The sequence below is a fragment of the Acidovorax sp. GW821-FHT09B03 genome (assembly GCF_059418305.1).
Genome location: NZ_JBWKPP010000002.1, coordinates 434,031 through 489,655 on the forward strand (window position 1 = coordinate 434,031; position 55,625 = coordinate 489,655).

A 55,625-nucleotide genomic window follows, 5' to 3' on the forward strand; every position below is an offset into this window, starting at 1 on the left:
CCAGGTGGCGGGGGCTGCTGCGGGCCCCCCCCCAGCCCGGCTTCAGGCGGCTTTTTTCAGGGCCTTGATGCCCTTGACGGCCTTGAGCACTTCGTCCACGTGGCCGGGGACCTTCAGGCCGCGCCATTCCTGCACCAGGAGGCCGTCGGGGCCGATCAGGAAGGTGCTGCGCTCGATGCCCTTGACCTTCTTGCCGTACATGATCTTGTTCTTGACCACGCCGAACATGTGGCACATCTTCTCTTCGGTGTCGGCGATCAGCTCGAACGGCAGTTCCAGCTTTTCCTTGAAGTCGTCGTGCGACTTCATGTTGTCGCGCGACACGCCGAACACGGCTGCGCCGGCCTTCACGAAATCCTTGTACTTGTCACGGAACTGCATGGCCTCCGTCGTGCAGCCCGGGGTGTTGTCCTTGGGATAGAAGTACAGAACCAGAATTTGGCCAAGGTGGGAGGTGTTGGAGACCTTCAGTCCACCAGTCGCGTTGGCTTCAAATTCAGGGAGGGGTTTGTTGACAACGATCGCCATATCACTTCAATCTCTCAGGATGTAGTCGTTGATAAGCCAGGGGAGTGGGGGTGTTATTGCTTTTGGAAGGCCCCTGACCGCAACCGGAGATTTTACCCTGAAACGGACTCTTTCGCGAATCGCATTCTGTAACCAAAGTACACAGGCTGGAACCTGTTCGGTACCTGGCGATGTCCTGTGCCCCTGTTTTCAGGGCGCTGCCTCCAGCAGCAGGGCCACCACCACGTTGCGGCCTTCGCCTGCCAGGATGTTGTAGGTGCGGCAGGCGGCGGCCGTGTCCATGGTCTCCAGGCCCAGGCGGCGCGCCATCAGCGGTTGCAGCCATGCCGGTGGCGGAAACCGGTTGCGCTGGCCGCTGCCGAAGATGACCAGCTCGGTATCGAGTTTCGCGAGCTCGGCAAAATGCTCGGCCGTGAGGTCTTCGTAGCGCGCGCAGGGCCAGGCCTGGCGCAGCCCGTTCGAGCCGACGATCACGCTGTGGGTGATCTTTTCGCCATCCACCCCGATCCAGCCTGGGCCATAGCCCGTGACGGTTTGTACGTTGGCTTTGTCCGGCTGGAATTTCATGGTGTGCGTCGGGTGCGCGGCGCGGGCCCGGGGGCCCGCCTCGCTGGTGATCTGTGGTCAAATTATAGGTTTCGCCCATTGGCCGGCCCCGTTGGCTGACCCTGGTGCGAACCGCACTTTTTCTCCACCGCACCCTCCAGCGCATGAAAACCGTCCAGAAATCCGCCAAGCTTGCCAACGTCTGCTACGACATCCGGGGCCCGATCATGGACGCGGCCAAGAAGATGGAGGAGGACGGCCACAAGATCATCAAGCTCAACATCGGCAACCTGGCGGTGTTCGGCTTCGACGCGCCCGAAGAGATCCAGCAGGACATGATCCGCAACCTGCCCAATTCGGCCGGCTATTCGGACAGCAAGGGCATCTTCGCGGCCCGCAAGGCGGTGATGCACGAAACGCAAAAGCAGGGCATCAAGGGCGTGGTCCTCGATGACATCTACCTGGGCAACGGCGCCAGCGAGCTGATCGTGATGGCCACCAACGCCCTGCTGGACGACGGTGACGAACTGCTGCTGCCCTCGCCCGATTACCCGCTGTGGACGGCGGCGGCCAGCCTCTCGGGCGGCACGCCCGTGCACTACCTGTGTGAAGAGGCCAACGGCTGGATGCCCGACCTGGCTGACATCCGCGCCAAGATCACGCCGCGCACCAAGGGCATCGTGGTCATCAACCCGAACAACCCCACGGGCGCGCTGTACTCGGACGATTTGCTCAAGGGCATCGTCGCCATCGCGCGCGAGCATGGCCTGGTGATCTTCGCCGACGAGGTCTACGACAAGGTGCTGTACGACGGTGCCACGCACACCGCCATCGGCTCGCTCAGCGAGGACGTGCTCACCCTGACCTTCAACTCGCTGTCCAAGAGCTACCGCTCCTGCGGCTACCGGGCGGGCTGGCTGGTGGTCTCGGGCGACAAGAAGCCGGCGCGCGACTACATCGAGGGCCTGAACATGCTCTCCAACATGCGCCTGTGCGCCAACGTGCCGGGGCAGTGGGCCATCCAGACCGCGCTGGGCGGCCACCAGAGCATCAACGAGCTGGTGTGCGAGGGCGGCCGCCTGCGCAAGCAGCGCGACCTGGCCTACGAATTGATCACCGCCATCCCGGGCGTCACCTGCGTGAAGCCGCGCGCCGCGCTGTACATGTTCCCGCGCCTGGACCCGGCCATCTACCCGATCCAGGACGACCAGCAGTTCTTCCTGGAGCTGCTGCAGGAGACCAAGGTCATGCTGGTGCAGGGCACCGGCTTCAACTGGGCGGCGCCCGACCATTTCCGCATCGTGTTCCTGCCCCACGAGGACGACCTGCGCGACGCCATCGGCCGAGTGGCCCGCTTCCTGGAGCAGTACCGCAAGCGCCAGCAGACCGCGGCTGCCTGAAGCGGCCGGGCCCGCTGACCGACAGGAGACCTGCCCATGCGCAACCGCCTCGCCGCTCGCGTCCTGGCACTGCTCGCCGGCCTGACTGCATTGGTGCCGGTGCAGGCTGCGGACAAGGATCCCGTGGGCTTTAGGCACAAGGACTGGGGCCTGCAGTGCGACAACACCCGGGCCTGCCGGGCCGTGGGCTACCAGGCCGACGCCGGTGATTCCGAACCCGTCTCCATCCGCCTGACCCGCGAGGCCGGGCCCGGCACGCCGGTGCTGGTGGACCTGCAGGTCTCGACCGAGCAGGCCACGCCGGCAGCGCTGAACCTCCAGGTGGGCAAGCTTTCGCTGCCCGGCCTCACGGGCGACATCCCGCGCATTCCTGCTGGCCAGGTGGCGGCGCTGCTGCAGGCGCTGCAGAAGAACGACGAGGCCATCGTCACCGCGGGCAAGGACCGGTGGGTGCTATCGCTCTCCGGTGCCTCCGCCGTGCTGCTCAAGATGGACGAGGCCCAGGGCCGCGTTGGCACGCCGGGCGCCCTGGTCAAGCGCGGCACCCAGGCCGAGTCCTCGGTGCTGGCCGCTGTGCCGGCGCCGGTGGTCCATGCCGTGCGCGCATTGCCCGAACGCAAGGGCGATGCCGCGCTGGCCAAGCCGCTGCTTGCCGCCATCGACGCCAAGGAGGTGGACGAGCGCTGCAATGGCGATCACCCCAAGCCCGCCGACGTGCAGGTACATCGCCTTACCGACCGCAAGGTACTGCTGTCCATCCCCTGTGCCATGGGCGCCTACAATTTCGGTGGACTGAACTGGCTGGCCAACGACCGCCCGCCCTACCAGCCGCAGCAACTCGACGCCGAAGGCGAATTCGATGCGGCAGATGGCTCGATCCGCTCCTCCATGAAGGGACGCGGCATCGGTGACTGCTGGTCCCTCGTGGAATGGCATTTCGACGGCAAAGGCTTCGTGCTGACCGGCGAATCCGGCGACAGCATGTGCCGCGGCTTCGCCGGCGGCGCCTGGCAACTGCCTGTCCGAATCTCCAAGGTGGTCCTGCCCACCAACCCTGTTTCCAAGAAACCCTGATTTTTTATGACCATGAAACCCATCCAAGTAGGCCTGCTGGGCATCGGCACCGTCGGCAGCGGCGTGTTCAACGTACTGCAGCGCAACCAGGAAGAAATCCGCCGCCGCGCGGGCCGCGGCATCGAGATCACCATGGTGGCCGACCTGGACGTGGAGCGCGCACGGGCTGCCGTGGGTGCAGGCATCCAGGTGGTCAACGACGCGCGCGCCATCATCGCCAACCCCGACATCGACATCGTCATTGAGCTCATCGGCGGCTACGGCATCGCGCGTGCGCTGGTGCTCGAGGCCATTGCCGCCGGCAAGCACGTGGTCACCGCCAACAAGGCGCTGCTGGCCGTGCACGGCACCGAGATCTTCGCGGCCGCATCGGCCAAGGGCGTGATGGTGGCCTTCGAGGCCGCCGTGGCCGGTGGCATCCCCATCATCAAGGCACTGCGCGAAGGCCTCACGGCCAACCGCATCCAGTGGATCGCCGGCATCATCAACGGCACCACCAACTTCATCCTGTCCGAGATGCGCAGCAAGGGCCTGGATTTCGACGTGGTGCTCAAGGAAGCGCAGCGCCTGGGCTATGCCGAAGCCGATCCCACCTTCGACATCGAAGGCGTGGACGCTGCCCACAAGGTCACGCTGATGAGCGCGATTGCCTTCGGCATCCCGGTGCAGTTCGACAAGGCCTATGTCGAGGGCATCACCAAGCTCGGCGCGGCCGACATCAAGTACGCCGAGCAGCTGGGCTACCGCATCAAGCTCCTGGGTATCACCAAGCGTGCGGACAAGGGCATCGAGCTGCGCGTGCACCCGAGCCTGGTGCCTTCCAAGCGCCTGATCGCCAACGTCGAGGGCGCCATGAACGCCGTAGTGGTGCAGGGCGACGCCGTGGGCACCACGCTGTACTACGGCAAGGGTGCGGGCAGCGAGCCCACCGCCAGCGCCGTGATCGCCGACCTGGTGGACATCGCCCGCTTGCACACGGCCGACCCCGAGCACCGCGTGCCGCATCTGGCCTTCCAGGCCAACACCTTGACCGATGCCATGGGTACGCTGCCCCTGCTGCCCATGAGCGAAGTGGTCACCAGCTACTACCTGCGCCTGCGCGTGGCCGACCAGGCCGGCGTGCTGGCCAAGGTCACGGGCCTGCTGGCCGAGGCCGGCATCAGCATCGACGCCATGCTGCAGCGCGAAGCCGACGAAGTCGGCGGAGAAGGTTCCACGCAAACGGACCTCATCATCCTCACGCACGAGACGCGCGAAGGCACCATGGACGCCGTGCTGGCCCAGATGCAGGCCCTGCCCACCGTGCTGGCCCCGATCACGCGCATCCGCAAGGAAGAGCTCAACTGACGCAGCCGGCACCCGCGCCCTGAACGCAGACGGAACCCCCATGAAATACCTCAGCACCCGCGGCCATGCAGACCGCAAGCAGTTCTGCGACATCCTTCTCGAAGGCCTGGCGCCCGATGGCGGCCTGTACCTGCCCGAGCACTATCCGCAGGTCGACGACGCCATGCTCACGCGCCTGCGCAAGGCCTACCACGAGCAAGGCTACGCCGAGCTGGCCTTCCAGATCCTGTCGCTGTACATCGACGACATCCCGGCCGCCGACCTGAAGGCACTGTGCGAGAAGACGTACACGGCCGAGGTCTTCGGCACCGGCGAGATCGTGCCCCTGCGCCACCTGGAAAACAGCCTGTGGCTCGAAGGCCTGTCCAACGGCCCCACGCTGGCCTTCAAGGACATGGCCATGCAGCTCCTGGGCAACCTGTTCGAGTACGAACTGGGCCGCCGCGGCGAGGAGCTCAACATCCTCGGCGCCACCAGTGGCGACACCGGCAGCGCGGCCGAATACGCCATGCGCGGCAAGAAGGGCGTGCGCGTCTTCATGACCAGCCCGCACGGCCGCATGAGCGCCTTCCAGCAGGCGCAGATGTTCAGCCTGCAGGACGAGAACATCCACAACATCGCCATCGAAGGCGTGTTCGACGACTGCCAGGACATCGTCAAGGCCGTGAGCAACGACCTGCCCTTCAAGCGCAAGTACAAGATCGGCACCGTCAACTCCATCAACTGGGCGCGCCTGCTGGCGCAGGTGGTCTACTACTTCGCCGGCTACGTGCAGGCTACCGAGACCAACGACCAGCAGGTCAGCTTCACGGTACCGAGCGGCAACTTCGGCAACATCTGCGCGGGCCATGTGGCGCGCTCCATGGGCCTGCCGATCGCGAAACTGGTCCTGGCCACCAACGAGAACGACGTGCTTGACGAGTTCTTCCGCACGGGCGTGTACCGCGTGCGCAGCAGTGCGGACACGCACGAAACATCGAGCCCCTCGATGGACATCAGCAAGGCCAGCAATTTCGAGCGATTCGTGTTCGACCTGCTGGGCCGCGATGGCGCGCGCACCAAGGCCCTGTTCGGCGATGCGCTGAACAAGGAGGGGAAGTTCGACCTGAGCGCTGACCCCCACTTTGCCGAGGCCGCCACCCGCTACGGCTTTGAGAGCGGCAAGAGCACCCATGCCGACCGCCTGGCCACCATCCGCGACAACTTCCAGCGCCATGGCGTGACCATCGATACCCACACTGCCGATGGCGTGAAGGTGGCGCTGGAGCACCACAGTGATCCCGCCGTGCCGATGATCGTGCTGGAGACGGCCCTGCCGATCAAGTTCGCCGAAACCATCGTCGAGGCCCTGGGCCAGGCACCGGACCGGCCCGCGAAGTTCGCCGGCATTGAAGACCTGCCCAAGCGCGTGCAGGTCATGCCGGCCGATGTGCGCCAGGTGCAGGCCTACATCGAGCGCCACTGCCAGTGAGGCACCCCCTGCCCGCCGTGCCATGGGTGCGTCGGGCAATGGGTGCCTGTCGTTCGGGACGCCCTGGGGCGTCCCTGTCGCTCTGTGACGGAGCTTGGTGGACCATGGATGCCATGGCCTTGCGCAGGAGCATGGGATGAAGGTGGTAGGTTTTGCAGGGTTTTCCGGCAGCGGCAAGACCACGCTGGTCGAGCAGCTCATTCCCGAGATGCGGTTGCGCGGTCTGCGGGTCTCGGTGGTCAAGCACGCGCACCACAGCTTCGACATCGACCACGTGGGCAAGGACACCTGGCGCCACCGCGAGGCCGGTGCCTTCGAGGTGGTGGCGGCCTCCGACCGCCGCCTGGCGCTGGTGCGCGAGTTCGAGCGCCCGGCCGAGCTCACCGTGCACCACCTGCTGGCCGAGCTGTACCAGGGCGTGGACTGGGTGCTGGTAGAAGGTTTCAAGGACAGCGACCTGCTCAAGGTCGAGGTCTGGCGCGCTCCCGAGGCCGGCCAGGCACCCAAGCCGGTGCGCTACGCCGAGGACGATTTCGTGGCCGCAGTGGCCACCGACGCGCCGGAGCAACTGCCCGTGCCCACCGGCCTGCCCCTGCTCGACCTGAACGACCCGGCCCAGGTCGTGGACTGGCTGCTGCACTATGCCGAGCGCTTCGAATACGACTGGGACCTGCACCAATGAGACCCCTCACCGCTTTCAAGCCCCTCAAGTCCCTGGCCGACGCACTGGCCGATCTGCTGGAGCGCGCAACGCCGCTGGCAGGCACCGAGACGGTCACCACCTTCGATGCGGACGGCCGGGTGCTGGCCCAGGACGCCGTCTCGTCCCTGCAGGTGCCTCCCAACGACAACAGCTCCATGGACGGCTACGCCGTGCGCCGCGCCGACGTGGCCGCTGCAGGCACGGTGCTGCCCGTGTCGCAGCGCATTGCCGCCGGCAGCGCGGGCGCCCCCCTGCAGCCGGGCACGGCCGCGCGCATCTTTACGGGGGCACCGATCCCCGAAGGCGCCGATGCGGTGCTGATGCAGGAAGACTGCGAAGCCCTGGACGACGGCCGCAGCGTGCGCATCAACACCGTGCCGGCCGCCGGCCAGTGGATACGCCGGGCCGGTGAAGACATCACGCGCGGCGCCGTGGTGCTGTCCGCCGGCACCCGCCTGGCGCCCGCCGAACTGGGCCTGGCGGCGAGCATCGGCCTGCACCAGCTGCAGGTGGCGCGCCGCCCGCGCGTGGCGCTGTTCTCCACCGGCGACGAACTGGTCATGCCGGGGGATGTGCCGCCCGAGCAGATGCGCCCGGGCGCCATCTACAACAGCAACCGTTTCTTCCTGCGCGCCATGCTGCTGCGCCTGGGCTGCGAGGTGACCGACCTGGGCATCGTGCCCGACCGGCGCGATGCGACCGTGCAGGCCCTGCAGCAGGCGAGCGAGGCCCATGACCTGATCCTCACCAGCGGCGGTGTGTCCGTCGGAGAAGAGGACCACATCAAGCCCGCCGTGGAGTCGCTCGGAACGCTGGACCTCTGGCAGATCGCCATGAAGCCGGGCAAGCCCTTCGCCTACGGGCGGGTCGGCAACGCCCACTTCATGGGGCTGCCGGGCAACCCGGTGTCGAGCTTTCTGACCTTCGCGCTGCTGGTGCGGCCCTTTCTGTTGCGCCTGCAGGGCGTGCCGGCCGTGGCTCCGCGCGCGCTGCCCGCCACGGCGCATTTCGCCTGGCCCCGGGCCGACAAGCGCCGGGAGTTCCTGCGCGTGCGGCACAACGCAGAGGGCGGGCTGGACCTGTTTTCCAACCAGAGCTCGAGCGTGCTCACGTCTGCTGCCTGGGGCGACGGCGTGGTGGACAACCCTGCCGGCCAGACGATCGCACCGGGCGATACGGTGCAATTCATTGCCTTTGCGGAGCTGCTGGGATGAAAGTCACTGTGCGCTATTTCGCCTCCATCCGCGAGGCCATCGGCGAAGGCAGCGAGGCGGTGGACACCGCTGCTGCCACCCTGGGCGGGCTGCGCGACGAATTGATTGCGCGCGGCGGCGCCCATGCCGCCAGCCTGGCCCGCGGGCGGGCCGTGCGCATGGCGCTCGGCCAGGTGATGAGCGGTGAGGCCGCCGCCCTGCACGAAGGCGCCGAAGTGGCGTTCTTCCCGCCGGTCACGGGCGGTTGATCCCTTCCTTGGCTACAGCGCCAGCAGGCGCTGCACCAGGGCTGGCGAGGCCACCATCATGGGTGCGCGCAGTTCATTGCGCATCTCTCCGGCGTGCGCCAGCATGGCCTTGAGCGGGGCGGGGTTGGGTTCGGCAAAGCAGGCCTCGATCCATGGTTGCAGGGCCTGCCATGCGCGGCGGGCCTGGGGCAGATCGCCCCCGCGCAGCAAGCCCACCAGTTCCACAAACTGCGCCGTCTGCCAGTGCGCGCAGGCAGAGATGGCGCCGGAGCCGCCCAGCGCCAGCGTGTTGAAGATTTGCGCGTCTTCACCGGTCAACACCTGGAGGCGGCCATCCGCGATCAGGGCCTGCGTCTTGGCAGAGCTGCCACCGCAGTCCTTGATGGCCTGGATGCGGGGGTGTGCCGCCAGTGCCAGCAGCGTCTCGGTGGTGAGCGTGGCGCCCGTGCGGTAGGGAATGTCGTAGAGGACCACAGGCACCGCGCTGGCGTCGGCGATGGCGCGGAACCAGTGCAGAAGGCCGTCTTGTGACGGGCGGATGTAGTGCGGTGCGGACACCAGCAGACCCGCCAGCGGGTAGCGCGCCAGGGCCTGCACCCGGTCGAGCACCTGGCCCTGGTGGTAGCCCGAGACACCCATCACCACGGGCAGGCCGCGAGCGGCTTCGAGCACGGTTTCCAGCACCTGCAACTGTTCGGCCTTGTCCAGGGCTGCGGCCTCGCCGGTGGAGCCGCAGGCGACGAACCCTGAGACGCCTTCGGCGCGCAACCGGGCTGTCAGGGTGGCCAGGGCCGGGTGGTCCACCGCGCCGTCCTTGAACGGTGTGACCAGGGCGATCCAAAGGCCGCTGAAGACAGGGTGGGCGGGGTGGTTGGCTGCCGCAGGTACGGCAGCCGTGGCAAATGTCAGGGGGGACATGCGAAAACATCCTTTCAGGTTCGACCAAGGGAAGAACCGCCAGGCTGCGCGCGCGGAATACCGGGAGAGAAAGGAGAGAGGGGAAGAGGGAGCTGTCTTTCTGCCAGGGGTTCCGTCGCTCATCCGGACGGAACCACAGCTCCGGTCAGATGAGCTCTGGTTTTTTGGCTTTGACCACGCGCTGCACGGCCACCGCAGGTGCGGTGTTCAGGGCCAGGGTGCAGTGGGTGGTCATGGCGCGCAGTATAGCGGCAAGAACCGGAGCCCGTGCAAGGGTCTGTGCGTCAGCCAGCCTGCGGGGCCGGCTCGGCAGGGGGCAGCAGCTCGGGGCATTGCCAGACCAGCAACTCGGCCAGGCGCGTCACGATCCAGGTCGCCTCGGGCACGGACACGCCCGATTCGCCCGTGCACAGCCCGGCATGGATGCGCCGCAGGATCTCGGTTTCGGAGGGTGCCTGCACGTGGTAGAGCGTCTGCGCATGCTCCACCAGGTGCCCGGCCAGGTCTTCGCACAGCTCGTAGCGCGTGCGCACCACGCTGGCCGGCTCGCGCAGGCGCTGGCGGGCATCGCTGTACACGGCCATGAAAGAAGGGGGAACGTGGATCTGGTTGTCGTCGTCGTGCATGGCAGGGAGGCGGGAGAGAAGGGTCAGTTCGCCGTGGCGGCGGCAGTGCCGGCACGCCGCGCGCCGCGAAAGCGCTTGCCGTACTCGATCATGGGCTGCTCCACGGTGTAGTACAGCCCTGTGGCCAGCAGCAGGGCGGCCACCACGACCGCGAGGTGGGCACCCGCTCCCGACCATTGCAGGTTGACATAGACCACGAGCATCACCTTGGCATGGACGAGGTACAGCGAGTACGAAATCTTGCCGATGTAGCGCGCCAGCACGTCCTGGATGGGCGGCAGCTTGAGCAGCAGGATGAACACGCAGGCCAGGCCCACGGCCGCCAGCGGCTGCGGCGCGAGGCCCACGACCACCTGCCACTGCGACCACAGCACGATCAGCAGCAGAGCCACGGGCCACAGGATGCTGCTGGGGATGCGCTTGAGCACCGCCTCGTACCGATAGATCACCGTGCCCATCACGAAGAAGTACAGGTAGCCCACGATGTTGGACTTGATCAGCGCATGCTGCAGCACGGGCGAGAACTCCAGGCCGAGGCGGCGTGCCTGGCCCAGGTACAGGAAGTCGAGCGCACCGGTGTTGGCCGTCTTGATCCAGGCGACGGACAGCAGGGTGGACAGGGCCAGCACGCCCAGCCAGAAATGCCGCCAGCGCAGCCGGTGCGCCACCAGGGCCAGCACCGGCACGATGGCGTACCAGAACAGCTCCACCGTGAGCGTCCAGCCCACGTGCACGCGGTCGAAGTACAGGCTGCTGCGCACGGACAGCTGCTGCAGGTTCAGCAGGTTGAGCAGGAAATGCGGGTAGTCGCTGACCACCAGCTGCCGAAAGCCGGGGACCAGTGCCATCTCGACCAGCACGATGCCCACCAGGGCCACCCAGTACACCGGGAAGATGCGAAAGAACCGGGCCTTGGCATAGTCGCCCAGGGAGTTGCGCTCGGCGCTCTGGATGATGAGGTAGCCCGAGATCAGGAAGAACAGCTGCACGCCGATGCCGCCGCCATCGGGGCCGAACAGCGGCACCGGGATGCCGGAGTAGGCCGCAAAGTGGTGCAGCGCCACCGAGAGGATGGCGCAGGCGCGCAGGACATCGATGTTGTTGTCGTGTTCTACCGATTGCAGGCGCTGCGTGATGTCTGAAAATTTCATGGAAAGGAGGTCGTTCCGCCCGCCCGGGACGGGTTGGCGACCCGGGGGGACGCCGTTGGAATCAAGGGTGGGCGACAGGCCTGGCGGCTCAGTCGGGGGTGAACAGGCGCTCGAACTTCGCCCGGTCAGCGTCCAGCTCGAAGGTCACCACCTGGCCCATCTTCATGTCCGACAGCCGGCAGGCAGCGAACAGCGTGGTCTTGCCCGACAGGTCCATGCTGTCCAGGTCCACCAGGGCATAGGGGTAGGGCACGAACACCTCGTGCGTGAAGATATCCTTCGTGCGGTTGCGCGGCGAGGGGTAGAGCTTGTATTTTTCGGTGGTGATGGTTTGTGTGGCCATGGGGGGTACAGTTCTGCCGGATGCTACAGACAATCGACCTCTTTTTTCAGAAAAAACAGATCCATGGCAAAACCCAAGAGTGAATGGCCCACGAAGGTACTGGCGTTGATCCAGTCCGGCAACCACCCGGCGGCCATTGCGCAGGTGAAAGTGGCCCCGACGGTGACCGACGTCACGCGTTTGCAGGCCCTGGTGGCCAAGCTGCCGCGCACGCCCGCACTCGTACAACTGGAAAAAGTGCTGGAAGAGGAGCGCGCCCTGCTGGCCGCCCCCCGCCTGCACCGCTCGCCATGACGTCGCCCCAGGCATGCAGCGTCTCCATCCAGACGGAAGACTTCGATCTGTCCGCCGAGGTGGCTGCGCTGCGCCACGGAGACCGCCGCGTGGGCGCGGTGTGCGCCTTCGTGGGCACGGTGCGCGACCGCAACGATGGCGATGACGTGGCCTCCCTGGAACTGGAACATTACCCGGGCATGACCGAGAAGTCCATTGCCGCGATGGTCGATGCGGCCTTCGGGCGCTTCGAGCTCTTCGGCGTGCGCGTGATCCACCGGGTGGGGCTGCTGCAGCCGCTAGACCAGATCGTGCTGGTCGCGGTCACCAGTGCCCACAGGGGCCAGAGTTTCGAGGCCTGCGAGTTCCTGATGGACTACCTCAAGACCCAGGCGCCGTTCTGGAAGAAGGAGGTCACGCCGGCGGGCGCGCGCTGGGTCGATGCGCGCGTGAGCGACGACGCGGCCCTGGCCCGGTGGGGCATTGCTGCGGACAACGTGGATATGTAAATGTTGGTAATTTTGTGCGCTGCGCTGCAGAAGCGGGTGCGCAAGAGGGGGGAAAAAGTGCCGCCGCAGGCCTGCCCATCCCCCGGGATGCTTGAAATGGCCTCCGAAAGTCCCCATGTGTGACGCAATTCGGAGGACATTTCATCCATGCGTCTCGACAAATTCACCACCAAGTTCCAGGAAGCCCTGAGCGACGCCCAGACCCTGGCGCTGGGCAACGACAACGCCTACATCGAGCCCGTGCACATGCTCGTGGCCATGCTGCGCCAGGAGGACGGGCCGCGTGCGCTGCTGCAGCGCGCGGGCGTCAATGTGCAGGGCCTGCTGGCCGCTGCGGAGAGCGCTGTCAAGCGCCTGCCGGCCGTTCATGGCCAGGAGCAGGTGCAGGGCGGGCCCGAGCTCGGCCGCGTGCTGCAGGCCACCGAGAAGGAGGCCATCAAGCGCGGCGACCAGTTCATCGCCAGCGAGCTGTTCCTGCTGGCCTTGATCGACAGCAAGGGCGAGGCCGCCACCCTGGCCAAGGACAACGGCCTCACGCGCAAGAGCCTGGAGGCCGCCATCGAGGCCGTGCGCGGCGGCCAGAAGATGGACAGCCCCGAGGCCGAAGGCCAGCGTGGGGCCCTGGCCAAGTACTGCCTGGACCTGACCGAGCGTGCGCGCATCGGCAAGCTCGACCCGGTGATCGGCCGCGACGACGAGATCCGCCGCGCCATCCAGGTGCTGCAGCGCCGCACCAAGAACAACCCCGTGCTCATCGGCGAGCCCGGCGTGGGCAAGACCGCCATCGTGGAAGGCCTGGCCCAGCGCATCGTGGCCGGCGAGGTGCCCGAGTCGCTCAAGGGCAAGCGCGTGCTCAGCCTGGACATGGCGGCCCTGCTGGCCGGTGCCAAGTACCGCGGCGAGTTCGAGGAGCGGCTGAAGGCCGTGCTCAACGAGCTGGCCAAGGACGAGGGCCAGACCATCGTCTTCATCGACGAGCTGCACACCATGGTCGGTGCCGGCAAGGGCGAGGGCGCCATGGACGCGGGCAACATGCTCAAGCCGGCCCTGGCGCGCGGCGAGCTGCACTGCGTGGGCGCCACCACGCTCGACGAATACCGCAAGTACATCGAGAAGGATGCCGCGCTCGAGCGCCGCTTCCAGAAGATCCTCGTGGGCGAGCCCACGGTGGAGGCGACCATCGCCATCCTGCGCGGCCTGCAGGAGAAGTACGAGGTGCACCACGGCGTGGACATCACCGACCCGGCCATCGTGGCCGCGGCGGAGCTCTCGCACCGCTACATCACCGACCGCTTCCTGCCCGACAAGGCCATCGACCTGATCGACGAGGCCGCGTCCAAGATCAAGATCGAGATGGACTCCAAACCGGAGGTGATGGACAAGCTCGACCGCCGGCTGATCCAGCTGCAGATCGAGCGCGAGGCCGTGCGCCGCGAGAAGGACGAATCCTCGGTCAAGCGCTTCGGCCTGATCGAGGAGGAGATCGTGCGCCTGCAGAAGGAGATCGCTGACTACGACGAGATCTGGCAGTCCGAGAAGGCCCAGGCCCAGGGCAGCGCGCATGTGCGCGAAGCCATCGACAAGCTCAAGTTCCAGATCGAGGAGTTCACCCGCAAGGGCGACTTCAACAAGGTGGCCGAGCTGCAGTACGGCAAGCTGCCGGACCTCGAGCGCCAGCTCAAGGAAGCCCAGGCCAAGGAAGACGGCAAGGATGGCGTGGCCAGTGCGCCGCGCCTGCTGCGCACGCAGGTGGGCGCCGAGGAGATCGCCGAGGTGGTGAGCCGCGCCACGGGCATCCCCGTGGCCAAGATGATGCAGGGCGAGAAGGACAAGCTCCTGCAGATGGAAGGCAAGTTGCACGAGCGCGTGGTCGGCCAGGAAGAGGCCATCACCGCCGTGGCCAATGCCATCCGCCGCTCGCGCTCGGGCCTGTCCGACCCGAACCGCCCCACGGGCTCCTTCCTGTTCCTGGGCCCCACGGGCGTGGGCAAGACCGAGCTGTGCAAGGCGCTGGCGGGCTTCCTGTTCGACAGCGAAGACCACCTGATCCGCATCGACATGAGCGAGTTCATGGAAAAGCACTCCGTGGCCCGCCTGATCGGTGCGCCGCCCGGCTACGTGGGCTACGAGGAGGGCGGCTACCTGACGGAAGCCGTGCGCCGCAAGCCCTACAGCGTGCTGCTGCTCGACGAGGTGGAGAAGGCCCACCCCGACGTGTTCAACGTGCTGCTGCAGGTGCTCGACGATGGCCGCCTGACCGATGGCCAGGGCCGCACCGTGGACTTCAAGAACACGGTGATCGTGATGACCAGCAACATCGGCTCGCACCTGATCCAGGCCATGGTCGGGCAGGACGCGGATGACATCAAGGAAGCGGTCTGGGGGGAACTCAAGAACCATTTCCGACCCGAATTCCTCAACCGGATCGACGAGACGGTGGTGTTCCACGCGCTGGATGCGAAGAACATCGAGGCGATTGCACGCATCCAGCTGCAACTGCTCGAAGCGCGCCTGGCCAAGATGGACCTGCAGCTGCAGATCTCGGGCCCGGCGCTCGAAGAGCTGGCCAAAGTGGGTTTCGATCCGGTGTTCGGTGCCCGTCCACTCAAGAGGGCCATCCAGCAGCGGATAGAAAATCCGCTGTCCAAGCTGCTGCTGGAGGGCCGGTTCCCGCCCAAGAGCGTGATCCCGGTGACGGTGGATCCGGTGCTCGATCCCGGTGTTTTCCAGTTCGGCGGGGCTTCCGAGCCCGCTTGAGGGGAAAAGGGTGGCCGTTTGGCGGCCACCCGTTGAAAGGAAAGGTGTCGTTTGAACAATCTTGTTTCGGGTTTGCTGCGCTTGGCCGTGCGTGCCCTGGTGCTGGCCATGGGGCTGGTGGTGTTCCTGAGCCTGCTGGCCGCTGTGTTGGTACTGGGCCTGGTGTGGGCCGCGCGCGCGACCTGGGCACGGCTCACGGGCCGGCCCATGACCCCCTGGGTGATGCGGGTCGATCCGCGCACGGGATTCAGCGCTGCCATGCGCTCCCGGGCGCAATGGGGGGCTGCGCGCCAGCCCGATGCCGCCGCAGAACCGGCAGCGCCGTCGCGCCGTGGCGGGGTGCTGCCCAGCGCCGTGGAGGTGACCGACGTGGAGCCGCGCGAGCTGCGTTGAGGGCGGGTCCCGGGGCGCCCGCAAGCGTTGGTCGGCAGCGCTCGGCATGCCCCTCTGGACACGCCGGCATGGTCTGGAGGCAGGCGCAGGGGCCTCTATCATGCGCTCCATGACACCAGCCGACATCCACGCCCTTTTTGAAACCCAGCGGCAGGCCAGCCGCATCCAGGTCGAGGTGCCTCTGCTCGTGCGCCGCGAGCGCCTGCTGCGCATGCGCAAGCTGCTCGACGAAAACGGTGCCGTGCTGGCGGCGGCCGTGCAGGCCGATTTCGGCATGCGCTCGCCCCGCCTCACCGAGGTGGCGGATTTCTTCGTGCTGCGCACTCTGCTGTCGCACACCTTGAAGCACCTGGCGCGCTGGATGAAGCCGCGGAAGGTGCGCACGCCCATCTACCTTCAGCCTGCCTCCGCGCACATACAGCGCCAGCCGCTCGGGGTGGTGGGGGTGATCGCTCCGTGGAACTACCCCGTGCAATTGGCGCTTGCGCCGGCCATCACGGCGCTGGCTGCGGGCAACCGCGTGATGCTCAAGCCCAGCGAGCTCACACCCCACACGTCGGCCCAGCTGGCGCTGCTGGTGGCGCAGTTCTTTGCGCCCGAGGAGTTCTGTGTGGTGCAGGGCGATGCCAACCTGGCGGCGCTGTTTGCCTCGCTGCCGTTCGACCACCTGGTGTTCACCGGCTCGACGCCCGTGGGCCGCAAGGTGGCGCTGGCGGCCGCGCAGAACCTCACGCCCACCACGCTGGAGCTCGGTGGCAAGTCGCCGTGCATCATCGACGGCCATTGCGACATGCAGGATGCGGCGCTCAAGATCGCCCATGGCAAGTTGCTCAATGCCGGGCAGACCTGCATCGCACCCGACTATGTGCTGGTGCCGCGCGGACGCGAGACCGAGTTTGCCAATGCCTACCGGGCTGCCGTGGCGCGCCTGTTCCCCACCATCGAGGGCAACCCCGACTACGCTTCGATCATCACGCCGCGCCACCACGCGCGCTTGCGCACCATGCTGCAGCAGGCCCAGACGCAGGGGGCCGAGGTGCAGCCCATCGACCCCGCGGCGGGCAAGCCCGTGGTGAATACGGTCGGCACGCTGGGCGATGGTGTGAGCCGCCAGATGCTGCCCACGCTGGTGTTCGGCGTCACCTCGGACATGCAGATCATGCAGGAGGAGATCTTCGGGCCCGTCCTGCCGGTCATCTCCTACGAGCGCCTGGACGATGCCGTGGCGCACATCAATGCGGGCCCGCGGCCGCTGGCGCTGTACTGGTTCGGCCAGAGCGAGGCGGTGCGCGACGATGTGCTGCGCCGCACCGTGAGCGGTGGCGTGACCGTGAACGACACGCTGATGCACATCGCGCACGACAACCTGCCTTTTGGCGGCGTGGGGGACAGTGGCTGGGGGGCCTACCACGGGGAGCCGGGTTTCCTGCGCTTTTGCCACCAGAAGTCGGTGCTGGTGCAGTCGCGCTGGGCGATGGGCTCGCTGTTCTATCCGCCCTATGGCGCGCGCTTCGACCAGGTCATGGGGCTTCTTCGCCGCTGGCTGTAGCCAGGGCATCGGGCGGCGGGGACGCGGGCACGGCGCCGCTGATCAATTGTACGATGGCATCGCGCAGTTGCCCCGTGGACACCGGCTTGTGCAGCAGCAGGGCCGAAGTGGTCTGCGCATCGCGCAGGCGCTGCGGCGAGGTGTCGCCGGTCATGATGATGGCCGGCACCGCTACACCCAGGTAGGCGCGCAGGGCCTGCAGCACCTGCTTGCCGGTTTCTTCATGGCGCAGGCGGAAGTCGGTGATGATCAGGTCGGGTGTGCTGTCCTCGATGTGGTCGAGGGCATCGGCGCTGGATTCGGCCGTGGTGCAGTGGCAGCCCCAGCTTTGCAGCAGGGCCTGCATGCCCAGGCGCACCGATTCGTCGTCGTCGATGGCCAGCACATGCAGGCCCGTGAGATCGAAGTGGTTGAAGGAGGGCGGGGCCTCGTCCTCCAGGGCGCCCTGCCAGGCATCGAGCCAGAGCCGGAACACCGAGCCCCGCCCGGGGCGCGAGCTCAGCTCCACCGAGGTGCGCATTTCGCGCGCCAGGCGTTTCACGATGGCCAGGCCCAGGCCCAGGCCCTTGCGGCGGTCGCGCTCGGGGTTACCCAGCTGGTGGAATTCCTGGAAGATGTTGTCCCACTGGCTTTGCGGTATGCCGGCCCCGGTGTCCCACACCTCCAGCGCAATGCGCCGCCCCCGGCGGCGGCAGGCGATGAGCACGCCGCCGCGTGCGGTGTAGCGCAGCGCGTTGGAGATGAAGTTGTGCATGACCAGCATCACCAGCGAGCGATCGGCATAGGCGGCGGTGGAGGTCTCGTGCGTGCGGTACACCAGCCCCGCGTTGTCGGCCTGCACGCCGAATTCCTGCTCCAGCGCGGTCAGCAGGGGCTGTACGGCAAAGGCGGTGGGCCGCATCTTGACGACGCCGGCTTCCAGCCGCGAGTAGTCGAGCAGGGTGGTGAGCATTTCCACGGCTGCACTGGAAGCCGCCTGCGCATGGCCCAGCACGGTCAGCTGGTGCGGGCTCATGGGGCTGCGCTGCAGGGTTTCCAGGAACAGGCCCATGGCATGCAGCGGCTGGCGCAGGTCGTGGCTGGCGGCCGCGAGAAAGCGTGATTTGTCCCGGTCGGCGCGCTCGGCTTCCTCCTGCGCGGCCAGCGCGCGCTGCGATTCGGCGCGCAGCTCGGCCACCAGCCGCTCGTTTTCGAGCTTGAGGGCGATGCTGCGGCGGGTGGCGGTATCGCCGGTGCTGGCCTGCAGGCCGGTGAGTGCGTAGTACACCAGCACCAGGAACAGGGCGGGCCACATGGCCGGGCCGCCACTCATGGCCACGGCGGCGAAGATGCCTCCGACGGCGCAACTGAGGTAGGTGATGTAGGCGCGGTACAACGGAGCCCCCAGGCCCAGCGCGCCCGAGGAGACGGTGCTGACGATGCCGATGGCGTAGATCACGCTCTCGGAAGAGCCCCAGTAGAGCACCACGAAGCCCAGGCTGCCCCAGCTCAGGCCCATGGCGGCCATGCAGGCCATGAGTTTGCGTGCCGAGTGCAGTACCGGGTCGCGCTGCGGCGCCATGCCGCGCAGCGTGGCATACACCCCGATGACCACGAGTGCATGCGAGACCAGCCAGATGCTGACCACCTGGGTGTCGGCCACGCGCGCCATCACCCACAGGGTGCCCAGCGCCGTGGCCAGGGACGCCAGCAAGGTCATGGGAAAGTTCTGGCGCAGCAGCGTGACCTGCTCGCGCAGCACCTCGTCGCGCTCCCAGCGTCGGCGTGCCCAGGGCCAGCGGGGAATCAGTGGCAGGGCTTCAGACAACGTCATGGAGCGGCGGCATGGACAGGCCCAGGCGCTGCGCTGCCAGCAGTGCCGCGCTGCGGCTGTTGACGCCCAGTTGCGCAAAGATGGCAGCCACATGCACGCGCACGGTGTTCTCGCTCAGGCCCAGGTTGCGCGCGATGACCTTGTTGGGCTTGCCGGTGCACAGCAGCGACAGCACTTCGAGCTGGCGCGCGGTGAGGCTAGGCGCGGCGGGCGCGCGCAGGGTGGCGGCATTGCCGCTGTTCGCAGGAAAGCAGGGCTCGCCGGAGAGGGAGAGGCTTATCGCCTCCAGAATGTCCTCGCCGCTGGCCGATTTGGGCAGGAAGCCGTCGGCCCCGCGTGAGCGCGCTTCGTAGACCGCATCGGGGGCAATGCTGGCAGATACGAGCACGATGCGTGCGGTTGGGTGCGATTGGCGCAAAAGGCGCAGGCCGTCGAGCCCACTCATGCCCGGCAGCTGGATGTCCAGCAGCACCAGGTCCACCTGGGCCGGGGGCAGGGCGCAGGCTTCGGCGATGGAGCCGGCTTCGGCGATGGAGCCGACGGAGGGGTGGTCTTGCACGATCAGGCGCAGCCCGGTACGGAACAAGGTGTGGTCGTCAATGAGCAACAGGCTGGCAGGCATGCCGTGAGTATTGCGCACAACACCGCACGAGGGAACCGGTGCGAACTAGTCCATTTGTGCGATGGACGCAAGAGCCAGCGGTTTTTAGACTTTCCTCCATGCAGTGACCCTGGTACCGTACGGGACCGGCGTACTGTGGCGGTTGGCAAAGACCAACCTTTTTCCAACCACCAGGGGAATACAACATGGCTGCCAGCGCTCTTTCGAACCCAATGCCTTCATCGCCCGAGCACAAGCCCTCTGCGGGTGTGGGGGTGGGCGGCAATTGCATCGCCCAGATCGTGCACGACAACTGCCCGGACCTGCTGGCATCGGCGGGCGTGATCATCGAGCACCTGGATGCACAGGCGGGCAACTGGCAGTTTTCCATCGACAACGGCCTGACCTGGCGCAGCGCCCGCACCGACCTCATCAACCGCCCGGGCTGCATGGGCCTGGCGCTGGACCGCGATGCCCGTCTGCGCGTGCTGCCTTTCAGTGGCCACCGGGTGAGTGGCGTGCGCATCGTGTTCCACACCGTACAACGCAGCCATGGCCAGGGCAGCGGCAGCTACCGCGCCTATGCCCCCGATGAGCGCGACGGGGGCTCGCGCAGCGTGACCCTGGTGGTGGGGTTGAATGCGGTCAACGGCATGCCACCCGAGGTGAAGGTGCCCCGCCCACGCAACAAGCGCGCACTGGCCCAGTCGGCCCGCGAGCGCGCAGGCGACGGCCTTGGAGGCTCGCTGGCCCTGGCCTGACAAGGCTTTCCGGCCGCTTCGGGGGGTGGCCTGCCAGGGGCGTGCAGGCCCGGGTACCCTACCGGCGAGGGGTGAAAAACCGTTTGCGGCGACAATGCCGGTCCTTTCGTTTTTTCACACCCAGTTTTCGTTCGGTTTTTTCATGTCCAGTATCCAGGTTCGTCCCGCTACGCTTCGCGATGCCAAAGCCATCGCCCAGATCCACACCGTCTCTGCCCAAGAGGCCTACAAAGGGCTGGTGCCAGACGAGCAATTGAAGTCCATGTCCTCCGTCGACAAGCGCCAGGCCTACTGGCGCGAAGCCATCGAGTATTGCGAGCCCCAGGTGCAGGTGGCCATCGATGGCGAAAAGATCGTCGGCTTTGTCGGCTACGACCGCTCGCGCGATGAGAAGTCCCGCCCCACCACAGGCGAAATCTGGGCCATCTACGCCGCCCCCACCCACTGGAACCAGGGCGTCGGCCTGGCCCTGTGGGATGCCGCGCGCGATGGCCTCCAGGAAGAAGGTTGCACCAACGTGACGGCCTGGGTGCCGCTGCGCAATGAGCGTGCCATCCGTTTCCACGAAATGGCCGGCTTCAAGCAAGAGCTCTCCACCGCCAAGACCAATGTGATCGGTGGCGTCAAGATCGAAGAAGTGCGCCTGAAGCGCCCCATCAACTAAGGCGTCGATGATCGAGTGGAACCACCTGGGCCAGGCCCACAGTGCCCAGTGGCGCTCCGAGAGCAGCGCCCCGGCCCCCCGCCGGGTGGTGACCGCCGACGACACCCTGTCTGCCGATACGGCCTACCGCCTCGCCTGCGAGGGCACGGGCCTGCTCTGGCAGGGTGACTTCCAGAACGCGCGCATGCTGCTGCAGGCGCTGATGCGCCGGGTGGACCGCAAGCCGCGCAAGGCAGCCGCCAAGGCCGCCGAGAAAGCGGCGACCGCCACCCCGGCGCAGGCCTTTCACCTGCACCGCCAGGCACAGGCCCAGCGCGCGCGGGTGCTGTCGTCGCTGCTGATCCCTCTCTCGCCCGACTACGGCATCGACCTGCGCCGGGCACCGGACTGGCGCCAGGCCTGCACCGAGGCCTGGGGCCCGGCCAGTGGCGAAAGCTCGGTGGCCACGCTGCGCGAGCTGCTGGGCCTGGTGGGCGCCTTCGAATGGCGCAAGAAGGGCGTGGAAGTGCCCGCGCTGGGCGGAGGCGCGCACAACCGCATCCACCCCCACTACGGCGTGTTCTCGCCCGTGCGGGGCGAGTATGTGGACCTGGTGGCCAATACCTCGCTGCCTTCCTCTGCGCTGGCTTTCGACATCGGCGTGGGCACGGGCGTTCTGTCGGCCGTGCTGGTGCGCCGCGGCGTGCAGCGCGTGGTGGCCACCGACCAGGATCCGCGTGCCATGGCCTGTGCGCGCGACAACCTCAAGCGCCTGGGCGTGCTCGATCGGGTGGAGTTGCTGCAGGCGGACCTGTTCCCGCCGGGCAGGGCGCCCTTGGTCGTGTGCAACCCGCCCTGGGTGCCGGCACGCCCGAGCTCGCCCATCGAGCATGCCGTGTACGACGAGGGCAGCCGCATGCTGCGCAGTTTTCTGGCGGGCCTGGCGGCCCACCTGGAGCCGGGCGGCGAAGGCTGGCTGATCCTGTCGGACCTGGCCGAGCACCTGGAGCTGCGACCGCGCGAGCAATTGCTGGCCTGGATCGCCGAGGGTGGCCTGCGCATCCTGGGCCGCCATGACGTGCAACCCCGGCACGCCAAGGCGGTCGATGCGGGTGACGCCTTGCACGCCGCCCGTTCCGCCGAAGTGACCTCGCTCTGGCGGCTGGCGGCCATCGGCTGAACCCTGGCCCCGCGTGGCGGGGCCCAAGAACATGTCACGCCTCGGAGGTGCTGCCTTCGGGCTCCCGGGGCAGCAGCTGGTCCATGCGGTCGCGGATGGTCTGCGCGCGCTCGGCCCCGGCCATCTGTGCCACTTCCTCCAGCAGGGCCTCGCCCACGTCGAGCATGCTGGCGCGGTCGCGCGCACCGCGCAATGCCTCGTGGAATTGCTTGGCCAGGGCCGGATCCCGGCGCGCGAACATGCGCTCGCAGATGTCGAACAGGTACATGCGCGTGCCGGCGAGCGAACGCAGGGCATCGCTGGGGTCCTGGGGCTTGGCTGCGGCCACTGGCTCCTGGGGCGCTGCCTTGGCGGCGCTGGGAATGGCGGCCGGAGCGAGCGCGGCAGTGGGCGCGTCCGGCAGGGTGGCCGGGCCTGTGAGGTAGCCCTGGCGCATGAGGTTGTCCACGATCTGCGCGCCGATGCCGTTGTACATGGCCTGCAGGTCCGACAGGGATTTGCCGTCGGCCAGCAGCAGCAAGGACCGCTCCCGCAGGCTCAGCGTGCGGACGCCGGGCGAGAGTTCCAGGCGGGCTTTGTCGGTTTTTTGGAGCATCATGATGGGGGCGCGGGCGGGTACGGAACGGGGTGCCTGCGATTGCAGCACCCTGGCATGACGCTGTGATGACCCGCCTGCCGCACAATGGCGGGTTGCCTGCCGCCCTGCGGGTGGTTTTTCTTGTGACTTTGCTTCTGCGATGACCCTGCTGCTGGCCCCGATGGAGGGGCTTCTCGATTTTGTGCTGCGTGACGTGCTCACCCGCGTGGGCGGCGTGGACCGCTGTGTGTCCGAATTCATCCGCATCACGGGCACGCTGCTGCCGGACAAGGTGTTCCTGCGCTACCTGCCCGAGCTGCGCAATGGCAGCCGCACGCTGGCCGGTGTGCCGGTGCGGGCCCAGTTGCTGGGCTCCGACCCGGTGAGCATGGCCGAGAATGCAGCGCGCCTGGCAGCGCTGGGGCCGGAGGGGATCGACCTGAACTTCGGCTGCCCGGCTAAGGTGGTGAACCGCCATGGCGGCGGGGCGGCCCTGCTGCAGGAGCCCGAGCGCATCGCCACGGTGGTGGCCGCGGTGCGGCGCGCGGTGCCGGCGCACCTGCCCGTATCGGCCAAGATGCGCCTGGGCTTCAACGATGCAGGCCTGATGCGCGAGTGCGCGCAGGCCATGGAGGCGGGTGGCGCCTGTGAGCTGGTGGTGCATGCCCGCACCAAGGCCGATGGCTACCGCCCCCCGGCCTACTGGGAGCAGATACCGGCGATCCGTGCTGCGGTGGCCCTGCCCGTGGTGGCCAATGGCGAGATCTGGACCGTGGCCGACGCATTGCGCTGCCGCGAGGTATCGGGCTGCGACGCCTTGATGCTCGGGCGGGGCATGGTGGCCGACCCGGGGCTGGCGCGCGCCATCCGTGCCACGGACAGAGGGCTGCCAGGCTCGGACACCGTGCAATGGGACGATCTGCTGCCGCACATCGCCGCGTTCTGGCAACTGGTCTGCGACGACCTGGAGCCGCGCCAGCGCGCGGGCCGGCTCAAGCAGTGGCTGAACCTGATGCGCCGGCGCTTCCCCGAGGGCGAGGCGGCGTACCAGCATGTGCGCACGATGACGGACCAGCGCGCCATCACGGCCTGGGTGGCCGCCTTGCAGGAGCATGTGGCTGCCTGACGGCGCGTGTCCTTGCTTGCCCGGCGCCTACAGCAGGTGGTCCGGGGCGAGCGGGCCGAGCAAGCGCAGCAGCAGGCGCAGCGGCCCGCTGGCATCGGGTTCGGTGCGGCTGTCCTGCAGGCCGCTGCCCTGCGGCGCATGCCACAGCAGTTCGTTGCCGGGCTGCTGCAGCTCCACGCGCCAGGCCAGCTCCCCCAGGGCCGGCTCCAGCCGCGTGGTGATGCGCCGGGACAACTCGGTGCTGCGGATCAGCAGCGCGATCTCGGTGTTCTGCCTTTGCGAGCGCATGTCGAGGTTCATGGAGCCGATGGCGACCAGGCGGCCGTCCATCACCAGCACCTTGGAATGCAGCATGGCGCGCGAGCTGCCCACCGAACCGGTGGGCGAGGAGGCGCTGCCGCCCGAGGAGCCCCCCGGGCTGCCGAATGCGCTGCCCAGGCCGGAGAGCTCGCTGCGCATCTCGTACAGCTCCACGCCCATGGCCAGCAACTCGGGCCGGTGCCGGGCATAGCCGGCATGGGCAATCGGGGCGTCGTTGGAGGCCAGCGAGTTGGTGAGCACCCGCACACGCACGCCGCGTGCGCGGGCCTGGGCAAAGGCCTGCTTCATGTCCGGTCCGGGCACGAAATAGGGCGAAACGATGAGCAATTCGCGCCGGGCCTGGCCCATCAGGTGCAACAGGCCATCGACCACGGTATCGCCCTCGCCGGCATCCTCCGAGTCCGTGGACGGGAGTGCCGCAGCGCTGCCGCCAGCCACGGGGGCATTGCTCCCTGCGGGAGGGGCGATGCGCGCAGCCTGCCGGGCATTCGATGCGGTGGCCGGTGCCGTGGCGGGCGGCGAGGTGCTGGCCAGGCCTTCTGCAGGGATCTTGGCGGGCTGGTCGACCAGCACCACGGCCGGCGCCCAGACAAAGGCGGTGCTGCCCAGGTCCATGGGCTGGTAGTCCCAGATGCGGTTGCGCTGGGCTCCCGCGCCGGAGGGGTCGTCCTGGACCAGGGCGGGCGCACTGGCGGCTGGCTGCGAGGTGGGCAGGGCCACCTGGCGCTCCCGTTCGGCGGCATCGGCGGCTTCGTACTGGCTGCGCATGGTGTCCAGTTCCTCGCGCGTGACCAGGGACTGCACGGGGTAGGCGCGCTGATTGTTCCAATAGTGGTCGAAGCTGCGCGAGAGGTCCTGCACGATGGGCCCGACGGCCAGCACGTCGAGGTCGACGAAGTTGCCGGCATCGGCCGTGCCGAAGTAGGCGTCGCCCAGGTTGCGCCCGCCGGTGACGCCCATGGCGTTGTCGGCAATGAAGAGCTTGTTGTGCATGCGCTGCTGGGCCCGCGAGAAATCGGTGACCGCACCGAACATGCGGCCCAGCGTGGAGCTGCGCGCCCCGGAGAGCGGGTTGAACATGCGCATCTCGATGTTGGGCACGAAGGCCAGGCGCATGACCTGTGCATCGCGCCCGGCACTGTGGAAGTCGTCGAGCAGGACCCGGACCCTCACGCCGCGCCCGGCAGCCGACACCACGCTCTGGAGCAGGCGCTCGGTGCTGGCATCGGCATGGATGGCGTAGTACTGCAGGTCCAGTGTCTTGGTTGCCGCGTCCACCAGCGCCAGGCGGCTGCTGTAGGCTGCCTGGGGCCCGCCCAGCAGCAGGAACCCCGAAAGGTGGCGCCCCCCTGCGGCCTGCCGGCGGGTCTCCACCAATTGCCCCAGGGGCGTGCCGGCGGGGGCGGCGAGGGCGGTGGATTCGGGGCGGACCACGTCCTGGGGCAAGCCCGCACAACCGGTGACCACCGCCACGGCGAGCGTGGCGACCAGGGCCATCCAGCCGCAGCGGGCGGCGGTGGCAAGGTCTTTGAACGGGGCGATGGGGGCGGGCATGGGGAGGAGGCCTTCTGGATACTACCGAAGGTATAGCCCGCACCCCGCGCCCCCGTTGTCGGACGGCGCGCCGAAACGTAACGCCGTGTGAACGGCGCCACGCTTGGCAACTGCTTACCAGCTGACTTCGCGGTCGGGCGTGGCGCTGATCTTGTGGATGGAGAGGTCGGCGCCGTCGAATTCCTCTTCCTGCGAGAGCCTGAGGCCCACAGTGGCCTTGAGGGCACCGTACACCACCAGCCCACCCAGAAGGGCCCAGACCACGCCCAGGGTGGTGCCGATCAACTGCGCGCTGAAGGCCACCCCGCCGAGGCCGCCCAGGGCCTTGCTGCCGAAGATGCCGGCGGCCAGGCCGCCCCAGGTGCCGCACAGGCCGTGCAGGGGCCAGACGCCGAGCACGTCGTCGATCTTCCACTTGTTCTGCGTCAGGGTGAACAGCAGCACGAAGATGGTGCCGGCGATGGCCCCTGTGACCAGCGCGCCCAGCGGGTGCATGAGGTCGGAGCCCGCGCACACGGCCACCAGGCCCGCGAGCGGGCCGTTGTGCACGAAGCCCGGGTCGTTCTTGCCCAGCACCAGGGCGGCCAGCGTGCCGCCCACCATGGCCATCAGCGAGTTGACGGCCACCAGGCCCGAGAGCTTGTCCACGGTCTGCGCGCTCATCACGTTGAAGCCGAACCAGCCCACCACCAGGATCCAGGCACCGAGGGCCAGGAAGGGGATGTTCGATGGCGGGTGGGCGGAGATGGCGCCATCCTTGCGGTAGCGGTTGGCGCGCGAGCCGAGCAGCACCACGGCAGGCAGGGCGATCCATCCGCCCACGGCATGCACCACGACCGAGCCGGCGAAGTCATGGAACTCTTCGCCCGTGAGCGACTTGATCCAGGCCTGCACGCCGAAGTGCTGGTTCCAGGCGATGCCCTCGAAGAAGGGGTAGACGAAGCCCACGATGATGGCCGTGGCCATGAGCTGGGGCCAGAACTTGGCGCGTTCGGCAATCCCGCCCGAGACGATGGCCGGAATGGCCGCCGCGAAGGTCAGGAGGAAGAAGAACTTGACCAACGAATAACCGCTTTGCTGGACCAGGGTCTCGGCCCCCACGAAGAAATGGGTGCCATAGGCCACGCTGTAACCCACCGCAAAGTACACCACGGTGGACACGGAGAAGTCCACGAGGATCTTGACCAGGGCATTCACCTGGTTCTTCTTGCGGACCGTGCCCAGCTCCAGAAAGGCGAACCCGGCATGCATGGCCAGCACCATGATTGCCCCGAGCAGAATGAACAAGGCGTCCGTGCCCTGTTTGAGTGCTTCCATACCATCTCCACGCGATTGTTTGATCTGTTTTGGTGCATTTCACTGCGTCTTGCAATGAATGCACCAATTTCAAGCAAAAAATGCGCCAGCATGTGGCATGTGTCCCCGCGGTGGTGCTGTGCTGTTTTGGTGCGGGTGAGGGAGGGTCAGAAGCGGTCGCGCCCCTGTACCCGGGCCACAATGCGCAGATCGGGTCCGAGCCGGTCCACGGAGACGTACTCGAGCGCGGTGCCATCCGCCAGCGCTTGCAAAGGCGCCGCCTGGGCGATGCCCAGGCCCGGACCGAGCAGCCGGGGCGCCAGGTAGAGCAGCAACTCGTCCACCAGCAGCCCTTCGCGCAAGAAGGAGCCGTTGAGCTTGTGGCCGGCCTCCACGTGCAATTCGTTGATAGCACGCCGGCCCAGGTCCTGGAGCATGGCGCCCAGGTCCACCTTGCCCTGGGGGTTGGGAAGGCAGATCACCGTAGCGCCCTGGCCCTCCAGGGCCGCTTTTTTCGCCGCATCGTCGCTTGCGGTGTAGATGAGGCAGGTGCGGCCCGGGATGGAGAAAAGGCGCGCCTGCAGTGGGGTCTGCAACTGGCTGTCCACGATCACCAGGTGCGGCTGGCGTGGCGTGGCGACATCGCGCACATCAAGGCGCGGGTCGTCATCGAGCACGGTGCCGATGCCCGTGAGCACGGCGCAGGCGCGGGCGCGCCAGGCATGGCCATCGGCCCGGGCTGCGGGCGAAGTGATCCACTGGCTCTGCCCGTTGGCCAGCGCGGTGGTGCCGTCCAGGGAGGCGGCGGTCTTCAGGCGCACCCAGGGCGTGCCGCGCACCATGCGGCTGAAGAAGCCGATGTTGAGTTCGCGCGATTCCGTCGCGCCAGGGCCTACCACCACCTCCACGCCGGCAGCGCGCAGGCGCGCAAAACCCTGGCCCGAGACCAGGGGGTTGGGGTCGGCCAGGGAGGCCACCACCTTGCCGATGCCGGCACCGATCAGTGCATCGCAGCAGGGCCCTGTGCGGCCCTGGTGCGAGCAGGGCTCCAGCGTGACGTAGGCGGTAGCTCCCTGCACGCCGTTGCCCCGTGCGGCCGCATCGCGCAGCGCCATGACCTCGGCATGCGGGCCACCGGCCTGCTGGGTGAATCCCTGGCCGAGGACCTGGCCGTTGGGCGTGGTGATCACGCAGCCCACACGGGGATTGGGGTTGGAAAGAAAAAGCGCCTGAGTGGCTAGCTCAAGCGCTTTGGTGGTGTGTTGCTGTTCCGAAGAGGTCGCCATGGTGGCGTGCATGCTAGCGCATGCGGGGCCTGTTGGACGGTGGCGGGGTCACTTGTTCCAGCATTCGGTCACGGCGAGGGTGGCGGGGGTGAAGGTTCCCGCCGCCATGCCGCGGGTGCCGGTATTGGTCAGCGTCAGGTCACCGCATTTGTCGGTGGCTTGCGCTGTTCCCGTATCACGTGTGGCTGTCAGCGTGAATGTGCTTGCCGTGGAGTTCGTTACAGAAATGGTATAGCGCTTGACGTTGTCATTGAGCCAACTCAGGCTGGGAGGGAGGGGGGCGGCTGCTGTCACGATAGGGTAGGTCCCCGTCGCAGTGGCTGCACGCTCCATGTACTGGGCTGCCTGCAGCAGCCCTGCTCGCGCATCGGCACGGTGCCCGCGCCGGATGTACTCGTTGTAGCTGGGCAGGGCGATCGCCGTGAGGATCCCGACGATAGCCACCACCGTCATCAGTTCGATGAGGGTGAAGCCCCGTTGTCGCATGGATGTGTTGCGGTTCATTGTGTGCATCGTTCAGTCCTTGGGTCCGATTAACGGATCTGGCGCCAGCTTGGACGCATGGACTCTTCGGGCGGACCGGCAAGCCGTTCGCCGCCAGGGCTACCGCCACCACCGCCAGTACCCTTGGCATCCACGTCGATATTCTCGAACTTGTCCTTCTTGATGATACTGTGAGGGCCTTTGGCCACTTTCGCCCTGGAGACGCCCTGGTCTGCCGCAGTGTATTTCTTGTCGGCATTCATATCCACGATCTGGAACGAGGGGCGCTTTCCGTCCATGATGTTGACGAAGGTGCGGTACTGGCGCTCTGCATCCACGGAGGTCGAGTCGCAGCTTTCGACGTTCGGATCCACATTGGAACCCTTGGCGGGTACTTGCGACCAGACCGTCAGCAGGTTGGTGGCGTCGTAGAACTCCAGGGGCTTGAGCAGGCGCTCGCCCACGGCCGGCAGGTCCATGTACCAGCCGTTGTAGTTGCCCCAGGTCTCCAGCTTCAGTTCGTCCACGATATCGACCGTGGCATAGTCGCCACTGACATCGGTGAACTTCTGCTGCGCCAGCTTGGCCGTAGCGACACCGGTGCCCAGGGCAGCAGGAGCGGGCACGCAATCAGCACCATTGGGGCAGCTTCCGCCGCCAGGATGGACCTGCAGGCGCTTGCTTGCTCCAGTGCCCACATAGCGGTAGCGGGTGTTGTCCAGTACCGAGTACAGGGACTGTACATCCACATTGGCCGGGTCGTTGACGTCCACATTGCGGCCCGTACCAAAGGCAACCATCATCCCGCCCACACGAGAGGTTGTCGCTGTGGGGCCACTGCCGGTTTTCTTGTTGCGGTCATTGGCGCGCACGGTCGGTGCCGTGGAAATCGGCTGGATCTTGGTGCGCGACGCGTTGCCCAGTGCGGCCGGCCCCTGGGCTGTGAAGAGCGCGCTGCCGCCAAAGGCGACCTTCCAATCGCCGGGAGCGGCACTGGTCAGGTCGAATTTCCACATATTGCCCAGGTTATCCCCGGCATAGACCACATCGATGCGGCCATCGTCATCCAGGTCCACCACACGTGGAGCGCCCAGTCCGTTGTCGTTGGCGTTGCCGGTACCCGCTGCCTGGGTGGTGGTGGGAATGCGCACCAACTCGCGCGCTCCATCCAGGTATTGGATCAGCAGCACCGGACGCTGGTTGGTGCTGTTGTAGCCATTGCCAAGCACCACCGCCCAGCGGTTGTTGTTCATGCGCGTGATCTGCGTGGTGCGCATGCCATCGGTGTCGCTGCGGACCGGCCGGGAGGTGATATGGCCGATGTCCTTGTCTTCTTCCACGACCTTTTCGCACAAGGTTTTCTCGGCACCGGTCATGGAGCCGCAAACGGGTGCGGCTTCGGTGGAGCCACGTGTGCGGTCGAGCTTGACCAGGGTCTGTGCATTGCCCTCGGAAAAGCCGGGTGCTCCGGACGGAGAGGCGGTGGCCGAAGGATTGGTCACGTCCAGGGCGAAATAACCCTTGCCCCCCTGGCCGAGGGTACCCACCAGGTAAGTGCGCCAGTCGGGGACAAAGGCTGCATAGGACGGGTCGGTCGGGTCCTGTACGCCGCCGTTGGCATCGATGTCGCCGGTCATTGGAGACCCATCGACAAAATAACGGTGCTTGTTGTTGTACTGCGGGTCGGTCAGCAGGGTCAGGTTGGGAATCACACCCCGGGGGACGTAGGCCAGCTTCTCCTGGCCGTCAACGGCCGAGAAGCCATGCAGCATGCCATCGTTGCCACCTACATAGAGCATGGGTGTGCGTGACTTCTCGCTGCGCACGAAACCCGCATAGCCCTTGAGCAGCGAATCCCCCGCCGGCGGGCCGGCGTACCACACATCGGAATTGATGATGTCGCCCTGGCGGCTCGCGCGTTCACGGTAAGGTTTGGCCGTGGTGTATCCGGTATCGTCGGAGCCTTCCTTGCCGCGCTCACCACGAATGTATTCAAGCCGATCCTGGCCTTTGGCGGCACCCTCGTCGGTGCCGCTGACATTCTTTTGCAGCCAGACCTTCTGTGCCGTGCTGAGGTTGGTTTCGTCCGATGCCCACTTGAAAGGCACCCCGCCCCGGTACTTGCTGGTGTCCCACTTGTCGCTCCAGGTCAATACAAGGCGCGTGCCGATGGCGGCCACGGCATCCAGTTTGTCTGCGGTGTTCTTGCCGGACCATCCCGGATCGCTGATGGTGGTGCCGTCGGTCTTCACCCGCTCCGCGGTCACAAAGCCCTTCCAGCCGTTGGTGGGCTCGTAGGCTGCCGTGTACTTGCCCACTTCGCTGCGCGAGACGTTGGAGCCACTGGTTGCGCTGGCGCTCAGATCGGGGTCTGTCGCGGTATTGATCTGGCCGAAGATTTCGCGGAAAGCCTTCTCCAGGTCCTCGCCCTTGGTCACGGCGTAGAAGCGGCCCCGGCCGTTCAGGGCCGCATGCCACAGGTCCAGCGAGCGCTTATTCTCGTTGTCCATGGTGGGCCAGGTCTGGGTGCCTGTCACCAGTTCGCGGAAGCTGCCGTCATATCCGAACGGCGTCTTTTCCGTGGGAGCGATAATGGCTGGGGCGCCTGGCCAAGTCGTGGAGACGGTGCTGAAGCCGATGGTGTAGGTCACCATGTGGGGCCAGGTGGCCGGGTTGTAGCGTGGGTTCCAGTAGCGCTCCAGGATGGCGTCCTTGTTGGCACTGTCCTTGCCGAAATTCTCGGTGGCAGGGGCCTTGCGGTAGTCGGCCGCAGGCTGCATGGTGCCAGTCATGCCCGTGGTCTGCATGGGCGTGGCCCAGCTGTAGAAGGCCCAGTCAGCCAACGTGTTGTTGACGGTGTCCCGATAGAGTGCAGACTTGGCACGCTCTGTTGCCGTGGCTCCTCCGTACACATTGCTGTCTGGCAGTGTCAGGCTGGTTGCGTTATCGCGCCTTCCGGTGTTGGGAACGTCATAAGCCGTGCCATTCCAGCGTCCGTCCGTCATCATGATGTGGTAGGAGCGGCGGCATGCCAGGTAGGGGGCTCCCGTCGTGCCGGGGTCGGACGCCCATGCGCTGCTGGTGCCCAGGCCCTGGCGCATGTACTCATCCGCCTGCTTGAACATCGTGTGCGAGGGCGTGCCGTTCGTCGCCTTCAGGTTGCTGATGAAGCTGATGAAGTTGTTGCGGTGGGTGGTGTTCAGCCGGCGCATGGAGTTGGTCTTCATGGTGGAGCTGTTGACGCTGAGCGCATCGGGCGAACCACCGTTGTTCCACATCGCCTGCCATGACAACCGGATCTTCTTGTCGGGCAGCAAGGTGGTGTCGCGGAAGATGCCGCCCGTTCCGCCGCTGCCCACCATGGTGTACTTGAGCACGTTGATGCGCTTGGCAGTTACTGGCCACGTGCCATCAGCGTTCGGAGTGGTCTGGTTGTTGCTGGTGCTGGCTTCGCTGTCCAGGCGGTATTCCATACTCCCCGAATCGTCAATCGAGATGATGACGTTGGGCGAGACATAGGGCTCTACAGTGCCTGGTGGCGACTGCGCCAGATCGAGGGCCCAGGCGCCATGCGGCGCCAGTGCGGCGCCAGCCGCCAGTGCGATGAGGTGCTTGCGAAAACGGGGGGCAGCGGTGCGGTGCATGGCGCGCTCCTTGGAAACGTTGGGTGGTGAGGAACTGTGCAAAGACCTGTCAGTCGATGTTCACAGCAATTCTTTGGGGTTGGGGTTGGGTGTTGGCGGGTGGCGCGTCAATTCGGACGGAGTTGCCGGACATAGGTCTGCTGGAGCACCGCCATCGTGTTGGGCTTGCGTCCGTAGGCCAGGGCCGTGATGCGGTATGCCACATTGGGTCGGAGGTTCAGGGTCATGATGTCCAGCTGGCCCGGGTCCACGATCACGCCAGGGCCAGCGCCCTTGTCGTAGTTCAGTACTTCAATCCAGTACCAACCGCCCTGGTTGGGGGCTGTGGATGCATCCCATTGCAATATGGGATTGGCGGGGGAGGTCACGCTGCCGCGGGCCGCCCCGGTGTACTGGCCATAGCGCGCACCGACCAGGGGCTGGGTCATATCTTCGAGCTTGACCTCGCCAGCCTTCAGGTCCGGTGGCAAGGGGCTCGTCGCATTGGTGTAGTTCCAGAAATCCTGCCGCCCCGTGCGTTTTGTGCACAGGCCCGAGCGGCACTTGGTGGTCTGGGTGTCCAGATTGGCCAGGAGAGGGATGACCTCTGCGCTGTCCAATGGGATCTTGTCGGCGGTGGCAACGAAGTCACGGCATGTCGCTGCCGTGCACGTGGTGCCATCCGCAAACTCGCGCCGGATATCGAGCTCGGCGTCCTGCAGCAGGGCCTGCGCGGCCTCGAAGGCGCGTTGGTAGTCGGCGTCATTGCCCACCACCATCTCGTTGAACAGCGAGGTGCGGGATGCCCAGAGTGCCAGAAGCATGGACAGCATGACGAACACGATGACCACGAACAGCGCCACGCCTCGCTGCCGTGGCTGCAGTGGTCGATGGTTGGTGAAGAGGGGTCTTGGCATGGGAACGTTTCTCGAAGGTTTAGATAGGAGAGACCAGCCCCTGGCTGCGCATCTGGAACACGTTGCGGAACACGCTGTGCATGCGGCGTGCGCGCGCGCCGGTCAATGTGCTCATATCCACCGCGGTGCCGTTGCAGTCGGTGTAGTTGCTGCCGGCAGGCAGGTCGATGGCCTCGACGCCGTAGAGCACCAGGCACACTTCCACTGCCTGCACACGGCGCCAGTTGCCACCCACCCCAGTTGCATCAACGAAGGCCATCTTGGGGTCGCCGAGGGTGCTCACGGTGTCCTGCATCAGGTAGCGCACCTGGAAGTTGGCCACGTTCTGAGCGATGGGTTGGGCTGCTGCACTGTTGCCGCTGCACTGCAAGTCACTGCCATTCAGTTGAAATACGCTTTCCAGGCGTTCGTCGGCGTTGGCGCTGTCAGGGCCTCCGACGCAATTGCGCGCCAGCGTTTGTTCGGCGGTGCTGCTGAACACGGGCTCCGTAAAGCGGCGATAACCCAAGGTCACGGTGGCTGGCGCATTGGTGCCGGAAATCGTGTCCGTGCTGGGGTCGAAGCCTTTTGCGCTGCCTGACGCGGGTACGGTGGTCTGGAAACCCACAGGTGCAAGATACATGTCCTGCGCAACCTGGGATCTGGGATTCATGTGCAGGCGTATCGAGCCTGCCTGGCGCAGTTGCAACCCAATGACACGCATGGCGTAAGCGGCCTGCTGCTGGAGGCCGCTGGTATCGCTCACTGTACCTGTCACGCTGCGCGAAACCATGAGTGCACCCATGGCCACGGCAATGGTCAGCAGGCCGATGGTGATGCCCACCATCAGCTCGATCAAGGTGAACCCGCGTTGGCCGCGTGAACGGGGTGGCCGAGTTTTGTGCCGAGCCTGCTCGCGGACGCAATCTGTCGGGCGGTTGGCGGAAGAAGTGGTATTGGTGAGCATTTCAGGCCCCTGGGCAGTAGTACAAGGTGGTGTTGCCACCGGGGGCGTAGGGGGCGCAGCGGGCGGCAACGGGGATGTACTGCAAATGGCAGGTGTGGTCGGCCGGGCAGACTGCGGCAGCACCTCCCCCCGCGCTCAATGAGCCATCGTTGGCACGCACGTTGGTCGCGTCAATTTCGTCCTTGTAGGTTTTCTTTTCGGCCGCATTGGTGATCTCGCGCTCGTTTTCGCGCCAGGCAATCATCACTCCCAATTGGCGCCGTTGCCCTGCGGGGGTGCCGCTTGCGGCATTTTCCGCCGGAGGGATGAAGATGCTTGCCTTGCCCAATGGAAGATTGTCCCGGACTGCCTTTTTCCATACGCCCACGTCGTAAGTGGCCAACTGGGTGTTTGTACAGCTGGAGGCGCAACTGGTCACTGTCGGAGTTGCCGCAAAGGTCGTGACATAGGCATCGATATTTGCCAGGCCATTGGGATTGATCTTCATCCGTTCACCGAGATCTTCGATCAGGCGGATGGCCTGTGCCCGGCGCAGCGAGGTCGATGTGTCGGTGAGCGTGCGCATCTGGATGCCCAGGATGCCCAGGATGCCCAGGGACATGACGACGATGGCGACCAGGGACTCGATCAGACTGACGCCGCGCTGGGAATCGTGGGGTGGGAGGTTTGCGGGGCGCATGGAGAGTCCTCGGTGTCCGGAGCGGGTTTTCAGGCATTGAGGGATGGGTGGCGCTTTCAGCATGTTTCGCTGCCTTTCTTGCGCACGATCCGCCCCCCTATGCCTATGCACAGGCGGGCCGCGTTGCTATCGGTGATGGTCTTGCCTTGGGGCATGACCTCGAAGAACAGGTTGGTGGGAGCGCCGGCTCCAGGGCCCGTGGAGTGCGAGGCCATTCCCCAGCGGTCGATGACGATCTTGCCTGTGGTGTTGCCGGTCAGGTTGACCGCAATCCGGGTGGGGTCCTGCACACTTTGCAAGGGGCATTCGTTGGGTGTGACTGCGGGGTTGCAGCCATCCCAAACACCGTCGGCGTCTACATCGAAAAACACGAACCAGCCGCAGCCCCACTGCGTCGGACCGCCGCCATTGGTGCAGCTGGGGGCGTTGGTGCTGTTGGAGTCATTCTTCTGGATGATGACGTTGCCGTTGCGCTTGATGGCTTCCGAGCGGGCTAAATACAGGGTGGAAGTCATGCTCTCGGACACGTCGCGCACCCGCCAGCGCTCGATGAGCGGCCGAAAGCTGGGACCCGCCAGCGCAGTCAAGATTGCCACAATGGCCACGACGACCATAAGCTCAATAGCCGTGAAACCACCGCTGGGGTGTGCGGCTCCGCCGGGTGTGCGGATTTCTGACCAACGGGAAAGGCTGGGTGCTTGCATGATTTTCATATTAGGTGACCGGATGTGACGTGGCCATAGTGTGCTGACCAGTGGCGTGGAAGCCGGGACGAGCGGCCAAAAAGCGGTGCAGCAAACGGAGGAGGGCTGGCGAGGACTTCGCCTCTTGGGTGCATTCTGGGTGCCCCCGCGGGCTTCGGCAAGCCAAAAAGACCCATCTTGCTGGGTGCAGGCTATAATTCGATGGTTTTGCATGGTGCAAGACGCACGCCACCGGCCTTTCCAGCGGGTGGCGCAAGTAAAAACCGGGGTCTTCGGCGTTCTGCTGCAGCCCCCATCCAAGGAAAAAACCAAATGATCGCATCCTCCATCAAGGCCGAAGTCGTCAAGGCCAACGCCCGTGCTGCCAACGATACCGGTAGCCCAGAAGTGCAAGTGGCCCTGCTGACGGCCCGCATCAACGAACTGACCCCCCACTTCAAGACGCATGCCAAGGACCACCACGGTCGCCGCGGCCTGCTGCGCATGGTGAGCCGTCGTCGCAAGCTGCTGGACTACCTCAAGGCCAAGGACGCTGAACGCTACACGGCCCTGATCGCCAAGTTGGGTCTGCGCAAGTAATCCCGATTGCATGCCAAAACGCCTGGGTTAGTCCGCTAGCTCAGGCGTTTTTTACTTCGGAGCCGCAAAACAGAGCGAAGCTGTGTCATTCCAACGGGCCTGCCGCCACCGCGCGCAGGGGCAGGTCCGCTGGAATGGCATCGTGTTCTGAATTGCCCTCCACGCCAGGCTGGCACTGTGCTGCCAGCTACAACAAAAGGAGCTGAACATGAGCATTTTCAACAAAGTCACCAAGACCTTCCAATGGGGTGACAAGACCGTCATCATGGAAACGGGCGAAATCGCCCGCCAGGCCTCCGGTGCCGTGCTGGTGAACATCGACGACACCGTGGTGCTGGCCACCGTGGTGGCATCCAAGTCGGCCAAGCCCGGCCAGGACTTCTTCCCCCTGACGGTGGATTACATCGAGAAGACCTACGCCGCAGGCAAGATCCCCGGCAGCTTCTTCAAGCGCGAAGCCAAGCCCAGCGAACACGAAACCCTGACCAGCCGCCTGATCGACCGCCCGATCCGCCCGCTGTTCCCGGAGGGCTTCTTCAACGAAGTGCACGTGGTGATCCACACCGTGTCGCTGAACCCTGAAGTCGACGCCGACATCGCCGCCCTGATCGCTACCAGCGCCGCCCTGGCCATCTCCGGCATCCCTTTCACTGGCCCCATCGGCGCCGCGCGCGTGGGCTACATCAATGGCGAATACGTGCTGAACCCCGGTCAGACCGCGCGCAAGAGCTCGCAGATGGACCTGGTGGTGGCAGGTACCGAAGCCGCCGTGCTGATGGTGGAATCCGAAGCCCAGCAGCTGTCCGAAGAAATCATGCTCGGCGCCGTGGTGTTCGGCCACCAGCAGGGCAATGTGGCCATCAACGCCATCCATGACCTGGTGCGCGACGCTGGCAAGCCCGCATGGACCTGGCAAGCCCCCGCCAAGGACGAGGCCCTGATCGCCAAGGTTGGCGCCCTGGCCGACGACAAGCTCGCCGCCGCCTACCAGATCCGCAACAAGCAAAGCCGCACGCAAGCCTGCCGCGAAGCCTACGCTGCCGTGATGGCCGGCCTCAAGGCCGAAGGCGTGGAATTCGACGCCGTCAAGGTCGAAGGCATGCTGTTCGACATCGAGGCGCGCCTGGTGCGCAGCCAGATCCTGGCCGGTGAGCCGCGCATCGACGGCCGCGACACGCGCACCGTGCGCCCCATCGAGATCCGCAACAGCGTGCTGCCCCGTGCCCACGGCTCGGCCCTGTTCACGCGTGGTGAAACCCAGGCGCTGGTCGTGACCACGCTGGGTACCGAGCGCGATGCCCAGCGCATCGATGCCCTGGCCGGCGAGTACGAAGACCGCTTCATGATGCACTACAACATGCCTCCCTTCGCCACCGGCGAAGTGGGCCGCATGGGCTCGACCAAGCGCCGCGAAATCGGCCACGGCCGCCTGGCCAAGCGTGCCCTCGTGGCCGTGCTGCCGACCAAGGAAGAATTCCCCTACACCATGCGCGTGGTGTCGGAAATCACCGAATCCAATGGCTCCTCGTCCATGGCCTCGGTCTGCGGCGGCTGCCTGTCGATGATGGACGCCGGCGTGCCCATGAAGGCGCACGTGGCCGGTATCGCCATGGGCCTGATCAAGGACGCTAACCGCTTTGCCGTGCTGACCGACATCCTGGGTGATGAGGATCATCTGGGTGACATGGACTTCAAGGTGGCTGGTACCACTGCCGGTATCACCGCGCTGCAGATGGACATCAAGATCCAGGGCATCACCAAGGAAATCATGCAGGTCGCCCTGGCCCAGGCCAAGGAGGCGCGCATCCACATCCTGGGCAAGATGCAGGAAGCCATGGGTGAAGCCAAGACCGAAGTGTCCAACTTCGCGCCCAAGCTCTACACGATGAAGATCAACCCCGAGAAGATCCGTGACGTGATCGGCAAGGGTGGTTCCGTGATCCGTGCGCTGACCGAAGAGACCGGCTGTCAGATCAACATCGAGGAAGACGGCACCATCACCATCGCCGCCACCGACAACGCCAAGGCCGACGAAGCCAAGCGCCGCATCGAGCAGATCACGGCCGAGGTCGAAATCGGCAAGGTCTACGAAGGTCCCGTGACCAAGATCCTGGACTTCGGTGCTCTGATCAATCTGCTGCCCGGCAAGGATGGCCTGTTGCACATCAGCCAGATCGCGCACGAGCGCGTCGAGCGCGTCGGCGACTACCTGACCGAAGGCCAGATCGTCAAGGTCAAGGTCATGGAGACCGACGAAAAGGGCCGCGTCAAGCTGTCCATGAAGGCCCTGGCCGACCGCCCTGCGGGTGGTGGTTTCAGCGACCGCCCTGCGCCTGCAGAGCGTGGTGACCGCGAGCCGCGCCGCGACCATGGCCGCGATCGCCAGCCGGTCGACCAGCAACAGCAGCAGCAACAACAGCAGTCGCTGCCGTCGGACGACGCATCGGGCCAGGCGAACGGCTGATTGCCGCCTTGGCTGCCGCCACCGGGTGGGTCGCTTGCAGCGGCCTGCCGCGGGCGGCGGTCAAGACCGGTGATATCCATGCCATCAACCACGGACCATCCTATGCAAGCGGTGGAGATTTCCTCGTTCGGCGCGCCCGAAGTGCTGCGCCTGGGCGAGCGCCCTGTGCCCGTACCGGCTGCGGGCGAGTTGCTGATCCGCGTGGGCGCCAGCGGCATCAACCGCCCTGACGTGCTGCAGCGCATGGGCCACTACGCGCCTCCGCCCGGTACCTCCGACCTTCCGGGTCTGGAAGTGGCGGGCGTGGTGCAGGCAGGGGATGCCGATGCCCTGGCCCGCTCGGGCCTGGCGATTGGCGACCGTGTCTGTGCGCTGGTTGCCGGTGGCGGCTATGCCCAGTGGTGTGTGGCGCCCGCCGAGCAGTGCCTGCCGGTGCCTGCCGGGTTCAGCGATGTCGAGGCGGCCTCGCTGCCCGAGACCTTCTTCACGGTGTGGAGCAATGTCTTCGATCGTGGCCGCCTGCAGGCGGGTGAAACCCTGCTGGTGCAGGGTGGTACCAGCGGCATCGGCGTCACGGCCATTCAGTTGGCGCGCGCCTTTGGCGCGACGGTGATCGCCACGGCGGGCAGCGACGAAAAGTGCCAGGCCTGCCTCGATCTGGGTGCGCACCATGCCATCAACTACAAGTCGCAGGACTTCGTGGTGGAGGCCAGGCGCATCACCGACGGCAAGGGCGTCGATGTGGTGCTGGACATGGTGGCTGGCGGCTACGTCGCGCGCGAGGTCGAGTGCCTCGCCGAGGATGGCCGCATCGTCATCATCGCCGTGCAGGGCGGGGTCAAGAGCGAGGTGAATGCCGGCCTGGTGCTGCGCCGCAGGCTCACCATCACCGGCTCCACCCTGCGTCCGCGCTCGGTGGCCTTCAAGGGGGCCATTGCCCGCGCGCTGCGCGAGCAGGTGTGGCCCTTGCTGGCGGCGGGTACGGTGCGTCCGGTCATCCACAGCACCTTCGCTGCGGTCGATGCGGCCAAGGCGCATGCCCTGATGGAATCCAACCAGCATGTTGGCAAGATTGTTTTGACGTGGTGAACATGAAAAAGAAGCTCATCGCAGGCAACTGGAAGATGAACGGCGGCCTGGCCGCCAACGAGGCATTGCTGCAGGCATTACTGCAGGGTGTGGCCTCGGCCGCGCCGCAGTGCGATGTTGCCGTGGCCGTTCCGGCGCCTTATCTGGCGCAGGTGCAGGCCCTGGTGGCCGGCTCGGGCATCGCCCTGGCGGCCCAGGATGTGTCGGCGCACGAGCAGGGCGCCTACACCGGCGAGGTGTCGGCCGCCATGCTCAAGGAGTTCGGTGCCCGCTATGTGCTCGTGGGGCATTCCGAGCGCCGCCAGTACCATGGCGAAACCGATGCCGTCGTGGCCATCAAGGCGCAGCGCGCGCTGGCGCTGGGCGTCACGCCCATCGTCTGCCTGGGTGAAACCCTGGCCGAGCGCGATGCCGGCGAAACCGAGGCGGTCGTCAAGCGCCAGCTGGCTGCAGTGATCCACCTCAATGGCCACTGCATCAGCGAGATCGTGGTGGCGTACGAGCCGGTCTGGGCCATCGGCACCGGCCGCACGGCCACGCCCGAGCAGGCCCAGGCCGTGCACGCAGTGCTGCGTGCGCAGCTGGCCGCAGCCAGCGAGCACGCCGACCGCGTGCACCTGCTGTATGGCGGCAGCATGAATGCCGCGAATGCGGCCGAACTGCTGGCGCAAACCGACATCGATGGTGGTCTCGTGGGCGGTGCCTCGCTCAAGGCCGGCGATTTCTTGCAGATCATGGGTGCGGCCTCTGCGGGCCGCGCCTGAAGCTATTCAAATCAGGAGTAAACAGAGAATGAATGTGATCGTGAACGTGGTTCTGGCGGTGCAGATGCTCACCGCCCTGGGAATGATCGGGTTGATCCTGATCCAGCACGGCAAGGGTGCCGACATGGGTGCTGCCTTTGGCAGCGGCAGCTCGGGCAGCCTGTTTGGCGCCAGCGGCAGTGCCAACTTCCTGTCGCGCACCACGGCGGTGCTGGCGGCAGTGTTCTTTGCCGCTACGCTGGCTCTGGCATACTTCGGCAATGCGCGCCCCGCCAGCTCTGGCAGCGTGCTCGAAGCGCCAGCAGCGACTTCGCCCGCGCCAGCGTCTGCGGCATCGGGTGCAGCCCCTGCGGTGATTCCTGTGCCCGTGGTGCCGGCGTCCGGCGCGGCACAGATCCCGACCAAATAATCTGCACTAATTTGGGCCCTGAACTGCAGAGCAGGGTTTTTACGGAGTAGAATCCTGGATTGTCTGGAAAGCCAAAACCGCAAGGTTCCTCATGCCATCCAGGCACATACATCCAGCCGTCGTGGTGAAATTGGTAGACACGCTATCTTGAGGGGGTAGTGGCGAAAGCTGTGCGAGTTCGAGTCTCGCCGACGGCACCAAAACAAAGGCCTCCCCGCATGACCCAGCAAGGGTCATGTCGGGCCAGGCCACAGCGGTGAGCACATCCTCCAGATGAACCTCGATCAGTACCTCCCCGTCCTCTTGTTCATCCTGGTCGGCATCGCCGTTGGCGTGGTGCCCCTAGTCATCGGATATGTCCTCGGTCCCAACCGCCCGGACGACGCCAAGAATTCTCCCTACGAGTGTGGCTTTGAAGCCTTCGAGGATGCGCGCATGAAGTTCGACGTGCGCTACTACCTCGTCGCCATTCTCTTCATCCTGTTCGACCTCGAAATCGCGTTTCTCTTCCCGTGGGCGGTCACGCTCCACGAGGTGGGTGCCGCCGGTTTCGTTGCCGTGGTGATCTTCCTGACGATCCTCGTCGTGGGCTTTGCCTACGAGTGGAAAAAGGGCGCCCTCGATTGGGAATGACAGCGGGCTTCAACAAGGACTGATGCAATGATTGAAGGCGTGATGAAGGAAGGCTTCATCACCACGAGCTATGACTCCGTGGTGAATTGGGCCAAAACCGGCTCGCTGTGGCCCATGACGTTCGGTCTGGCCTGCTGCGCTGTCGAAATGATGCACGCGGCGGCTGCGCGCTACGACATCGGCCGCTTCGGTGCCGAAGTGTTCCGTGCCAGCCCCCGCCAGTCCGATCTGATGATCGTGGCCGGCACGCTGTGCAACAAGATGGCGCCTGCGCTGCGCAAGGTGTACGACCAGATGTCGGAGCCCCGCTGGGTGCTGTCGATGGGCTCGTGCGCCAATGGCGGCGGCTACTACCACTACAGCTACTCCGTGGTGCGTGGATGCGACCGCATCGTGCCCGTGGATGTCTACGTGCCGGGCTGCCCGCCCACGGCCGAAGCGCTGATCTACGGCATCATCCAGCTGCAGCAGAAGATCCGCCGCACCAACACCATTGCGCGTGTCTGAGGGTTGACGATGACATCTGTTGCCATTCGCCCTGAAAAAATCAAGGACACCGTCGCTGCCGTGCTGGGCGACAAGGTCCGCAAGATCCATGTGGCCCTCGAAGAGGTCACCGTCGAGGTCTCCCCCGCCGACTACCTGGCTGCCATGCAGCAGCTGCGCGATGCACCCGGCTGCCAGTTCGAGCAGCTGATCGACCTGTGCGGTGTGGACTACTCGGCCTACGCCGACGAGTTCAACGAAGGCGCGCGCTACTGCGTGGTGTCGCACCTGCTGTCCGTCAGCCTGAACCAGCGCCTGCGCGTCAAGGTGTTCTGCGCCGACGACGATTTCCCGGTCGTGGCCTCGGTGGCCGACCTCTGGAATTCGGCCAACTGGTACGAGCGCGAAGCGTTCGACCTGTTTGGCATCGTGTTCGACGGCCACAACGACCTGCGCCGCATCCTGACCGACTATGGCTTCATCGGCCACCCCTTCCGCAAGGACTTCCCGCTGTCCGGCCATGTTGAGATGCGCTACGACGCCGAGCAGCGCCGGGTGGTCTACGAGCCGGTGTCGATCGAGCCGCGCGAGATCACGCCGCGCATCATCCGCGAAGACAAGTACGGAGGCCTGCACTAAGGCGCCCTGCGCCCCACGTGACCCACCATGGCTGAAATCAAGAACTACTCCCTGAACTTCGGACCGCAGCACCCTGCAGCGCACGGCGTGCTGCGCCTGGTGCTCGAGCTCGACGGCGAAGTCGTGCAACGCGCCGACCCGCACATCGGCCTGTTGCACCGCGCCACCGAAAAGCTGGCCGAGCACAAGACCTACATCCAGTCGCTGCCCTACATGGACCGCCTGGACTACGTGTCGATGATGTGCAACGAGCACGCCTACTGCCTGGCCATCGAGAAGCTGCTGGGCCTGGAAGTGCCCGAGCGCGCGCAGTACATCCGCGTGATGTTCTCCGAGATCACGCGCCTGCTGAACCACCTGATGTGGCTCGGTTCGCACGGCAATGACTGCGGCAGCTCCACCATCCTGATCTACACTTTCCGCGAGCGCGAAGACCTGTTCGACATGTACGAAGCCGTCTCCGGCGCGCGCATGCACGCGGCGTACTTCCGTCCGGGCGGCGTCTACCGCGACCTGCCGGACAGCATGCCGCAGTACAAGGTCAGCAAGATCAAGAACGCCAAGGCCCTGGAGGCCATGAACCAGAACCGCAAGGGTTCGCTGCTCGACTTCATCGACGACTTCACGAAGCGCTTCCCGGGCTGCGTGGACGAGTACGAGACCCTGCTCACCGACAACCGCATCTGGAAGCAGCGCACCGTGGGCATTGGCGTGGTGCCGCCCGAACGCGCGCTCAACCTGGGCATGACCGGCCCCATGATCCGCGGCTCCGGCATCGCCTGGGACCTGCGCAAGACCCAGCCCTACGATGTCTACGACCGCATGGACTTCGACATCCCGGTGGGCAAGACGGGCGACTGCTATGACCGCTACCTCGTGCGTGTGCAGGAGATGCGCGAGTCCAACCGCATCATCAAGCAGTGCGTGGACTGGCTGCGCGCCAATCCGGGTCCTGTCATTACCGACAACCACAAGGTGGCTGCGCCCGATCGTGAATCCATGAAGTCGAACATGGAGGAGTTGATCCACCATTTCAAGCTCTTCACTGAAGGTTTCCACGTGCCCGAAGGCGAAGCCTACGCCGCCGTGGAACACCCCAAGGGCGAGTTCGGCATCTACCTGGTGAGCGACGGTGCCAACAAGCCCTACCGCCTGAAGATCCGTGCGCCCGGCTTTGCGCACCTGGCCACGCTCGATGAAATGGCGCGCGGCCACATGATTGCCGACGCCGTGGCCATCATCGGCACCATGGATATCGTGTTCGGGGAGATTGACCGATGAGTAACACCGAAGCGAAGAACCAGACCGCTGGCGCCATCACCGAGGCGACGCTCGCCCGCTTTGCGCGCGAAGTCGCCAAGTACCCGCCCGAGCAGAAGCAGTCGGCCGTGATGGCCTGCCTGTCCATCGTGCAGCAGGAGCAGGGCTGGGTCAGCACCGCGAGCGAGGCCGTGATCGCCGACTACCTGGGCATGGCCCAGATCGCGGTGCACGAAGTCACCACGTTCTACAACATGTACAACCAGCAGCCGACGGGCAAGTACAAGCTCAACGTCTGCACCAACCTGCCTTGCCAGCTGCGCGACGGCCAGAAGGCGCTGCACCACCTCGAGAAGAAGCTCGGCGTGACCATGGGCGAGACCACGCCCGACGGCCTGTTCACGCTGCAGCAGTGCGAGTGCCTGGGCGCCTGCGCCGATGCGCCCGTGATGCTGGTCAACGACCGCACCATGTGCAGCTTCATGGACAATGACAAGCTCGACCAGCTGGTCGACGGCCTCAAGGCAGCGGAAGGACAAGCATGACCACCGCCGCACAGATACTCTCGCAGTTCCAGGCCACCGGTGTCCAGACCTGCTTTCACGACCGCCATATCGAACCGCAGATCTACGCGGGCCTCGATGGCACGAACTGGAGCATCAAGGACTACGAGGCGCGCGGTGGCTACCAGGCCCTGCGCAAGATCCTGGCCCAGGGTGAAGGCGCAGGCCTCACCCAGGACCAGGTGATCGCCACCGTCAAGGAATCGGGCCTGCGCGGCCGCGGCGGTGCGGGCTTCCCCACCGGCCTCAAGTGGAGCTTCATGCCCCGCTCGTTCCCTGGCCAGAAGTACCTGGTGTGCAACTCCGACGAAGGCGAGCCAGGCACCTGCAAGGACCGCGACATCCTGCAGTTCAACCCGCACATCGTCATCGAAGGCATGATCATCGCGGCCTACGCGATGGGCATCTCCGTGGGCTACAACTACATCCACGGCGAAATCTTCCAGACCTACGACCGCTTCGAAGAAGCGCTCGAAGAGGCGCGTGCCGCCGGCTACCTGGGCGACAAGATCCTGGGCAGCAACTTCAGCTTCCAGCTGCATGCCGCGCACGGCTTCGGCGCCTACATCTGCGGCGAAGAGACCGCACTGCTCGAATCGCTCGAAGGCAAGAAGGGCCAACCGCGCTTCAAGCCGCCGTTCCCCGCCAGCTTCGGCCTGTACGGCAAGCCCACCACCATCAACAACACCGAGACCTTCGCGGCGGTGCCATGGATCATCCGCAACGGTGGCCAGGCCTACCTCGAATGCGGCAAGCCGAACAACGGCGGCACCAAGATCTTCTCGGTCTCGGGTGACGTGGAAAAGCCCGGCAACTACGAAGTGCCCATGGGCACGCCGTTCGCCAAGCTGCTCGAACTCGCCGGTGGCGTGCGCAAGGGCCGCCAGCTCAAGGCCGTGATCCCTGGAGGCTCGTCCTCCCCGGTGTTGCCGGCTTCCATCATCATGGAATGCACGCTGGACTACGACTCCATCGCCAAGGCCGGCTCGATGCTGGGCTCGGGCGCCGTCATCGTGATGGACGACTCCCGCAGCATGGTCGAGAGCCTGCTGCGCCTGTCCTATTTTTACTCGCACGAGTCCTGCGGCCAGTGCACGCCGTGCCGCGAAGGCACGGGCTGGATGTGGCGCGTGATCGACCGGATCCAGCATGGCCAGGGGCGCGATGGCGACCTGAACCTGCTCAATTCGGTGGCAGACAACATCCAGGGCCGCACCATCTGCGCACTGGGTGACGCAGCGGCCATGCCGGTGCGCGCCATGATCAAGCACTTCCGTCCGGAATTCGAAGCGCTGATCCGCCAAGAGAAGACCCCCCAGGCTTCCACCTCCGCCTGATCGCGAGAAACGCATATGGTTGAAATCGAACTCGACGGGCAGAAGGTAGAAGTCGCTGAAGGCTGCATGGTGATGCATGCAGCCGAAAAGGCCGGCACCTACATTCCCCATTTCTGTTACCACAAGAAGCTGTCCATTGCCGCCAACTGCCGCATGTGCCTGGTGGATGTGGAAAAGGCCCCCAAGCCCATGCCTGCCTGCGCCACGCCGGTGACGCAGGGCATGATCGTGCGCACCAAGAGCGACAAGGCCATCAAGGCCCAGCAGTCGGTCATGGAATTCCTGCTGATCAACCACCCGCTGGACTGCCCCATCTGCGACCAGGGCGGCGAGTGCCAGCTGCAGGACCTGGCCGTGGGCTACGGCGGTTCCTCCTCGCGCTACGAGGAAGAAAAGCGCGTGGTCTTCCACAAGGACGTGGGCCCGCTGATCTCCATGGAAGAGATGAGCCGCTGCATCCACTGCACCCGCTGCGTGCGCTTCGGCCAGGAAGTGGCCGGCGTGATGGAGCTCGGGATGATCCACCGCGGCGAGCACTCCGAGATCACCACCGTGGTGGGCGATACCGTGGACTCCGAGCTGTCGGGCAACATGATCGACATCTGCCCCGTGGGCGCGCTCACGAGCAAGCCGTTCCGCTACAGCGCCCGCACCTGGGAACTGTCGCGCCGCCGCTCCGTCAGCCCGCACGACTCCACCGGTGCCAACCTCATCGTGCAGGTCAAGAACCACAAAGTCATGCGTGTCGTTCCGTTCGAGAACGAAGCCGTCAACGAATGCTGGATCGCCGACCGTGACCGCTTCTCGTACGAATCGCTCAACAGCGACGAGCGCCTGACCCAGCCCATGCTCAAGCAGGGCGGCGTCTGGAAGAGCGTCGACTGGCAGACCGCGCTCGAGTACGTGGCCAACGGCTTGAAGAACATCAAGAACGACCACGGCGCCAACAGCATCGGCGCCCTGGTCAGCCCGCACAGCACGCTCGAAGAGCTGTACCTGGCCTCCGCCCTGGTGCGCGGCCTGGGCAGCGACAGCATCGACTACCGCCTGCGCAACGCCGAGTTCGCGGCGCCCGAAGGCATCCGCTGGCTCGGCACGTCCATCGCCTCCCTGTCCACGCTGCAACGCGTGCTGGTGGTGGGCTCCAACCTGCGCAAGGACCATCCGCTGTTCGCCCTGCGCGTGCGCCATGCCGTGCGCCACGGCGCCCAGCTGAGCGTGGTCGACTCCTCCGTTGGCGACTGGGCCATGCCCATCAAGCACCAGCTGCTGCAGGACGCCAGCCAGTGGGTGCAGGCCCTTGGTTCCGTGGCTTCGGCCATTGCCCAGGAAAAGAACGTGGCGGCGCCGGCTGGCGCAGCCCAGGCCACCGAGGCCAGCCTGGCCATCGCCCGCTCGCTGCTGGGTGGTGAGCGCAAGGCCGTGCTGCTGGGCAATGCCGCCGCGCACCATGGCCAGGCCGCAGCGCTGCTGGCCCTGGCCAACTGGATCGGCGAGCAGACCGGCGCCACCGTCGGCTACCTGACCGAAGCCGCCAACACCGTGGGTGCCCAGTTCGCGGGAGCCCATCCCGTGGGCAGCGGCCTGAACGCAGGCCAGATGCTGGCCGGCGGCCTCAAGGCCGTGCTGCTGCTCAACACCGAGCCCGCCTTCGACGCGGCCAACGGTGCGCAAGCCGCCGCGGCCATCGGCCAGGCACAGATGGTCGTGACCCTGAGCCCCTTCAAGGCCAACATGGACATCAGCGATGTGCTGCTGCCCATCGCCCCGTTCACCGAGACCTCGGGCAGCTTCGTCAACGCCGAAGGGCGCCTGCAGAGTTTCCACGCCGTGGTGCGCCCGCTGGGCGACACGCGTCCCGCCTGGAAGGTGCTGCGCGTGCTGGCCAACGTGCTCGGCGTGCCCGGTTTCGACTTCGAGACCTCGCAGGACGTGCTGGCCCGTGCCACCAACGCCCCCGCGGGCAAGCTGGCCATGCTGCCGGCCGAGCAACTGTCCAATGCCGTGGCCCAGGTTCCGCCAACTGCGGCACCCGTGGGTGAGCCGGCGGTGGCCTCCATCTACCAACTCGATGGCCTGGTGCGCCGCGCCACCTCGCTGCAATTGACAGCCGATGCCCGCATGGCGGCCGGTGAAGGAGTGGCGGCATGATCGACGCGCTGTACAACGGCGGGCTGAACCTCCTGCCTTTCGCCTGGTGGACGGGCGCTGCCTGGCCCGTGCTCTGGATCCTGCTCAAGATCGTCGTGATCGTCGCGCCCCTGATGGGTGCGGTGGCCTACCTCACGCTGTGGGAGCGCAAGCTGCTCGGTTTCATGCAGGTGCGCCACGGCCCCAACCGGGTCGGCCCCATGGGCCTGCTGCAGCCGCTGGCCGACGGCCTGAAGCTGATGACCAAGGAAATCATCCAGCCTGCGGCCGCCAGCAAGGGCCTGTTCGTGCTGGGCCCGCTGATGGCCATCATGCCGGCGCTCGCCGCCTGGGTGGCGATCCCCTTCGGTCCCGACGTGGCACTGGCCAACGTCAACGCCGGCCTGCTGCTGGTGATGGCGATTACCTCCATCGAAGTCTATGGCGTGATCATCGCCGGCTGGGCATCGAACTCCAAGTACGCCTTCCTGGGCGCACTGCGCGCCTCGGCGCAGATGGTGAGCTATGAAATCGCCATGGGCTTTTGCTTCCTGGTGGTGATCATGGTGTCGGGCAGCATGAACCTGACCGAAATCGTGATGTCCCAGTCCCGCGGCATGGCCGCCGACAAGGGCCTGGTGTTCCTGTCCTGGAACTGGCTGCCCCTGCTGCCGATCTTCCTGGTGTACCTGATCTCCGGCGTGGCCGAGACCAACCGCCACCCCTTCGACGTGGTCGAAGGCGAAGCCGAAATCGTGGCTGGCCACATGGTCGAGTACTCGGGCATGGGTTTCGCCGTGTTCTTCCTGGCCGAATACGCCAGCATGTGGCTGGTGTCCATCCTGGCGGCGCTGATGTTCCTGGGCGGCTGGCTGTCGCCCATCGACAGCGTGCTGTTCAACTGGATTCCGGGCTGGATCTGGCTCGGCATCAAGACCTTCGTCGTGGTCTCCATGTTCATCTGGATCCGCGCCACCTTCCCGCGCTTCCGCTATGACCAGATCATGCGCCTGGGCTGGAAGATCTTCATTCCGGTCACCCTGGTGTGGCTGCTCATCGTCGGCGGGTGGTTGCTCTCGCCGTGGAACATCTGGAAATAAGCGGGGACACACATGACTGCTGCTGTTGCTGCTGCACCTTTCTCGTTCAAGGATTTCTTCAAGAGCTTCATGCTCGTGGAGCTGCTCAAGGGCATGGCCCTGACGGGCCGCTATGCGTTTCGCCGCAAGGTGACCGTGCAGTTCCCTGAAGAGAAGACACCTCTGTCGCCACGCTTCCGTGGCCTGCATGCCCTGCGCCGTTACGACAACGGCGAAGAGCGCTGCATTGCCTGCAAGCTGTGCGAGGCCGTGTGCCCCGCCATGGCGATCACCATCGAATCCGACGTGCGTGACGACGGCTCGCGCCGCACCACGCGCTACGACATCGACCTGACCAAGTGCATCTTCTGCGGCTTCTGCGAAGAGAGCTGCCCGGTCGATTCGATCGTCGAGACGCACATCTTCGAATACCACGGCGAAAAGCGTGGCGACCTGTACTTCACCAAGGACATGCTTTTGGCCGTCGGTGACCGGTACGAGGGTGAGATTGCCGCAGCCAAGGCTGCGGATGCCAAGTACCGCTGAGCGGTCGCGATCCCATCCATCCCGTCGCCAGACTTTCTATAAAGACCTGATTCATGGACGCCAAGACTGGTTTCTTCTACCTCTTCTCGGTCGTGCTGCTGTTTGCAGCCTTCCGGGTGATCACCGCACGCAACCCCGTGCACGCGGTGCTGTACCTCATCCTGGCTTTTTCGCAGGCGGCGGCCGTGTGGCTGCTCCTCAAGGCCGAGTTCCTGGCCATCGCCCTGGTGCTGGTGTACCTGGGCGCGGTGATGGTGCTGTTCCTGTTCGTGGTGATGATGCTGGACATCCACATCGACTCCGTGCGCAAGGGCTTCTGGAAGCATTTCCCGCTCGCCGCCTTCGTGGGCGCGCTGATCGCCCTGGAAATGGCCGCCGTGCTGATGGGGGGCTTCCGCGGCATGGAAGAGCCCAAGGCCGCCGCCGTGGTGCTCGACGCTGCCGGCAAGGTCGTGCAGTACTCCAACACCAAGGAACTGGGCAAGCTCTTGTACACCCAGTACCTGTACCCCGTTGAAATCGCTGCCGTGATCCTGCTGGTGGCCATGATCGCCGCCATCGCCCTGACCCTGCGCCAGCGCAAGGACAGCAAGGCCATCAACCCATCGCAGCAGATCCGCGTGCGCGCCGCCGACCGCTTGGAAGTGGTGAAGGTCGCCGCCACGCAAAAGCCCGCACCCGAAGTGCCGGCAGAGCCCGCCGCCGAGGAGAAGAAGCCATGACATTGACCCTAGGACATTTTCTTTCGCTGGGCGCGATGCTGTTCGCGCTGGCGGTGATCGGCATCTTCCTGAACCGCAAGAACCTGATCGTGCTACTCATGGCCATCGAGCTGATGCTGCTGGCGGTCAACATGAACTTCGTGGCGTTCTCGCACTACCTGGGTGACATGCACGGACAGGTGTTCGTGTTCTTCATCCTGACGGTGGCCGCGGCCGAGTCGGCCATCGGCCTGGCCATTCTGGTGCTGCTGTTCCGCAACAAGTCCAGCATCAACGCGGAAGACCTCAACACCCTCAAGGGTTGATGAGCCACCCGTATTCCCAAGGTTCTCAAGAATGAGTCAAACCCTCTCTGCTTCAACGCTCCTGGCCGTGCCGCTGGCACCGCTGGCGGGCGCACTGCTGGCCGGCATCTTCGGCACGACCTTCGGCGGCAACTGGATCGGCCGCCGGCTGAGCCACACCCTGACCATCCTGGGCGTGCTGGTGGCGTTCATCCTGTCGGCCATGACGCTCAAGAGCGTGGCAGTCGACGGCGCACGCTTCAACGAGACGCTCTACACCTGGATGGTGGTGGGCGGCCTGAAGATGGAAGTGGGCTTCCTGATCGACAGCCTCACGGCCATGATGATGGTGGTGGTGACCTTCGTGTCGCTGATGGTGCACATCTACACCATCGGCTACATGGAAGAGGACGAGGGCTACAACCGCTTCTTCTCCTACATCTCGCTGTTCACGTTCTCCATGCTCATGCTGGTCATGAGCAACAACCTGCTGCAACTGTTCTTCGGCTGGGAAGCCGTGGGCCTGGTGTCCTACCTGCTGATCGGCTTCTGGTTCAACAAGCCCACGGCGATCTTCGCCAACATGAAGGCCTTCCTGGTCAACCGCGTGGGCGACTTCGGTTTCATCCTGGGCATCGGCCTGATCGCTGCCTACACCGGCACGCTCAACTACAGCGAGATCTTCGCCAAGTCGGGTGAGCTCGGCGGCCTGGTCTTCCCCGGCACCGACTGGCTGCTGATCACCGTCATCTGCATCTGCCTGTTCATCGGCGCCATGGGCAAGTCCGCCCAGTTCCCGCTGCACGTCTGGCTGCCCGACTCGATGGAAGGCCCGACCCCCATCTCGGCACTGATCCACGCGGCCACCATGGTGACCGCCGGCATCTTCATGGTGTCGCGCATGTCGCCACTGTTCGAGCTGTCGGACACCGCGCTCAACTTCATCCTGATCATCGGCTCCATCACAGCGCTGTTCATGGGTTTCCTGGGCATCATCCAGAACGACATCAAGCGCGTGGTGGCTTACTCCACGCTGTCCCAGCTCGGCTACATGACCGTGGCGCTGGGTGCCTCGGCCTACTCGGTGGCCGTCTTCCACCTGATGACGCACGCCTTCTTCAAGGCGCTGCTGTTCCTCGGTGCCGGCTCGGTCATCATGGGCATGCACCATAACCAGGACATCCGCTGGATGGGCGGCGTGCGCAAGTACATGCCCATCACCTGGATCACCTCGCTGCTGGGTTCGCTGGCGTTGATCGGCACGCCCCTGTTCGCGGGCTTCTACTCCAAGGACAGCATCATCGAGGCAGTGCACTTCAGCCACCTGCCGGCGGCGCACTTCGCCCACTTCGCGGTGCTGGCCGGTGTGTTCGTCACCGCGTTCTACTCGTTCCGCATGTACTTCCTGGTCTTCCATGGCAAGGAGCGCTACGACCAGAACCCGGACGCGCACCACGATGCGCACCATGACGACCATGGCCACGGCCATGACGACCACCACCACGATCCGCACGAGTCCCCGTGGGTGGTGACGGTGCCGCTGGTGCTGCTGGCGATTCCTTCGGTGGTGGTGGGCTTCCTGTTCATCCAGCCCATGCTGTTCGGCGACTTCTTCAAGGACGTGATCTTTGTCGACGCGGCCAAGCACCCCGCCATGGCCAAGCTGGCCGAGATCTTCCACGGCCCCGTGGCCATGGCCGTGCACGGCCTGCAGACCGCACCGTTCTGGCTGGCCGTGGCCGGTGTGGCCCTGTCCTACTACATGTACATGGTGAACCCGGCGCTGCCGGCGGCCATCAAGCGCATCTGCATGCCGATCTACACGCTGTTCGAGAACAAGTACTACCTCGACTGGATCAACGAGAACATCCTGGCGCGCGGTGCACGGGCCCTGGGTACCGGCCTGTGGAAGGGCGGCGACCAGGCCATCATCGACGGTGCGCTGGTCAACGGCTCCTGGAAGGTCGTGCGCAGCGTCTCCGGCGTGGTGCGCTGGGTGCAGACGGGCTTCATCTTCCACTATGCCCTGGTGATGATCCTGGGCGTGTTTGCCTTGATGACGTGGTTCGTCTGGGGCGATTTCTTCATGCAGCTCATCAAGAAATAAGGAAAAGAACAAAATGGGTCTGTTGAGTCTTGCAATCTGGGTGCCGATCGCCTTCGGCGCGCTGCTGCTCGCGGTCGGCCGCGACGAGCACGCTCCCGCCGTGCGCTGGTTGGCCCTGCTCGGGTCGGTGATCGGCTTCCTGGTCACCATTCCGCTCTACCAGGGCTTCAAGCTCGGTACGGCGGCGATGCAGTTCGTCGAAAAATCCGAGTGGATCGAGCGCTTCAACGTGCACTACCACCTGGGTGTGGACGGCATCTCGTTCTGGTTCGTGCCGCTCACGGCCTTCATCACGGTGATCGTGGTGATCGCCTCGTGGGAAGCCATCACCGAGCGCGTGAACCAGTACATGGGCGCGTTCCTGATCCTGTCGGGCCTGATGATCGGCGTGTTCAGTGCGCTCGACGGCATCCTGTTCTACGTGTTCTTCGAAGCCACGCTGATCCCGATGTACCTGATCATCGGTATCTGGGGCGGCCCCAACAAGATCTACGCGGCGTTCAAGTTCTTCCTGTACACGCTGCTCGGCTCGCTGCTGATGCTGATCGCGCTGATCTTCCTGTACAACCAGTCGGGCGGCAGCTTCGACATCGCCACCTGGCACAAGCTGCCCCTGAGCTCGACGGCCCAGACCCTGCTGTTCTTCGCCTTCTTCGCCGCCTTCGCGGTGAAGGTGCCGATGTTCCCGTTCCACACCTGGCTGCCCGACGTGCACGTGGAGGCGCCCACCGGTGGCTCCGCTGTGCTGGCCGCCATCATGCTCAAGCTCGGTGCCTACGGTTTCCTGCGCTTCTCGATGCCCATCGCCCCCGACGCCGCGCGCGAATGGGCCTGGCTCATGATCACGCTGTCGCTGATCGCCGTGATCTACGTCGGCCTGGTGGCCATGGTCCAGAAGGACATGAAGAAGCTGGTGGCCTACTCGTCCGTGGCGCACATGGGCTTCGTGACCCTGGGCTTCTTCATCTTCAACGACCTGGGTGTCTCCGGCGGCCTGGTGCAGATGATCGCCCACGGCTTCGTGTCGGGCGCGATGTTCCTGTCCATCGGCGTGCTGTACGACCGCGTGCACTCCCGCGAGATCGCGGCCTACGGCGGCGTGGTCAACACCATGCCCAACTTCACGGCCTTCGCGCTGCTGTTCGCCATGGCCAACTGCGGCCTGCCGGGCACGGCCGGTTTCGTGGGCGAGTGGATGGTGATCCTGGGTGCCGTCAAGGCCAACTTCTGGATCGGCCTGGCCTCGGCCACGGCGCTGATCTTCGGCGCCGCCTACACCCTGTGGATGTTCAAGCGCGTGTACCTGGGCCCCGTGGCCAACGACCACGTCAAGGAACTCACCGACATCAACAGCCGCGAGTTCCTCGTGATGGCGCTGCTGGCGATTGCCGTGCTGGCCATGGGCCTGTACCCACGCCCCTTCACGGACGTGATGGACACCTCGGTCGCGGAACTGCTCAAGCATGTCGCACTGACCAAGCTGAACTGACCAGACTGAACTGAGAGACTCGAGATGATTGACAACATCAGCTGGCTAGCGATTTACCCCGAGATCGTTCTTTTGGTCATGGGCTGCGTGATCGCGCTGGTCGACCTGGGCGTGCACAGCCCCCGCCGCACGGCCACCTATGTGCTGACCATGCTCTCGCTGGCCCTGGTGGCCGGCCTGCAGGCCATGTATGCCAGCACCGGCAGCACCTTCTACGGCTTCGGCAACATGGTGGTCAGCGACTCCATGGGCAACTGGCTCAAGTGCTTTGCCACGGTGGCCGTGATGGTCACCCTGGTCTATGGCCGCCCCTACGCGGCAGACCGCGGCATGCTGCGCGGCGGCGAGATCTTCACGCTGTCGGTGTTCGCGCTGCTGGGCATGTTCATCATGATCTCGGGCAACAACTTCCTGATGCTCTACCTGGGCCTGGAGCTCTTGACCCTGTCGAGCTACGCCCTGGTGGCCCTGCGCCGCGACAACGCCACCGCGACCGAAGCCGCGATGAAGTACTTCGTGCTCGGCGCCATGGCCAGCGGCTTCCTGCTGTACGGCCTGTCCATGGTCTACGGCGCCACGGGTTCGCTCGACATCGGCCAGGTGTTCAAGGCCGTCAACTCCGGCCAGATCCGCCACCAGGTGCTGGTGTTCGGCCTGGTGTTCGTGGTGGCCGGCCTGGCCTTCAAGCTCGGCGTCGTGCCCTTCCACATGTGGATCCCCGACGTCTACCAGGGTGCTCCCACGGCCATCACGCTGATGATCGGTGGCGCGCCCAAGCTGGCCGCCTTCGCCATCACCATCCGCCTTCTGGTGGACGGCCTGCTGCCCCTGGCGATCGACTGGCAGCAGATGCTCGCGGTGCTGGCCATCGGCTCGCTGCTGGTGGGTAACCTCGCGGCCATCGCCCAGACCAACCTCAAGCGCATGCTGGCCTACTCGACCATCTCGCAGATGGGCTTCGTGCTGCTCGGCCTGATGTCGGGCGTGGTCAACGGCAACGTCGAGGCCGCCGCCGTCGAGAACGCCTACAGCGCCTCCATGTTCTACGTGGTGAGCTATGTGCTGACCACGCTGGCCGCCTTCGGCGTGATCCTGCTGCTGGCCCGCGAAGGCTTCGAGAGCGAAGAGATCGCCGACTTCGCCGGCCTGAACCAGCGCAGCCCGCTGTATGCCGCCGTGATGGCCGTGTGCCTGTTCTCCATGGCCGGCATCCCGCCCATGGTCGGCTTCTACGCCAAGCTGTCGGTGCTGCAGGCCCTGGTGGCCTCGGGCCAGGCGGCCTACATCGCCCTGGCCGTGTTCGCGGTCATCATGTCGCTGATCGGCGCCTTCTACTACCTGCGCGTCGTCAAGGTCATGTACTTCGATGCGCCGCTCACGGCCACCAGCGTCTCCGCCCCCGTGGACGTGCGCGTGGTGCTCACCATCAACGGCGCCCTGGTGCTGGTGCTCGGCCTGCTGCCTGGGGGCCTGATGGCGCTGTGC

General features: G+C 65.7%; 53 protein-coding genes and 1 tRNA gene (1 of these 54 only partly in view). 36 read left to right on the plus strand and 18 right to left on the minus strand.

The features are described 5' to 3' along the window. Window positions 1–42: 42 nt before the first annotated feature. Window positions 43–528: a peroxiredoxin gene (locus AC07PA_RS05315; RefSeq protein ID WP_007849039.1), complete on the minus strand. Its 486-nt coding sequence runs from the start codon at window positions 526–528 to the stop codon at window positions 43–45. A 189-nt stretch (window positions 529–717) separates the two neighbouring features. Next, a complete protein-coding gene (locus AC07PA_RS05320; protein ID WP_007849042.1) occupies window positions 718–1,095 on the minus strand; it encodes an Mth938-like domain-containing protein in 378 nt (125 codons plus the stop codon). A 143-nt stretch (window positions 1,096–1,238) separates the two neighbouring features. Here AC07PA_RS05320 and AC07PA_RS05325 point away from each other — a divergent pair, with 143 nt between their 5' ends. The 7 genes from AC07PA_RS05325 to AC07PA_RS05355 all read left to right on the plus strand — a co-directional run bounded on the left by AC07PA_RS05325 (window position 1,239) and on the right by AC07PA_RS05355 (window position 8,531). Next, window positions 1,239–2,474 carry a pyridoxal phosphate-dependent aminotransferase gene (locus AC07PA_RS05325; protein WP_494604647.1) on the plus strand — a complete coding sequence of 412 codons (1,236 nt, stop codon included), beginning with the start codon at window positions 1,239–1,241 and terminating at the stop codon, window positions 2,472–2,474. 36 nt (window positions 2,475–2,510) lie between these two features. Beyond that, window positions 2,511–3,548 carry a DUF1176 domain-containing protein gene (locus AC07PA_RS05330; RefSeq protein WP_494604649.1) on the plus strand — a complete coding sequence of 346 codons (1,038 nt, stop codon included), beginning with the start codon at window positions 2,511–2,513 and terminating at the stop codon, window positions 3,546–3,548. Window positions 3,549–3,560: 12 nt separating this feature from the next. Continuing rightward, the gene (locus AC07PA_RS05335; protein ID WP_007849047.1) at window positions 3,561–4,895 is read left to right on the plus strand and encodes a homoserine dehydrogenase; all 1,335 of its coding nucleotides are present in this window, start codon (window positions 3,561–3,563) and stop codon (window positions 4,893–4,895) included. Window positions 4,896–4,935: 40 nt separating this feature from the next. Continuing rightward, window positions 4,936–6,366, plus strand: a complete 1,431-nt coding sequence (gene thrC / locus AC07PA_RS05340; RefSeq protein WP_494604651.1) for a threonine synthase — start codon at window positions 4,936–4,938, stop codon at window positions 6,364–6,366. A 136-nt stretch (window positions 6,367–6,502) separates the two neighbouring features. After that, the gene (mobB, locus tag AC07PA_RS05345; RefSeq protein ID WP_145696889.1) at window positions 6,503–7,048 is read left to right on the plus strand and encodes a molybdopterin-guanine dinucleotide biosynthesis protein B; all 546 of its coding nucleotides are present in this window, start codon (window positions 6,503–6,505) and stop codon (window positions 7,046–7,048) included. Then, complete coding sequence (locus AC07PA_RS05350; RefSeq protein ID WP_494604653.1) at window positions 7,045–8,283, plus strand: molybdopterin molybdotransferase MoeA; 1,239 nt, start codon at window positions 7,045–7,047, stop codon at window positions 8,281–8,283. Before mobB ends, AC07PA_RS05350 begins: the two co-directional genes overlap by 4 nt. Next, window positions 8,280–8,531, plus strand: coding sequence for a MoaD/ThiS family protein (locus tag AC07PA_RS05355; RefSeq protein WP_494604655.1), 252 nt, complete (start codon window positions 8,280–8,282; stop codon window positions 8,529–8,531). Before AC07PA_RS05350 ends, AC07PA_RS05355 begins: the two co-directional genes overlap by 4 nt. Before the next feature lie 12 nt (window positions 8,532–8,543). Here AC07PA_RS05355 and dapA read toward each other — a convergent pair whose 3' ends face one another. From dapA to AC07PA_RS05375, 4 genes are all read right to left on the minus strand, one after another. Next, a complete protein-coding gene (gene dapA / locus AC07PA_RS05360) occupies window positions 8,544–9,449 on the minus strand; it encodes a 4-hydroxy-tetrahydrodipicolinate synthase (RefSeq protein ID WP_494604657.1) in 906 nt (301 codons plus the stop codon). 284 nt (window positions 9,450–9,733) lie between these two features. Beyond that, window positions 9,734–10,075 (minus strand): hypothetical protein, encoded by a 342-nt coding sequence (locus AC07PA_RS05365; RefSeq protein WP_007849063.1) that lies wholly within the window; start codon window positions 10,073–10,075, stop codon window positions 9,734–9,736. Between the two features lie 23 nt (window positions 10,076–10,098). Then, window positions 10,099–11,226: an acyltransferase family protein gene (locus tag AC07PA_RS05370; protein WP_494604659.1), complete on the minus strand. Its 1,128-nt coding sequence runs from the start codon at window positions 11,224–11,226 to the stop codon at window positions 10,099–10,101. An 88-nt stretch (window positions 11,227–11,314) separates the two neighbouring features. Next, the gene (locus tag AC07PA_RS05375; RefSeq protein WP_145696895.1) at window positions 11,315–11,569 is read right to left on the minus strand and encodes a hypothetical protein; all 255 of its coding nucleotides are present in this window, start codon (window positions 11,567–11,569) and stop codon (window positions 11,315–11,317) included. A 63-nt stretch (window positions 11,570–11,632) separates the two neighbouring features. Here AC07PA_RS05375 and AC07PA_RS05380 point away from each other — a divergent pair, with 63 nt between their 5' ends. From AC07PA_RS05380 to AC07PA_RS05400, 5 genes are all read left to right on the plus strand, one after another. After that, window positions 11,633–11,863 carry a hypothetical protein gene (locus AC07PA_RS05380; RefSeq protein WP_007849068.1) on the plus strand — a complete coding sequence of 77 codons (231 nt, stop codon included), beginning with the start codon at window positions 11,633–11,635 and terminating at the stop codon, window positions 11,861–11,863. Next, window positions 11,860–12,351 carry a molybdenum cofactor biosynthesis protein MoaE gene (locus AC07PA_RS05385; protein ID WP_145696896.1) on the plus strand — a complete coding sequence of 164 codons (492 nt, stop codon included), beginning with the start codon at window positions 11,860–11,862 and terminating at the stop codon, window positions 12,349–12,351. Before AC07PA_RS05380 ends, AC07PA_RS05385 begins: the two co-directional genes overlap by 4 nt. Window positions 12,352–12,498: 147 nt before the next feature. After that, window positions 12,499–15,108: an ATP-dependent chaperone ClpB gene (clpB, locus tag AC07PA_RS05390; protein WP_007849079.1), complete on the plus strand. Its 2,610-nt coding sequence runs from the start codon at window positions 12,499–12,501 to the stop codon at window positions 15,106–15,108. Window positions 15,109–15,159: 51 nt separating this feature from the next. Beyond that, window positions 15,160–15,501, plus strand: coding sequence for a hypothetical protein (locus tag AC07PA_RS05395; RefSeq protein WP_494604662.1), 342 nt, complete (start codon window positions 15,160–15,162; stop codon window positions 15,499–15,501). A gap of 109 nt (window positions 15,502–15,610) precedes the next feature. Continuing rightward, window positions 15,611–17,050, plus strand: coding sequence for a coniferyl aldehyde dehydrogenase (locus AC07PA_RS05400; RefSeq protein WP_035202085.1), 1,440 nt, complete (start codon window positions 15,611–15,613; stop codon window positions 17,048–17,050). Here AC07PA_RS05400 and AC07PA_RS05405 read toward each other — a convergent pair. Beyond that, the gene (locus AC07PA_RS05405) at window positions 17,022–18,863 is read right to left on the minus strand and encodes an ATP-binding response regulator (protein ID WP_007849086.1); all 1,842 of its coding nucleotides are present in this window, start codon (window positions 18,861–18,863) and stop codon (window positions 17,022–17,024) included. The genes AC07PA_RS05400 and AC07PA_RS05405 overlap by 29 nt on opposite strands. Further along, window positions 18,850–19,485 carry a response regulator gene (locus tag AC07PA_RS05410; protein ID WP_007849089.1) on the minus strand — a complete coding sequence of 212 codons (636 nt, stop codon included), beginning with the start codon at window positions 19,483–19,485 and terminating at the stop codon, window positions 18,850–18,852. The genes AC07PA_RS05405 and AC07PA_RS05410 overlap by 14 nt, the downstream gene beginning before the upstream one ends. A 212-nt stretch (window positions 19,486–19,697) precedes the next feature. Here AC07PA_RS05410 and AC07PA_RS05415 point away from each other — a divergent pair, with 212 nt between their 5' ends. The 3 genes from AC07PA_RS05415 to AC07PA_RS05425 all read left to right on the plus strand — a co-directional run bounded on the left by AC07PA_RS05415 (window position 19,698) and on the right by AC07PA_RS05425 (window position 22,048). Then, window positions 19,698–20,225, plus strand: a complete 528-nt coding sequence (locus AC07PA_RS05415) for a hypothetical protein (protein ID WP_108016329.1) — start codon at window positions 19,698–19,700, stop codon at window positions 20,223–20,225. Window positions 20,226–20,367: 142 nt separating this feature from the next. Next, a complete protein-coding gene (locus AC07PA_RS05420; protein ID WP_035202087.1) occupies window positions 20,368–20,889 on the plus strand; it encodes a GNAT family N-acetyltransferase in 522 nt (173 codons plus the stop codon). A 7-nt stretch (window positions 20,890–20,896) separates the two neighbouring features. Beyond that, entirely contained in the window at window positions 20,897–22,048 is a 1,152-nt protein-coding gene (locus AC07PA_RS05425; RefSeq protein ID WP_494604666.1) for a methyltransferase, read from the plus strand. Window positions 22,049–22,082: 34 nt separating this feature from the next. Here AC07PA_RS05425 and AC07PA_RS05430 read toward each other — a convergent pair whose 3' ends face one another. Beyond that, entirely contained in the window at window positions 22,083–22,646 is a 564-nt protein-coding gene (locus AC07PA_RS05430; RefSeq protein ID WP_494604668.1) for a hypothetical protein, read from the minus strand. A 139-nt stretch (window positions 22,647–22,785) separates the two neighbouring features. Here AC07PA_RS05430 and AC07PA_RS05435 point away from each other — a divergent pair, with 139 nt between their 5' ends. Next, entirely contained in the window at window positions 22,786–23,751 is a 966-nt protein-coding gene (locus tag AC07PA_RS05435; RefSeq protein WP_494604670.1) for a tRNA dihydrouridine synthase, read from the plus strand. Window positions 23,752–23,778: 27 nt separating this feature from the next. On the opposite strand, the gene AC07PA_RS05440 is transcribed toward AC07PA_RS05435, so the two are convergent. The 9 genes from AC07PA_RS05440 to AC07PA_RS05480 form a co-directional block, all read right to left on the minus strand. Beyond that, the gene (locus AC07PA_RS05440; protein WP_494604672.1) at window positions 23,779–25,626 is read right to left on the minus strand and encodes a phospholipase D family protein; all 1,848 of its coding nucleotides are present in this window, start codon (window positions 25,624–25,626) and stop codon (window positions 23,779–23,781) included. A 114-nt stretch (window positions 25,627–25,740) separates the two neighbouring features. Then, on the minus strand, window positions 25,741–26,943 hold the full coding sequence (locus AC07PA_RS05445) for an ammonium transporter (protein ID WP_007849112.1): 1,203 nt from the start codon (window positions 26,941–26,943) through the stop codon (window positions 25,741–25,743). 146 nt (window positions 26,944–27,089) lie between these two features. Further along, complete coding sequence (gene ribD, locus AC07PA_RS05450) at window positions 27,090–28,220, minus strand: bifunctional diaminohydroxyphosphoribosylaminopyrimidine deaminase/5-amino-6-(5-phosphoribosylamino)uracil reductase RibD (RefSeq protein WP_494604674.1); 1,131 nt, start codon at window positions 28,218–28,220, stop codon at window positions 27,090–27,092. Window positions 28,221–28,256: 36 nt separating this feature from the next. Further along, window positions 28,257–28,712 carry a type IV pilin protein gene (locus AC07PA_RS05455; protein WP_494604676.1) on the minus strand — a complete coding sequence of 152 codons (456 nt, stop codon included), beginning with the start codon at window positions 28,710–28,712 and terminating at the stop codon, window positions 28,257–28,259. Window positions 28,713–28,741: 29 nt separating this feature from the next. Then, window positions 28,742–32,335 carry a pilus assembly protein gene (locus AC07PA_RS05460; protein WP_494604678.1) on the minus strand — a complete coding sequence of 1,198 codons (3,594 nt, stop codon included), beginning with the start codon at window positions 32,333–32,335 and terminating at the stop codon, window positions 28,742–28,744. Between the two features lie 107 nt (window positions 32,336–32,442). Next, a complete protein-coding gene (locus AC07PA_RS05465; RefSeq protein ID WP_494604680.1) occupies window positions 32,443–33,231 on the minus strand; it encodes a pilus assembly PilX family protein in 789 nt (262 codons plus the stop codon). A gap of 19 nt (window positions 33,232–33,250) precedes the next feature. Then, on the minus strand, window positions 33,251–34,177 hold the full coding sequence (locus AC07PA_RS05470; protein ID WP_494604682.1) for a PilW family protein: 927 nt from the start codon (window positions 34,175–34,177) through the stop codon (window positions 33,251–33,253). A gap of 1 nt (window position 34,178) precedes the next feature. Then, the gene (gene pilV, locus AC07PA_RS05475; RefSeq protein WP_494604684.1) at window positions 34,179–34,856 is read right to left on the minus strand and encodes a type IV pilus modification protein PilV; all 678 of its coding nucleotides are present in this window, start codon (window positions 34,854–34,856) and stop codon (window positions 34,179–34,181) included. 56 nt (window positions 34,857–34,912) lie between these two features. After that, window positions 34,913–35,569, minus strand: coding sequence for a GspH/FimT family pseudopilin (locus AC07PA_RS05480; protein WP_494604686.1), 657 nt, complete (start codon window positions 35,567–35,569; stop codon window positions 34,913–34,915). 303 nt (window positions 35,570–35,872) lie between these two features. Between AC07PA_RS05480 and rpsO the strand changes: the two genes are divergently transcribed. From rpsO to nuoN, 20 genes are all read left to right on the plus strand, one after another. Continuing rightward, complete coding sequence (gene rpsO / locus AC07PA_RS05485; RefSeq protein ID WP_007849123.1) at window positions 35,873–36,139, plus strand: 30S ribosomal protein S15; 267 nt, start codon at window positions 35,873–35,875, stop codon at window positions 36,137–36,139. Window positions 36,140–36,347: 208 nt separating this feature from the next. Continuing rightward, window positions 36,348–38,603: a polyribonucleotide nucleotidyltransferase gene (gene pnp / locus AC07PA_RS05490; protein WP_007849124.1), complete on the plus strand. Its 2,256-nt coding sequence runs from the start codon at window positions 36,348–36,350 to the stop codon at window positions 38,601–38,603. Window positions 38,604–38,705: 102 nt separating this feature from the next. Then, complete coding sequence (locus AC07PA_RS05495; protein ID WP_494604689.1) at window positions 38,706–39,692, plus strand: NAD(P)H-quinone oxidoreductase; 987 nt, start codon at window positions 38,706–38,708, stop codon at window positions 39,690–39,692. Between the two features lie 2 nt (window positions 39,693–39,694). After that, entirely contained in the window at window positions 39,695–40,456 is a 762-nt protein-coding gene (tpiA, locus tag AC07PA_RS05500) for a triose-phosphate isomerase (RefSeq protein ID WP_494604691.1), read from the plus strand. Between the two features lie 28 nt (window positions 40,457–40,484). Next, complete coding sequence (gene secG / locus AC07PA_RS05505; RefSeq protein WP_007849127.1) at window positions 40,485–40,865, plus strand: preprotein translocase subunit SecG; 381 nt, start codon at window positions 40,485–40,487, stop codon at window positions 40,863–40,865. A gap of 115 nt (window positions 40,866–40,980) precedes the next feature. Continuing rightward, a tRNA-Leu gene (locus AC07PA_RS05510) sits at window positions 40,981–41,065 on the plus strand. A 73-nt stretch (window positions 41,066–41,138) separates the two neighbouring features. Further along, window positions 41,139–41,498: an NADH-quinone oxidoreductase subunit A gene (locus tag AC07PA_RS05515; protein ID WP_007849128.1), complete on the plus strand. Its 360-nt coding sequence runs from the start codon at window positions 41,139–41,141 to the stop codon at window positions 41,496–41,498. 27 nt (window positions 41,499–41,525) lie between these two features. Beyond that, entirely contained in the window at window positions 41,526–42,005 is a 480-nt protein-coding gene (locus AC07PA_RS05520; protein WP_007849129.1) for a NuoB/complex I 20 kDa subunit family protein, read from the plus strand. Between the two features lie 9 nt (window positions 42,006–42,014). Then, complete coding sequence (locus tag AC07PA_RS05525; RefSeq protein ID WP_494604694.1) at window positions 42,015–42,623, plus strand: NADH-quinone oxidoreductase subunit C; 609 nt, start codon at window positions 42,015–42,017, stop codon at window positions 42,621–42,623. A gap of 27 nt (window positions 42,624–42,650) precedes the next feature. Further along, on the plus strand, window positions 42,651–43,904 hold the full coding sequence (locus tag AC07PA_RS05530; RefSeq protein ID WP_007849131.1) for an NADH-quinone oxidoreductase subunit D: 1,254 nt from the start codon (window positions 42,651–42,653) through the stop codon (window positions 43,902–43,904). Beyond that, window positions 43,901–44,428, plus strand: a complete 528-nt coding sequence (gene nuoE, locus AC07PA_RS05535; RefSeq protein WP_007849132.1) for an NADH-quinone oxidoreductase subunit NuoE — start codon at window positions 43,901–43,903, stop codon at window positions 44,426–44,428. Before AC07PA_RS05530 ends, nuoE begins: the two co-directional genes overlap by 4 nt. After that, window positions 44,425–45,783, plus strand: a complete 1,359-nt coding sequence (nuoF, locus tag AC07PA_RS05540; protein WP_007849133.1) for an NADH-quinone oxidoreductase subunit NuoF — start codon at window positions 44,425–44,427, stop codon at window positions 45,781–45,783. Before nuoE ends, nuoF begins: the two co-directional genes overlap by 4 nt. Before the next feature lie 15 nt (window positions 45,784–45,798). After that, window positions 45,799–47,934: an NADH-quinone oxidoreductase subunit NuoG gene (gene nuoG, locus AC07PA_RS05545; protein WP_494604697.1), complete on the plus strand. Its 2,136-nt coding sequence runs from the start codon at window positions 45,799–45,801 to the stop codon at window positions 47,932–47,934. Next, a complete protein-coding gene (gene nuoH, locus AC07PA_RS05550) occupies window positions 47,931–49,013 on the plus strand; it encodes an NADH-quinone oxidoreductase subunit NuoH (RefSeq protein WP_007849135.1) in 1,083 nt (360 codons plus the stop codon). The genes nuoG and nuoH overlap by 4 nt, the downstream gene beginning before the upstream one ends. Window positions 49,014–49,025: 12 nt before the next feature. Then, window positions 49,026–49,538, plus strand: a complete 513-nt coding sequence (nuoI, locus tag AC07PA_RS05555) for an NADH-quinone oxidoreductase subunit NuoI (RefSeq protein ID WP_007849136.1) — start codon at window positions 49,026–49,028, stop codon at window positions 49,536–49,538. Between the two features lie 53 nt (window positions 49,539–49,591). Continuing rightward, window positions 49,592–50,260, plus strand: coding sequence for an NADH-quinone oxidoreductase subunit J (locus tag AC07PA_RS05560; RefSeq protein ID WP_007849139.1), 669 nt, complete (start codon window positions 49,592–49,594; stop codon window positions 50,258–50,260). Next, window positions 50,257–50,565: an NADH-quinone oxidoreductase subunit NuoK gene (gene nuoK / locus AC07PA_RS05565; protein WP_005793248.1), complete on the plus strand. Its 309-nt coding sequence runs from the start codon at window positions 50,257–50,259 to the stop codon at window positions 50,563–50,565. Before AC07PA_RS05560 ends, nuoK begins: the two co-directional genes overlap by 4 nt. A gap of 31 nt (window positions 50,566–50,596) precedes the next feature. Then, window positions 50,597–52,651, plus strand: coding sequence for an NADH-quinone oxidoreductase subunit L (gene nuoL / locus AC07PA_RS05570; RefSeq protein WP_494604700.1), 2,055 nt, complete (start codon window positions 50,597–50,599; stop codon window positions 52,649–52,651). 13 nt (window positions 52,652–52,664) lie between these two features. Then, window positions 52,665–54,140, plus strand: a complete 1,476-nt coding sequence (locus AC07PA_RS05575) for an NADH-quinone oxidoreductase subunit M (protein WP_007849148.1) — start codon at window positions 52,665–52,667, stop codon at window positions 54,138–54,140. 24 nt (window positions 54,141–54,164) lie between these two features. Beyond that, window positions 54,165–55,625, plus strand: partial view of an NADH-quinone oxidoreductase subunit NuoN gene (gene nuoN / locus AC07PA_RS05580; protein ID WP_007849150.1) — the 5' portion only. The gene runs 33 nt beyond the window's last position; 1,461 of the gene's 1,494 nt are visible here — the first part of the coding sequence; the start codon lies at window positions 54,165–54,167; the stop codon falls past the right edge of the window.

Excerpts from the sequence above, each read along its gene's own strand:
- AC07PA_RS05315 (WP_007849039.1), bottom strand. The coding sequence starts at position 528 with ATGGCGATCGTTGTCAACAAACCCCTCCCTGAATTTGAAGCCAACGCG.
- AC07PA_RS05320 (WP_007849042.1), bottom strand. The coding sequence starts at position 1,095 with ATGAAATTCCAGCCGGACAAAGCCAACGTACAAACCGTCACGGGCTAT.
- AC07PA_RS05325 (WP_494604647.1), top strand. The coding sequence starts at position 1,239 with ATGAAAACCGTCCAGAAATCCGCCAAGCTTGCCAACGTCTGCTACGAC.
- AC07PA_RS05330 (WP_494604649.1), top strand. The coding sequence starts at position 2,511 with ATGCGCAACCGCCTCGCCGCTCGCGTCCTGGCACTGCTCGCCGGCCTG.
- AC07PA_RS05335 (WP_007849047.1), top strand. The coding sequence starts at position 3,561 with ATGAAACCCATCCAAGTAGGCCTGCTGGGCATCGGCACCGTCGGCAGC.
- thrC (WP_494604651.1), top strand. The coding sequence starts at position 4,936 with ATGAAATACCTCAGCACCCGCGGCCATGCAGACCGCAAGCAGTTCTGC.
- mobB (WP_145696889.1), top strand. The coding sequence starts at position 6,503 with ATGAAGGTGGTAGGTTTTGCAGGGTTTTCCGGCAGCGGCAAGACCACG.
- AC07PA_RS05350 (WP_494604653.1), top strand. The coding sequence starts at position 7,045 with ATGAGACCCCTCACCGCTTTCAAGCCCCTCAAGTCCCTGGCCGACGCA.
- AC07PA_RS05355 (WP_494604655.1), top strand. The coding sequence starts at position 8,280 with ATGAAAGTCACTGTGCGCTATTTCGCCTCCATCCGCGAGGCCATCGGC.
- dapA (WP_494604657.1), bottom strand. The coding sequence starts at position 9,449 with ATGTCCCCCCTGACATTTGCCACGGCTGCCGTACCTGCGGCAGCCAAC.
- AC07PA_RS05365 (WP_007849063.1), bottom strand. The coding sequence starts at position 10,075 with ATGCACGACGACGACAACCAGATCCACGTTCCCCCTTCTTTCATGGCC.
- AC07PA_RS05370 (WP_494604659.1), bottom strand. The coding sequence starts at position 11,226 with ATGAAATTTTCAGACATCACGCAGCGCCTGCAATCGGTAGAACACGAC.
- AC07PA_RS05375 (WP_145696895.1), bottom strand. The coding sequence starts at position 11,569 with ATGGCCACACAAACCATCACCACCGAAAAATACAAGCTCTACCCCTCG.
- AC07PA_RS05380 (WP_007849068.1), top strand. The coding sequence starts at position 11,633 with ATGGCAAAACCCAAGAGTGAATGGCCCACGAAGGTACTGGCGTTGATC.
- AC07PA_RS05385 (WP_145696896.1), top strand. The coding sequence starts at position 11,860 with ATGACGTCGCCCCAGGCATGCAGCGTCTCCATCCAGACGGAAGACTTC.
- clpB (WP_007849079.1), top strand. The coding sequence starts at position 12,499 with ATGCGTCTCGACAAATTCACCACCAAGTTCCAGGAAGCCCTGAGCGAC.
- AC07PA_RS05400 (WP_035202085.1), top strand. The coding sequence starts at position 15,611 with ATGACACCAGCCGACATCCACGCCCTTTTTGAAACCCAGCGGCAGGCC.
- AC07PA_RS05405 (WP_007849086.1), bottom strand. The coding sequence starts at position 18,863 with ATGACGTTGTCTGAAGCCCTGCCACTGATTCCCCGCTGGCCCTGGGCA.
- AC07PA_RS05410 (WP_007849089.1), bottom strand. The coding sequence starts at position 19,485 with ATGCCTGCCAGCCTGTTGCTCATTGACGACCACACCTTGTTCCGTACC.
- AC07PA_RS05415 (WP_108016329.1), top strand. The coding sequence starts at position 19,698 with ATGCCTTCATCGCCCGAGCACAAGCCCTCTGCGGGTGTGGGGGTGGGC.
- AC07PA_RS05420 (WP_035202087.1), top strand. The coding sequence starts at position 20,368 with ATGTCCAGTATCCAGGTTCGTCCCGCTACGCTTCGCGATGCCAAAGCC.
- AC07PA_RS05425 (WP_494604666.1), top strand. The coding sequence starts at position 20,897 with ATGATCGAGTGGAACCACCTGGGCCAGGCCCACAGTGCCCAGTGGCGC.
- AC07PA_RS05430 (WP_494604668.1), bottom strand. The coding sequence starts at position 22,646 with ATGATGCTCCAAAAAACCGACAAAGCCCGCCTGGAACTCTCGCCCGGC.
- AC07PA_RS05435 (WP_494604670.1), top strand. The coding sequence starts at position 22,786 with ATGACCCTGCTGCTGGCCCCGATGGAGGGGCTTCTCGATTTTGTGCTG.
- AC07PA_RS05440 (WP_494604672.1), bottom strand. The coding sequence starts at position 25,626 with ATGCCCGCCCCCATCGCCCCGTTCAAAGACCTTGCCACCGCCGCCCGC.
- AC07PA_RS05445 (WP_007849112.1), bottom strand. The coding sequence starts at position 26,943 with ATGGAAGCACTCAAACAGGGCACGGACGCCTTGTTCATTCTGCTCGGG.
- ribD (WP_494604674.1), bottom strand. The coding sequence starts at position 28,220 with ATGCACGCCACCATGGCGACCTCTTCGGAACAGCAACACACCACCAAA.
- AC07PA_RS05455 (WP_494604676.1), bottom strand. The coding sequence starts at position 28,712 with ATGAACCGCAACACATCCATGCGACAACGGGGCTTCACCCTCATCGAA.
- AC07PA_RS05460 (WP_494604678.1), bottom strand. The coding sequence starts at position 32,335 with ATGCACCGCACCGCTGCCCCCCGTTTTCGCAAGCACCTCATCGCACTG.
- AC07PA_RS05465 (WP_494604680.1), bottom strand. The coding sequence starts at position 33,231 with ATGCCAAGACCCCTCTTCACCAACCATCGACCACTGCAGCCACGGCAG.
- AC07PA_RS05470 (WP_494604682.1), bottom strand. The coding sequence starts at position 34,177 with ATGCTCACCAATACCACTTCTTCCGCCAACCGCCCGACAGATTGCGTC.
- pilV (WP_494604684.1), bottom strand. The coding sequence starts at position 34,856 with ATGCGCCCCGCAAACCTCCCACCCCACGATTCCCAGCGCGGCGTCAGT.
- AC07PA_RS05480 (WP_494604686.1), bottom strand. The coding sequence starts at position 35,569 with ATGAAAATCATGCAAGCACCCAGCCTTTCCCGTTGGTCAGAAATCCGC.
- rpsO (WP_007849123.1), top strand. The coding sequence starts at position 35,873 with ATGATCGCATCCTCCATCAAGGCCGAAGTCGTCAAGGCCAACGCCCGT.
- pnp (WP_007849124.1), top strand. The coding sequence starts at position 36,348 with ATGAGCATTTTCAACAAAGTCACCAAGACCTTCCAATGGGGTGACAAG.
- AC07PA_RS05495 (WP_494604689.1), top strand. The coding sequence starts at position 38,706 with ATGCAAGCGGTGGAGATTTCCTCGTTCGGCGCGCCCGAAGTGCTGCGC.
- tpiA (WP_494604691.1), top strand. The coding sequence starts at position 39,695 with ATGAAAAAGAAGCTCATCGCAGGCAACTGGAAGATGAACGGCGGCCTG.
- secG (WP_007849127.1), top strand. The coding sequence starts at position 40,485 with ATGAATGTGATCGTGAACGTGGTTCTGGCGGTGCAGATGCTCACCGCC.
- AC07PA_RS05515 (WP_007849128.1), top strand. The coding sequence starts at position 41,139 with ATGAACCTCGATCAGTACCTCCCCGTCCTCTTGTTCATCCTGGTCGGC.
- AC07PA_RS05520 (WP_007849129.1), top strand. The coding sequence starts at position 41,526 with ATGATTGAAGGCGTGATGAAGGAAGGCTTCATCACCACGAGCTATGAC.
- AC07PA_RS05525 (WP_494604694.1), top strand. The coding sequence starts at position 42,015 with ATGACATCTGTTGCCATTCGCCCTGAAAAAATCAAGGACACCGTCGCT.
- AC07PA_RS05530 (WP_007849131.1), top strand. The coding sequence starts at position 42,651 with ATGGCTGAAATCAAGAACTACTCCCTGAACTTCGGACCGCAGCACCCT.
- nuoE (WP_007849132.1), top strand. The coding sequence starts at position 43,901 with ATGAGTAACACCGAAGCGAAGAACCAGACCGCTGGCGCCATCACCGAG.
- nuoF (WP_007849133.1), top strand. The coding sequence starts at position 44,425 with ATGACCACCGCCGCACAGATACTCTCGCAGTTCCAGGCCACCGGTGTC.
- nuoG (WP_494604697.1), top strand. The coding sequence starts at position 45,799 with ATGGTTGAAATCGAACTCGACGGGCAGAAGGTAGAAGTCGCTGAAGGC.
- nuoH (WP_007849135.1), top strand. The coding sequence starts at position 47,931 with ATGATCGACGCGCTGTACAACGGCGGGCTGAACCTCCTGCCTTTCGCC.
- nuoI (WP_007849136.1), top strand. The coding sequence starts at position 49,026 with ATGACTGCTGCTGTTGCTGCTGCACCTTTCTCGTTCAAGGATTTCTTC.
- AC07PA_RS05560 (WP_007849139.1), top strand. The coding sequence starts at position 49,592 with ATGGACGCCAAGACTGGTTTCTTCTACCTCTTCTCGGTCGTGCTGCTG.
- nuoK (WP_005793248.1), top strand. The coding sequence starts at position 50,257 with ATGACATTGACCCTAGGACATTTTCTTTCGCTGGGCGCGATGCTGTTC.
- nuoL (WP_494604700.1), top strand. The coding sequence starts at position 50,597 with ATGAGTCAAACCCTCTCTGCTTCAACGCTCCTGGCCGTGCCGCTGGCA.
- AC07PA_RS05575 (WP_007849148.1), top strand. The coding sequence starts at position 52,665 with ATGGGTCTGTTGAGTCTTGCAATCTGGGTGCCGATCGCCTTCGGCGCG.